General features: G+C 74.1%; 45 protein-coding genes and 2 pseudogenes. 33 read left to right on the top strand and 14 right to left on the bottom strand.

Translation table 11 applies throughout. The features are described 5' to 3' along the window. Positions 1 to 135: 135 nt before the first annotated feature. The 9 genes from ACZ6RC_RS22185 (at position 136) to ACZ6RC_RS22145 (ending at position 8,948) form a co-directional block, all read left to right on the top strand. A complete protein-coding gene (locus ACZ6RC_RS22185; RefSeq protein WP_469585894.1) occupies positions 136 to 1,218 on the top strand; it encodes a DUF1996 domain-containing protein in 1,083 nt (360 codons plus the stop codon). Between the two features lie 102 nt (positions 1,219 to 1,320). Continuing rightward, complete coding sequence (locus tag ACZ6RC_RS22180) at positions 1,321 to 2,742, top strand: GH1 family beta-glucosidase (RefSeq protein ID WP_469585891.1); 1,422 nt, start codon at positions 1,321 to 1,323, stop codon at positions 2,740 to 2,742. 79 nt (positions 2,743 to 2,821) lie between these two features. Then, the gene (locus ACZ6RC_RS22175) at positions 2,822 to 4,108 is read left to right on the top strand and encodes a phospholipase D-like domain-containing protein (RefSeq protein ID WP_469585888.1); all 1,287 of its coding nucleotides are present in this window, start codon (positions 2,822 to 2,824) and stop codon (positions 4,106 to 4,108) included. 187 nt (positions 4,109 to 4,295) lie between these two features. Then, entirely contained in the window at positions 4,296 to 5,174 is an 879-nt protein-coding gene (locus ACZ6RC_RS22170) for an SDR family oxidoreductase (protein ID WP_469585885.1), read from the top strand. Positions 5,175 to 5,296: 122 nt separating this feature from the next. Then, positions 5,297 to 5,758 (top strand): hypothetical protein, encoded by a 462-nt coding sequence (locus tag ACZ6RC_RS22165; RefSeq protein WP_391133014.1) that lies wholly within the window; start codon positions 5,297 to 5,299, stop codon positions 5,756 to 5,758. 55 nt (positions 5,759 to 5,813) lie between these two features. Continuing rightward, entirely contained in the window at positions 5,814 to 6,155 is a 342-nt protein-coding gene (locus ACZ6RC_RS22160) for a VOC family protein (RefSeq protein ID WP_391133012.1), read from the top strand. Positions 6,156 to 6,232: 77 nt separating this feature from the next. Further along, entirely contained in the window at positions 6,233 to 6,718 is a 486-nt protein-coding gene (locus tag ACZ6RC_RS22155; RefSeq protein WP_469585881.1) for an MSMEG_6728 family protein, read from the top strand. Between the two features lie 163 nt (positions 6,719 to 6,881). Beyond that, positions 6,882 to 8,012 (top strand): spore photoproduct lyase family protein, encoded by a 1,131-nt coding sequence (locus ACZ6RC_RS22150; RefSeq protein ID WP_391135828.1) that lies wholly within the window; start codon positions 6,882 to 6,884, stop codon positions 8,010 to 8,012. A gap of 105 nt (positions 8,013 to 8,117) precedes the next feature. Continuing rightward, positions 8,118 to 8,948 (top strand): DUF1206 domain-containing protein, encoded by an 831-nt coding sequence (locus ACZ6RC_RS22145; protein ID WP_469585878.1) that lies wholly within the window; start codon positions 8,118 to 8,120, stop codon positions 8,946 to 8,948. A gap of 74 nt (positions 8,949 to 9,022) precedes the next feature. Here the strand turns inward: ACZ6RC_RS22145 and ACZ6RC_RS22140 are convergent, their stop codons facing one another. Beyond that, positions 9,023 to 9,763, bottom strand: coding sequence for an SDR family oxidoreductase (locus ACZ6RC_RS22140; RefSeq protein WP_469585874.1), 741 nt, complete (start codon positions 9,761 to 9,763; stop codon positions 9,023 to 9,025). Between the two features lie 144 nt (positions 9,764 to 9,907). Here ACZ6RC_RS22140 and ACZ6RC_RS22135 point away from each other — a divergent pair, with 144 nt between their 5' ends. Next, a complete protein-coding gene (locus tag ACZ6RC_RS22135) occupies positions 9,908 to 10,384 on the top strand; it encodes an RrF2 family transcriptional regulator (RefSeq protein WP_469585871.1) in 477 nt (158 codons plus the stop codon). Positions 10,385 to 10,536: 152 nt separating this feature from the next. Here ACZ6RC_RS22135 and ACZ6RC_RS22130 read toward each other — a convergent pair whose 3' ends face one another. Both ACZ6RC_RS22130 and ACZ6RC_RS22125 read right to left on the bottom strand, forming a co-directional pair. Beyond that, positions 10,537 to 10,995: a hypothetical protein gene (locus ACZ6RC_RS22130; RefSeq protein ID WP_469585869.1), complete on the bottom strand. Its 459-nt coding sequence runs from the start codon at positions 10,993 to 10,995 to the stop codon at positions 10,537 to 10,539. 102 nt (positions 10,996 to 11,097) lie between these two features. Continuing rightward, on the bottom strand, positions 11,098 to 11,679 hold the full coding sequence (locus tag ACZ6RC_RS22125; protein ID WP_469585866.1) for an HPP family protein: 582 nt from the start codon (positions 11,677 to 11,679) through the stop codon (positions 11,098 to 11,100). 395 nt (positions 11,680 to 12,074) lie between these two features. Between ACZ6RC_RS22125 and ACZ6RC_RS22120 the strand changes: the two genes are divergently transcribed. The 3 genes from ACZ6RC_RS22120 (at position 12,075) to ACZ6RC_RS22110 (ending at position 15,597) form a co-directional block, all read left to right on the top strand. Beyond that, positions 12,075 to 13,889 carry a PP2C family protein-serine/threonine phosphatase gene (locus tag ACZ6RC_RS22120; RefSeq protein WP_469586730.1) on the top strand — a complete coding sequence of 605 codons (1,815 nt, stop codon included), beginning with the start codon at positions 12,075 to 12,077 and terminating at the stop codon, positions 13,887 to 13,889. A gap of 155 nt (positions 13,890 to 14,044) precedes the next feature. Beyond that, positions 14,045 to 15,235 carry a low temperature requirement protein A gene (locus tag ACZ6RC_RS22115; protein WP_469585863.1) on the top strand — a complete coding sequence of 397 codons (1,191 nt, stop codon included), beginning with the start codon at positions 14,045 to 14,047 and terminating at the stop codon, positions 15,233 to 15,235. 155 nt (positions 15,236 to 15,390) lie between these two features. Beyond that, entirely contained in the window at positions 15,391 to 15,597 is a 207-nt protein-coding gene (locus ACZ6RC_RS22110) for a hypothetical protein (RefSeq protein WP_469585860.1), read from the top strand. A 63-nt stretch (positions 15,598 to 15,660) separates the two neighbouring features. Here the strand turns inward: ACZ6RC_RS22110 and ACZ6RC_RS22105 are convergent, their stop codons facing one another. Further along, positions 15,661 to 15,924 carry a hypothetical protein gene (locus ACZ6RC_RS22105; protein WP_469585857.1) on the bottom strand — a complete coding sequence of 88 codons (264 nt, stop codon included), beginning with the start codon at positions 15,922 to 15,924 and terminating at the stop codon, positions 15,661 to 15,663. A gap of 129 nt (positions 15,925 to 16,053) precedes the next feature. Then, positions 16,054 to 17,280, bottom strand: coding sequence for a hypothetical protein (locus tag ACZ6RC_RS22100; RefSeq protein ID WP_469585854.1), 1,227 nt, complete (start codon positions 17,278 to 17,280; stop codon positions 16,054 to 16,056). A gap of 127 nt (positions 17,281 to 17,407) precedes the next feature. Between ACZ6RC_RS22100 and ACZ6RC_RS22095 the strand changes: the two genes are divergently transcribed. From ACZ6RC_RS22095 to ACZ6RC_RS22080, 4 genes are all read left to right on the top strand, one after another. Further along, entirely contained in the window at positions 17,408 to 17,821 is a 414-nt protein-coding gene (locus tag ACZ6RC_RS22095) for a hypothetical protein (RefSeq protein ID WP_469585851.1), read from the top strand. Positions 17,822 to 17,897: 76 nt separating this feature from the next. Beyond that, a complete protein-coding gene (locus tag ACZ6RC_RS22090) occupies positions 17,898 to 18,665 on the top strand; it encodes a (Fe-S)-binding protein (protein WP_391132977.1) in 768 nt (255 codons plus the stop codon). Next, a complete protein-coding gene (locus ACZ6RC_RS22085) occupies positions 18,662 to 20,311 on the top strand; it encodes a lactate utilization protein B (protein WP_469585848.1) in 1,650 nt (549 codons plus the stop codon). The genes ACZ6RC_RS22090 and ACZ6RC_RS22085 overlap by 4 nt, the downstream gene beginning before the upstream one ends. Further along, on the top strand, positions 20,308 to 20,940 hold the full coding sequence (locus ACZ6RC_RS22080) for a LutC/YkgG family protein (RefSeq protein ID WP_469585845.1): 633 nt from the start codon (positions 20,308 to 20,310) through the stop codon (positions 20,938 to 20,940). Before ACZ6RC_RS22085 ends, ACZ6RC_RS22080 begins: the two co-directional genes overlap by 4 nt. Before the next feature lie 91 nt (positions 20,941 to 21,031). Here the strand turns inward: ACZ6RC_RS22080 and ACZ6RC_RS22075 are convergent, their stop codons facing one another. Both ACZ6RC_RS22075 and ACZ6RC_RS22070 read right to left on the bottom strand, forming a co-directional pair. Further along, positions 21,032 to 21,547, bottom strand: a complete 516-nt coding sequence (locus ACZ6RC_RS22075) for an ATP-binding protein (RefSeq protein WP_469585841.1) — start codon at positions 21,545 to 21,547, stop codon at positions 21,032 to 21,034. Positions 21,548 to 21,770: 223 nt separating this feature from the next. Beyond that, complete coding sequence (locus ACZ6RC_RS22070; protein WP_391132966.1) at positions 21,771 to 22,193, bottom strand: acyl-CoA thioesterase; 423 nt, start codon at positions 22,191 to 22,193, stop codon at positions 21,771 to 21,773. 180 nt (positions 22,194 to 22,373) lie between these two features. Between ACZ6RC_RS22070 and ligA the strand changes: the two genes are divergently transcribed. After that, a complete protein-coding gene (gene ligA, locus ACZ6RC_RS22065; protein ID WP_469586727.1) occupies positions 22,374 to 24,452 on the top strand; it encodes an NAD-dependent DNA ligase LigA in 2,079 nt (692 codons plus the stop codon). Positions 24,453 to 24,615: 163 nt separating this feature from the next. Here ligA and ACZ6RC_RS22060 read toward each other — a convergent pair. Both ACZ6RC_RS22060 and ACZ6RC_RS22055 read right to left on the bottom strand, forming a co-directional pair. Then, positions 24,616 to 25,209, bottom strand: a pseudogene (locus ACZ6RC_RS22060) (TetR/AcrR family transcriptional regulator); the annotation flags it as partial. Between the two features lie 52 nt (positions 25,210 to 25,261). After that, positions 25,262 to 27,322: a galactose-binding domain-containing protein gene (locus ACZ6RC_RS22055; RefSeq protein ID WP_469586724.1), complete on the bottom strand. Its 2,061-nt coding sequence runs from the start codon at positions 27,320 to 27,322 to the stop codon at positions 25,262 to 25,264. 544 nt (positions 27,323 to 27,866) lie between these two features. Here ACZ6RC_RS22055 and ACZ6RC_RS22050 point away from each other — a divergent pair. From ACZ6RC_RS22050 to ACZ6RC_RS22030, 5 genes are all read left to right on the top strand, one after another. After that, positions 27,867 to 29,303, top strand: a complete 1,437-nt coding sequence (locus ACZ6RC_RS22050) for a carotenoid oxygenase family protein (RefSeq protein ID WP_469585838.1) — start codon at positions 27,867 to 27,869, stop codon at positions 29,301 to 29,303. Between the two features lie 136 nt (positions 29,304 to 29,439). Then, entirely contained in the window at positions 29,440 to 29,976 is a 537-nt protein-coding gene (locus ACZ6RC_RS22045; protein WP_469585836.1) for a hypothetical protein, read from the top strand. A gap of 103 nt (positions 29,977 to 30,079) precedes the next feature. Next, a complete protein-coding gene (locus ACZ6RC_RS22040; protein ID WP_469585832.1) occupies positions 30,080 to 30,868 on the top strand; it encodes a GNAT family N-acetyltransferase in 789 nt (262 codons plus the stop codon). A 161-nt stretch (positions 30,869 to 31,029) separates the two neighbouring features. After that, the gene (locus ACZ6RC_RS22035) at positions 31,030 to 31,977 is read left to right on the top strand and encodes an NmrA/HSCARG family protein (protein WP_469585829.1); all 948 of its coding nucleotides are present in this window, start codon (positions 31,030 to 31,032) and stop codon (positions 31,975 to 31,977) included. 155 nt (positions 31,978 to 32,132) lie between these two features. After that, positions 32,133 to 32,717 (top strand): hypothetical protein, encoded by a 585-nt coding sequence (locus ACZ6RC_RS22030; protein WP_469585826.1) that lies wholly within the window; start codon positions 32,133 to 32,135, stop codon positions 32,715 to 32,717. 152 nt (positions 32,718 to 32,869) lie between these two features. On the opposite strand, the gene ACZ6RC_RS22025 is transcribed toward ACZ6RC_RS22030, so the two are convergent. Both ACZ6RC_RS22025 and ACZ6RC_RS22020 read right to left on the bottom strand, forming a co-directional pair. Continuing rightward, the gene (locus tag ACZ6RC_RS22025; protein WP_391132945.1) at positions 32,870 to 33,301 is read right to left on the bottom strand and encodes a response regulator; all 432 of its coding nucleotides are present in this window, start codon (positions 33,299 to 33,301) and stop codon (positions 32,870 to 32,872) included. Further along, complete coding sequence (locus tag ACZ6RC_RS22020) at positions 33,298 to 33,666, bottom strand: hypothetical protein (protein ID WP_469585821.1); 369 nt, start codon at positions 33,664 to 33,666, stop codon at positions 33,298 to 33,300. Before ACZ6RC_RS22020 ends, ACZ6RC_RS22025 begins: the two co-directional genes overlap by 4 nt. A 196-nt stretch (positions 33,667 to 33,862) precedes the next feature. Between ACZ6RC_RS22020 and ACZ6RC_RS22015 the strand changes: the two genes are divergently transcribed. Next, positions 33,863 to 35,470: a sensor histidine kinase gene (locus ACZ6RC_RS22015; RefSeq protein WP_453617646.1), complete on the top strand. Its 1,608-nt coding sequence runs from the start codon at positions 33,863 to 33,865 to the stop codon at positions 35,468 to 35,470. Continuing rightward, positions 35,467 to 36,682, top strand: a pseudogene (locus ACZ6RC_RS22010) (PP2C family protein-serine/threonine phosphatase). The gene ACZ6RC_RS22015 and the pseudogene ACZ6RC_RS22010 overlap by 4 nt, the downstream one beginning before the upstream one ends. Before the next feature lie 118 nt (positions 36,683 to 36,800). On the opposite strand, the gene ACZ6RC_RS22005 reads toward ACZ6RC_RS22010, so the two are convergent. Continuing rightward, positions 36,801 to 37,775: a GNAT family N-acetyltransferase gene (locus tag ACZ6RC_RS22005; protein ID WP_469586721.1), complete on the bottom strand. Its 975-nt coding sequence runs from the start codon at positions 37,773 to 37,775 to the stop codon at positions 36,801 to 36,803. A 211-nt stretch (positions 37,776 to 37,986) separates the two neighbouring features. Between ACZ6RC_RS22005 and ACZ6RC_RS22000 the strand changes: the two genes are divergently transcribed. The 7 genes from ACZ6RC_RS22000 to ACZ6RC_RS21970 all read left to right on the top strand — a co-directional run bounded on the left by ACZ6RC_RS22000 (position 37,987) and on the right by ACZ6RC_RS21970 (position 53,419). After that, positions 37,987 to 39,123 (top strand): trypsin-like serine protease, encoded by a 1,137-nt coding sequence (locus ACZ6RC_RS22000; protein WP_469585816.1) that lies wholly within the window; start codon positions 37,987 to 37,989, stop codon positions 39,121 to 39,123. Positions 39,124 to 39,471: 348 nt separating this feature from the next. Next, a complete protein-coding gene (locus tag ACZ6RC_RS21995) occupies positions 39,472 to 40,329 on the top strand; it encodes a DUF4132 domain-containing protein (protein WP_469585813.1) in 858 nt (285 codons plus the stop codon). 116 nt (positions 40,330 to 40,445) lie between these two features. Next, positions 40,446 to 45,302, top strand: a complete 4,857-nt coding sequence (locus ACZ6RC_RS21990; protein WP_469586718.1) for a DNA-binding protein — start codon at positions 40,446 to 40,448, stop codon at positions 45,300 to 45,302. A 151-nt stretch (positions 45,303 to 45,453) separates the two neighbouring features. Then, a complete protein-coding gene (locus ACZ6RC_RS21985; RefSeq protein ID WP_469585810.1) occupies positions 45,454 to 46,611 on the top strand; it encodes an ATP-binding protein in 1,158 nt (385 codons plus the stop codon). Then, positions 46,608 to 50,405 carry a DUF5682 family protein gene (locus tag ACZ6RC_RS21980; RefSeq protein WP_469585807.1) on the top strand — a complete coding sequence of 1,266 codons (3,798 nt, stop codon included), beginning with the start codon at positions 46,608 to 46,610 and terminating at the stop codon, positions 50,403 to 50,405. The genes ACZ6RC_RS21985 and ACZ6RC_RS21980 overlap by 4 nt, the downstream gene beginning before the upstream one ends. Next, entirely contained in the window at positions 50,402 to 52,330 is a 1,929-nt protein-coding gene (locus tag ACZ6RC_RS21975) for a hypothetical protein (RefSeq protein ID WP_469585804.1), read from the top strand. The genes ACZ6RC_RS21980 and ACZ6RC_RS21975 overlap by 4 nt, the downstream gene beginning before the upstream one ends. Positions 52,331 to 52,522: 192 nt before the next feature. After that, positions 52,523 to 53,419, top strand: coding sequence for a DUF817 domain-containing protein (locus ACZ6RC_RS21970; protein WP_469585801.1), 897 nt, complete (start codon positions 52,523 to 52,525; stop codon positions 53,417 to 53,419). Positions 53,420 to 53,492: 73 nt separating this feature from the next. Here the strand turns inward: ACZ6RC_RS21970 and ACZ6RC_RS21965 are convergent, their stop codons facing one another. Further along, on the bottom strand, positions 53,493 to 54,011 hold the full coding sequence (locus tag ACZ6RC_RS21965) for a hypothetical protein (RefSeq protein WP_469585798.1): 519 nt from the start codon (positions 54,009 to 54,011) through the stop codon (positions 53,493 to 53,495). Continuing rightward, positions 54,011 to 54,256 carry a helix-turn-helix transcriptional regulator gene (locus ACZ6RC_RS21960; protein ID WP_055639523.1) on the bottom strand — a complete coding sequence of 82 codons (246 nt, stop codon included), beginning with the start codon at positions 54,254 to 54,256 and terminating at the stop codon, positions 54,011 to 54,013. Before ACZ6RC_RS21960 ends, ACZ6RC_RS21965 begins: the two co-directional genes overlap by 1 nt. Before the next feature lie 452 nt (positions 54,257 to 54,708). On the opposite strand from ACZ6RC_RS21960, the gene ACZ6RC_RS21955 reads away from it, so the two are divergent. Then, positions 54,709 to 55,179, top strand: a complete 471-nt coding sequence (locus ACZ6RC_RS21955; RefSeq protein WP_469585794.1) for a lamin tail domain-containing protein — start codon at positions 54,709 to 54,711, stop codon at positions 55,177 to 55,179. Positions 55,180 to 55,438: the final 259 nt, after the last annotated feature.

Raw genomic sequence — 55,438 nt, 5'->3', positions numbered from 1 at the left:
GGGGGTATCCCCCCGCCGGTGGTGGGCGTAACCGCGCGCCCGCCCCCCCCGGCCCCCCCCCCCCCCCCCCGGGGGGGGGGGGGGGGCCCCCCCCCCCCCCCCCCCGCCGCCCGTACCACCGACCGAGGAGATCTCATGAGAATCCGTGGCAGGACCCTGTCCGCGCTCCTTCTCGCCACCGCCCTGGGTGTCTCGGCGCTGTCCGCGAACGCGTTCACGGCCGCCTCCGCCTCCACCCACGACAGCACGCCGACCGTCTCCGCCCACGCCGGACACGTGAGCAGCGCGTCCGCCCTCGCCTCGGGCGACGACCCCGACGGCGACGGCTACATCCCCGCCAACCCGCAGGTCACCGGCGTCACTCCGTCGACGGCGGTCCCGCCGCCGGCCTACCACCACGAGTTCCAGGCCGGCTGCGCCGTCACCCACACCGCGGCGGACGACCCGATCCTCTACCCGGGGCAACCCGGCGCCTCCCACGACCACACCTTCATGGGCAACACCACCACCAACGCCCACTCCACCACCGCGTCGCTGACCCCGGGCCCCACCGCCTGCACCGCGCCCGCGGACGCGTCGGCGTACTGGATGCCCTCGCTGTACAAGGGGAACACCAAGATCCTCCCGGTGGGCCCCCAGGTCATCTACTACAAGGCCGGTGTCACGGACTACCGCAGCGTGCGGCCCTTCCCCAAGGGACTGCGGTTCATCGTCGGCAGCCCGACCCAGAGCGCCCAGGAGTTCCGCAACCACAAGGGCTTCGTCGAGGGCTGGGAATGCGGTGACAGCTTCTTCAACACCGACTTCCCCGCGAGCTGCCCGAGCCGGCCCGACGTGCAGCTCAACCTCCGCTTCCAGGCACCCAGTTGCTGGGACGGGAAGTACCTCGACACTCCCGACCACAAGAGCCACATGTCCTACACGGTCGTCAAGCCGGGCACCAACGACAACATGTGCCCGGCCTCCCACCCGGTCGCCCTGCCGATGATCGAGTTCAAGATGGCCTGGCCGGTCAACGGCGACATGTCCCAGGTCCGCCTCTCCAGCGGCAAGGGCTACTCCTTCCACTACGACTTCTTCAACGCGTGGGAGGAGCGCACCCTCAAGGCCCTCGTCGACCACTGCATCGTCGGCGGCCTGCAGTGCGACACCCGGGGCTTCGACCTCTACCGCCCCGAACGCGGTGCCGTGCTGAACGCCGACCACCGTCTGCCCTGACCCGCCACCCGTGCGGCCCGGACGTCCACGACGGCGTCCGGGCCGTCCGCGCGCCGCGCCCCCGCGCGTTCCGCTTCCCACCGAGCGAGGAGAGAGCCCCGCATGACCACCACCGCGCCGTCCGCCACCGCCGCCCATGACGCGCTGATCGACCGGCTGCCACCGGACTTCCGCTTCGGCGTCGCCACCTCCGCCTTCCAGATCGAGGGGGCGACCGCCGAGGACGGCCGGACCCCCTCCATCTGGGACACCTTCTGCCGAGTCCCGGGAGCCGTCGACAACGGCGACGACGGCGACATCGCCTGCGACCACTACCACCGCATGCCCGAGGACGTCGCCCTGCTCGCCGCCCTCGGCCTCGACACGTACCGCTTCTCCGTCTCCTGGTCCCGCGTCCAGCCGCACGGGCGCGGCCCCGTCAACCCGGCCGGCATCGGCTTCTACGACCGGCTGGTCGACGAACTCCTGGCGCGCGGGATCACCCCCTGGCCGACCCTCTACCACTGGGACCTGCCCCAGGAGCTCCAGGACGCCGGCGGCTGGCCGGCCCGCGACACGGCCTACCGCTTCGCCGACTACGCGGAGCTGGTCCACGACCGCCTCGGCGACCGCGTCGAGCACTGGACGACGCTCAACGAGCCGTTCTGCTCGGCCGTCCTGGGCCATGTCGAAGGCGTCCACGCGCCGGGCGGCCGCTCCCTCGCCGACGGGGTGCGCGCCGTGCACCACCTGCACCTGGGCCACGGCCTCGCGGTCCGGCGGCTGCGCTCGGCCGCGCGCCGCCCCCTCGACCTGGCCGTCACCCACCTCCTCGGCACCAGCGGCCCCGCGACCGGCTCCCCGGCCGACCGCGAGGCCGCCCGCCGGGCCGACGCCTTCGGCTTCCGCTTCTACCTCGACCCCATCCTGCGCGGCCGCTACCCCCAGGACCTGATCGACGACCTGGCCGTCCACGGGATCGAGATCCCGATCCAGGACGGCGACCTGGCGACCATCGCCGCGCCCATCGACACCCTGGGCGTCAACTACTACCGCTCGATGCGGAGTTCAGGCGTCGACGGCGGCGGGGCGACCCACGACGCGCACGGCGTCCCGATCACCCGCAACCTCCCGCACGGCGGCCTCCCGCTCACCGGTCTCGGCTGGGAGGTCATGCCGCACGACCTCACCGAGCTGCTGCTCCGCGTCTCCCGCGACTACCCCGGCACGCCGATGGTGATCACCGAGAACGGCGCCGCCTACGACGACCGCCCCGGCCCCGACGGCTTCGTCGACGACACCGCCCGCACGGCCTACCTCGCCGCCCACCTGGCCGCCGTCGCCGAGGCCCGTACCCGAGGAGCCGACGTCCGCGGCTACCTCGCCTGGTCCTTCCTGGACAACTTCGAATGGTCGTACGGCTACGCGCAGCGCTTCGGTCTCGTCCGCGTCGACTACCCCACCCAGACCCGCATCCCCAAGCGCAGCGCCCACTGGCTCCGCGACACCGCGCACCGCGTCCGCGGCGCGGCCCCCCGCACGTGAGGTGAACCCCGGGCCGGGTCCGCGGGCGGTCAGGCTAGGGTCATGATCACAACAACGGGAGACCGGAGAAGGAGAGTTCATGACGACCAGCCTCCGCAGACGCCTGGCGGCGACCGGCATCGCACTGGTACTGGCGGCCGGCGCCCTCGGTTCCGCGCAGAGCGCCACCGCGGGCGAGGCGACGCGGACCGGGAAGGCGGCGCCGGCAGGCGAGGCGGCGCCGGTTGAGGCGGCCGCGGTCCCCGCGCTCGGCCCGCTGTTCAACAACCCCACCTCCGGCGACCCCGCCGCGCAGAACGCGATCAAGAACCGCATACGTGAGCTGATCGCGGCCGCCGACCCCGGCTCGACGATCCGGATGGCGATGTACCACCTGTGGGACAACACCATCGCCCAGGACCTCTCGACCGCCCACACCACCCGCGACGTCGACGTCCAGGTGGTCCTGGACGAGACGACGGTCAGCGCCCCGGAGGGCAGCCGGACCTCGTACGACACGCTCAAGGCGGCGCTCGGCACGGACCTCGTGCAGGACTCGTACGTCACCCTGTGCGCCAAGGGCCGCTCGTGCCTCGGCGCGACCGCGAGCGGAATCAACCACAACAAGTTCCTGCTGTTCAGCAGCGTCGGCGGGGGAGGGGCGACGCAGGTGGTGCTGCAGACGAGCTCCAACCTCACCACCTCGAACTACTCCCGCTTCTGGAACAGCGCGGTCGCCTTCGCCGGCAATGCGACCCTGTACGCGGCGTACAGCTCCTACTTCGGCGAACTGGCCCGGCAGAACCGCTCCACCTGGACGTACACCACCGCCGGGTCGGGCGACCACAAGGTGTACTTCTTCCCCCGCGCCGGCACCACCGACGACACCGACACCGTCGTCAACACCCTCGACAACGTCGGCTGCACCTGGTCCGATGCGGCCGGCACCCACCGCACCGTGGTCCGCGTGGCCATGCTGAAGATCACCCGCCAGGCGGTCGCCGACAAACTGCGCGCCCTCGCGGCGGCCGGCTGCACGGTCGACGTCGTCTACAGCGAGACGGACACCGGCACCTGGAACGCCCTCCACGGCCAGACCCGCCTCACCCCCCGCTGCTACCAGCACGACCACGACACGGACCCGGGCACCCCGAACCGCATCGTGCACTCCAAGAACCTGCTGATCGACGGCGTGTACGCGGGCGCGCGCGAGAAGCTCGTCTTCACCGGAAGCCACAACTACAGCGGTCCGGCCCTGCGCGACAACGACGAGACGATGCTCCGGATCACCACCCCGGCGGTCCACGACGCCTTCGCGGCGAACTTCGCCCAGACGAAGGCCGCGGCCTTCCCGGGCACCGCGGACGCCACCGCCGTCTGCCGCTGACCGCCGAACACGATCGCACGGCCCGCCGCCCCCGTCCCACGAGCGCCGGGGAACCCTCGCCGCCGCCCGATGCGGCAATCGGCGCAGCCGGGACGGCGGGCCCGCGACGGGGGTGGTGCCATGGACGTGCCGTCCGGTCGGGGCGGTGTGGAGCCACGGGGCCACTCGGCGCGATCCTGGGAGAAGCATGTCGCACGGCAACCCCCTCGCGGGGCGGACGGCGGTCGTGACCGGAGCCGCGCGGGGGCTGGGGGCCGGGTTGGTGCGGGAGTTGGCCGGGCGGGGGATGCGGATCGCGCTGCTCGGGCGGGAGGCGGAGACGCTGGCGCGGGTCGCGCGGGAGCTGCCCGTCGAGAGCCGGTGCTACGAAGTGGACGTGACCGACGACGCCCTGATGGAGCGGACGGCCCGCCGGGTGACGCGCGACCTGGGGGAGCCGTCCGTGGTCATCGCCAACGCGGGCGTCGCCGAAGGAGGCCCGTTCGCGACCTCGGACCCGAGGACGTGGCGACGGGTGATCGAGGTCAACCTGGTCGGCAGCGCCGTCACCGCCCGGTCGTTCCTGCCCGGGCTGCTCACCACGCGGGGCTACTTCCTCCAGATCGCCTCGACCGCGGCCTTCGGCTCGGCCCCCATGATGAGCGCCTACTGCGCGTCCAAGGCGGGCGCCGAGTCCTTCGCCCAGTCCCTGCGCGCCGAATGCGCCTACCAGGGCGTCGGCGTCGGCATCGCCTACCTGCACTGGACGGACACCGACATGGTCCGGGACGTGGAGGCCCACGACGTCCTCCGCGAGCTGCGGGCCCACATGCCACGCCCCGCCCGCAAGGTGTACTCCGTCGAGAAGGTCGCCTCCTGGCTGGCCCGAGCGGTCCTCCACCGGTCCGCGACCGTCTACGCTCCCCCCTGGCTCCGCATCGCGCAGCCCGTCCGCCCCCTCCTGCCCCTGCTCGTCGCCCGGACCTCCGCCCGGATCCTGCCCCGCCTCGCGGAGAGCGGACCCCTTCCGGCGACCGGCCTCCTCGGGGCCGGCGGCCTCGCCGACGAAGAGGGCCGGGGCCGCTGACCCGGAGTGGTCCCCGCCGCCGGCCCGGCCCCGACGCTCGCCGGACCCGGCCGTTACCCCGGCCGGAGCACTGCCGCGCCGGACGGGTGTGCGGCCGCCCCGCCGAGGGGACACAGTCCGGCATGCGCACCGACGACCACCACCCCGACCGGACCGCCCCCGTCCGCCCCGTCCGCCCCGAAGGGGTCAGCGACCTGACCGTGGAAGCCCTCGGCTCCTTCTCCAAGGCCCTGGAGACGATCGAACGGGCCCGCGGCCATCTCTACTCCTTCCACCAGCTGACCGGCACCGCCGACCTGGAGCTGGACCGGGCCGTCGACCTGCTGAGGCGGGCGGGCCACCCGGAGTGGGCCGACCTCGTCGCCCGGGAGATCCTCGGCCGCAACGTCATCCCGGGGCACTGGACGTACCAGCTCGTCGAGTCGTACGACCGGACGTACTACGAGCCGTTCAAGGCGTACGAGCGTGATGCCGTCGCCGCCCTCGCCGAGGGCCGCGACCACCTCTTCGAAGCCGAGATGAAGGAGGAACGACGCACCCACGGCCACCGCGACCACACCGCCCAACCGGAGGAAGGCCGCTGACCGGAGCGGAGCGTCTCCCAGGCGGGACCCTCCGGACCCGGCTTAGCATGGCGCCATGGCGGTCGACCTTTTCGCAGGCATCCCGGTGGAGGACTACGCGACGGCGCTGGCCTGGTACGAGCGGCTGTTCGGCTCCCCACCGGCCTTCCTCCCGAACGACGTGGAAGCCGTGTGGAAGGTGGACGAGCACCGGTACGTCTACATCGAGCACCGCCCCGGCCGGTCCGGCCACGCCCTGCACACGCTCTTCGTCGACGACCTCGACGCCCGCGTCGCCGCGATCGCCGGCCGGGGACTGACCCCGACGGAGCGCGAGACCTACGCGAACGGCGTACGCAAGGTCACGTTCCACGACCCCGACGGCAACGAGATCGGCTTCGGCGGCGCCCCGCTCTGACCGCCCGCGCGCGCCGCGGCCCGCCCACGGGGCGCGAGCCCCCTCCCCACCCTCGGCCTCAGGGAGAGCCCCTCCCCATGCAGACCTTCCTCCCCTACCCGGGTTTCACCGAGTCGGCCGCCGTGCTCGACCCCCGGCGCCTCGGCAAACAGCGCGTCGAGGCCCTCCAGGTCTTCCGGGGCCTGACCGTGCCCGGCTACGGGTGGCGGCGGCATCCGGCGGTGCGGATGTGGGCCGGATACGAGGAAGCCCTGGTCCGCTACGGACTGGACGTCTGCGGCGTCTGGACCGCGGAGGAGCGCCCCGACACCTGCGCCGCCACGATGATGGCCGACTACCTCGCCTGGCGGCCGAGGGCCGTGGTGCGCGAACAGGGCGCCCTCGCGGCGGACGGCGAGCTGCCGCCCTGGCTCGGAGACCCCGCCTTCCACCGCAGCCACCAGTCCGCGCTGCTCCGCAAGGCCCCCGAGCTCTATCACGCCCACTTCCCCGGCGTCCCCGACGACCTCTCCTACGTCTGGCCGCCGTCCGACCGGGACGAGACCCTGCCCGCCCGTCCCTGACCGCCCGGGTCCCGCACAGCCGCGACCCGCCGGACCCGCCGCCCCCTCCGTACACTGGGACACCATGCGACATCGCTCCGGACAGCGGCCGGACCGGCCGGTGGACGAACCCGGCACCGGGCCCTCCGGCGAGGCCGACGGCCTGTTCACCGTGAGCGACCTCATGGCCGCGTCCGAGGCCGCCGCCGCACCGGCCGGCGAGGCGGCCGGCCGCACGTTCCGCGACGGTCCCGAGGCGCGCCGGCTGCTGCGCGTGGCGGAGATCCACGCCGAGCCCGCCGCCGCCGACTCCTGGCGCGGACGCCAGATCATCGCCCGCTTCCCCGACGCCCGAGTCGTGGAGACCGACTCCCACTGGCGCATCCCGCACCTCCACGGCAACGAGGGAAACGTGGAACGGTGGGTGAGGGTCAAGCGCGAGACGCTGGTCCTGGGCGAGCGCAAGTCCTTCGGCGTCCGCCCCAACGGCCGGTCCGCCGACTGGATCGCCCCCGGCCTCTCCAACGGCTGCGCGATGGCGTGCGCGTACTGCTACGTTCCGCGCCGCAAGGGCTTCGCCAACCCCATCACCGTCTTCACCAACGTCGACCGCGTCATCGGCGCCCTGGGCCGCCACATCGCCGCCACCGGCCCCAAGCCCGAGCCGAACCAGTGCGACCCGCACGCCTGGGTGTACGACATCGGCGAGAACGGCGACTGCTCGGTCGACGACCTCATCAGCGACAACACCGCCGACCTGATCCGCGCCTTCGGCCGTTGGCCCACCGCCAAGGCGTCCTTCGCCACCAAGTTCGTCAACCCGGACCTGCTCCGGCTCGACCCCCAGGGCCGCACCCGGATCCGGTTCTCCCTGATGCCGCCGGACGACTCCAAGCTCCTCGACATCCGGACCAGCCCCGTCCCGGACCGTCTCGCGGCGGCCGCCGACTTCCTGGACGCCGGCTACGAGGTGCAGTTCAACCTCTCGCCGGTGGTGATCCGGCCGGGCTGGGAAGAGGCCTGGGCGGACCTGCTCCGCGCGATGGACGACATCCTTCCGCGCCGCGTGAAGGACCAGGCGGCGGCGGAGATCATCATGCTCACCCACAACCAGGACCTGCACGAGGTCAACCTCGGCTGGCACCCCCGGGCCGAGGAGCTCCTGTGGCGCCAGGACCTCCAGCAGCCCAAGCGCTCCGAGAACGGCAGCTGGAACGTCCGCTACCGCAACGCCGTCAAGGCGTCCGCCGTCGACTCCCTGCGCCGGCTGATCGAAGCCCGCGCGCCCTGGCTGCGCGTGCGCTACGCCTTCTGACCTCCCCCGACCTCGTCCGTTCCCGGCCCCGCGCCGGCCCGGCGGAGGGTTGCGACCGGCGGGGCGGGGCACTCGGATGCTCCGGAACCAGGGGAGGGATCAGAGATGACCGGAGTGGGGTCGACGGCGGCGGTGGCGAGAAGAGCGGCCCGCGGTGACGCGGTGCGCGCGGGCGCCCGGGCGGGCCTGGCGGCCCGCGGCGTGCTCTATCTGCTGATAGGCGTGCTGGCGGTACGCATCGGCTGGACGGGTACGGGCGAACAGGCCGACCGGGGCGGAGCACTGGCCGAGGTCGCCGCCACCCCCCTCGGCGCCGTCCTGCTCTGGGCGCTGGGCGTGGGGCTCGCCGGGATGGCGCTGTGGCGCCTGTCGGAAGCCGTGTTCGGTGCCGCGGGACCGAAGGGGGACCGTGCCACCAAGCGCGCCATGTCCGGATGCCGCTTCGTCTTCTACGCCGTGGTGGCCTTCCTCGTGTTCTCCTTCGCCGCGGGCGCCAAGGGCAGTGGGGCGGGTGCGAGCGACCGGCAGAGCCAGGACATCACCGGCCGCGTCCTGGGGCTGCCGGGCGGTCAGTGGTGGGTCGGCGCGGTGGCGGCCGGCATCCTCGTCGCGGGCCTGTGCATCGCGGGAAGCGCCGTCCTGCGCAAGTACCGCAAGCATCTGCGGTGGTCGGGGCTGTCGACGAACCAGCGCCGCTTCATGAACGTCACCGGCGTCGCGGGCGGCGTCTCGCGCGGCCTGGTCTTCGCCGCGGTCGGCTTCTTCGCGCTCAAGGCCGCCGTCCAGTTCGATCCGCACCAGGCGAAGGGCGTGGACGACGCGATCCGTTCGTTCGCCTACACCCCGGCCGGCCGCTGGCTGCTGCTCGCCGTGGCGGTGGGCCTGGCGCTGTTCGGCGTGTTCTCCTTCGGCATGGCGAAGTGGCGGAAGGTCTGAGACGGCCCCACCCGCGCAAGTTCTGAGAGGGCCCCACCCGGAAGGCTCCCCGGCAGCGGGGAGCCTTCGTCACGTCAGTGGGCGGTCCGGATCCAGTCTTCGTAGCGGGTCGCCGCCAAGTGGGCCCCGGGTCCGGCGATCAGCACGTCCTCGGGGACGACCGCGAACATGCCGGCGGTGTCGTCGGAGACGACCGTACGGGCGTCGTTCCGGGCCGCGAGGGTGAGCTTGCCCAGCTCGTCGAGGCGGAAGACGTCCGGCCCCGCGATGTCGCGGATGCCGTCGAGCGGGCTCCCGGTGGCGACCTCGACGACCGCGTCGACGACGTCCGCCGCGGCGATCGGCTGGACACGGGTGGCCGGCAGGCGGACGGTGCTGTCGTCGGCGGTCCAGGACAGGACGGCGTCGACGAACTCGAAGAACTGGGTGGCCCGCACGACGGAGTACGGCGTGGGGCCCTGGCGGAGCAGCTCCTCCTGGAGGGTCTTGGCCCGGTAGTAGTCGAGCTGCGGGACCTGGTCGACGCCGACGATCGAGAGCACCACCTGGTGCCGCACGCCGGCCTTCTCCCCGGCGGCGAGCAGGTGGTCCATGGAGGTGCGGAAGAAGTCCATGGAGGCCTCGTCGAAGGTCGGCGAGTTGGCCACGTTGATCACGGTGTCGGCGCCCTCCAGCGCCGCGGCGAGCCCCTCGCCGGTGATCAGGTCCACGCCGGTGGACGGCGATGCCGCGACGGCCTCGTGTCCCGTCGCGGTGAGCCGGCGGACGACCTGGGAGCCGATCAGTCCGGTACCGCCGATGACCGTGAGCTTCATTGTCCTCACCTCTCGCAGGGCGTCGGGGACGGACAAGCCCTTGAGCCGGCCCACCGGGACGCGTCCCGTTAACTCGGATAATCGTTATCCGAGATAATAGTCGGATATCCTTTGTCCGAGTCAAGCGGAGCGGGAGGGTGCGGCATGAAACTGTCGGGCGGGGTGGAGTGGGCGCTGCACTGCTGTGTCGTGCTGACCACCGCGACGGAGCCGGTGCCCGCCGTACGGCTCGCCGAGCTCCACGACGTGTCGGGCAGCTATCTGGCCAAGCAGCTGCAGGCCCTCTCCCGGGCCGGCCTGGTCGGCTCCGTCCAGGGCAAGGCCGGCGGATACGTCCTCACCCGGGCCCCCGAGCTGATCACCCTCCTCGACGTCGTCCTCGCCGTGGACGGTGCCCAGCCGGCCTTCGTCTGCACCGAGATCCGGCGGCGCGGCCCGCTCGCCGCGTCGGAAGAGGACTGCGCGCGGCCCTGCGGGATCGCCCGCGCCATGGCCACCGCGGAGGCCGCCTGGCGGGCGGCCCTGACGGAGATATCCATCGCCGACCTCGCGAAGAGCGTCGACGAGGACTACGGCCCCACCGTGCTGGCCGGCGTCCGTAACTGGCTGACGGGCGGCTGACGGGCCCCGACGAGGAGCCCGGACAGGGCCACCCGCCCCGGAACGGCAGCGACCCGGGGCCCGCACCGGGTCCCGGGTCGTACCGTGCGGCCTTCCGGCCGCCTTATCGTCTCCCGGCCATACGGCCGGTTCTCACCTGACCGGCGTCACACCTACGCCGATCCCGCCGACAGGACCCGCAGGCGGGAACGGCTCCGCTCGTGGCCCTCCGTGCCCTCCCGGACGGCCTGCGACCGGTCCATCCCCGCCCAGCCCGCGCCCCGCTCGGCGTGCCTCACGTCGCGCACGCCCGGGATGCCGTAATGCGTGGTCAGACGCTCCTCCTCGGCCACCGAGAGGACCGCGCCCTGTCCCGGCTCCGCCTCCCCGCGCGGGGACCCTTCGATCAGTTCGAGGGGATACGGCACCACGAGATGCCCGTCCCTCAGCTCCGCGTGGCGCAGCGGGACGAACACCCCGCCCGGCCCCGCGCCCCGGTCGATGATCCGCGCCCACTCGGGCGTGCCGGTGGTGTCGTCCAGCAGGAAGTAGTCCACCTCGCCCACGCGCTGCCCCTGGTCGCCGTCGACAGTGCATCCGGGCATGGCCGCGAGCTGCCGTTCGGTGATCACTGGTGCTCCTCTCCCGCCCCGTCGCGCTCCCTGTCGCCCGTCGGGTACCCCCGCCGGCCGCCGTGACGCCTCCCGGCGGGCCCGTACGCGACCTCGGCCGGATCACCACCAGTAGGCGGGATACCTCGGCGCCCCGCGCCGGATCCGGGAGGCGGCGTACCCGGTCAGCACGAGCAGGACGGTGGAGCCGAACAGCAGGGGGACGAACCGGGCGGGCGCGGGCGTCTGCAGCACGATGACGACCGCGGAGGCGCAGGCGGGGGAGTGCGGGGTGCGGGCGACGGTGTTGAGCGCCAGCGTGACACCGGCCGCCACCGCCGCGGCCCAGGGGCTGCTCCCGGCCACCCCCAGGACGGCGAAGCCGGCGACGGCGCCGAAGAGGTGGCCGACCACCACGCTGCGCGGCTGCGCCAGGGGCAGGGCGGGCGCGCTGTGCACCAGGGCGGCGCTGGCGGCCAGGGGCGGTATCAGCACCGGTTCGTGGAGGGCGGCGCCGATCGCGACGAGCCCCAGCAGTACTGCCGTCGCGGCGCTGACGCTGTGGAAGGCGGCGGCCGGCGCGGGACGGGCGGGGGCGCGCCCCGACAGTCTCGGCCGCCGTGGCCGCGCGGCGGCGGACGGACCGGCGGACGGGCGCAGCTCGGACTCGGCGGAGTTGGGACGCGAGAGGGCGTCGATGCTCATGTGCGGTGTTTCCGGTAGGCGGCCGGCGGCCGGGCGGGGACGCGTGCGGTGACGTCGAGGTCGTACGGGTCTCTGTGATCGACAGCGGGCCCACCGTCGCGCCTCGCCCGATGCGGCGGCGCAACGCACACGACTCTAACCAGCGCCTTTGCGCTCCGACGACCCGGGGGGCGGCCCCGCGTCGCTCCTCCGGGAGAGGCGGGGCACGCCCTCGACACGCCCTCGGCAAGGCCGCGGGGCGGCCTGCACCGCGGTCGCCACCACGATCGGGTGCGTAAGGCGGTTTCGACGCGGTGTCGTGGGACAGTAGGCGTGTGCAGCCGGAGGTCGGGGTGGGTGGAGGCGCGGGCGTGGTGCGGGCGGCGGACGCTGAGGCGAACGCCGGCGGGGACGCGATGGCCGCCCCGGCCGGCGTCTTCGACGTGTTCGGCGGTCTGGAGGCCGCCGCCTACCTCGTGGACGACCAAGGGGTCATCGTCAGGGTGACCGCCCGGGCAGAGGCCCTCTTCGGGCGGCCCGCGGCCGGCCTCGTCGGCCAGGACGCCCACGCCCTGCTCCACCGGAACGACGACGGCCGCACGATGCCCCGCGCACAGTGCCCGATGATGCGCGCGTTCCTCGGGCGCGTCGTCGAACACGAGGAGCAGGGCTGGTTCGAACGGTCGGACGGCGAGCTGCTCCGCCTCTGGTGGCTGGTCGTCCCGTGCGTGCTCCCCGAGGGCGGGCGGGGCGCACTGATCGTCTTCGGCGAGTCGGCACCCGTCGACGCTCCCTGGGCGCCCGCGGGCGCTCCCACGGCCGGCGACCTCTCCGCCGCGGCCGACTCCTCCGCCCCCGCCGCTGCCGACTCCTCCGCTGCCCCGCCCGGCGTCTCCGCCGCCGCATCCGAGCCGTCCGGCGCCTCTCCCGCCGCCTCCTCCTCCGGGGCCCTGACGGAACTCGGCCGGCTCGCGCTGCTGGCCGAGACGACCACCCGTCTGACCTCCACGCTCGACATGGACGAGGCCCTGAAGCGGCTCGTCACCCTGCTCGTGCCCCGGCTGGCCGACTGGGTGGTCATCGACCTGCTGACCGAGGTCGGGGACGTACGCCGCACCTCCGTGGTCCACTACGAGGACGGCGGGCTGGTCCACCGGGAGGACCTGGAGCGCACGCTCCCGCCGGTGCCGCAGGAGTCGTCGATGCCGCTCTCCCGGGCTCTGCGCGGGGCCGCCTCGGCCCTGGCCGGGCCGGACACGTACAACGTGGCGGCCGACTCCGGTATCGCCGTCGAGCAGCAGCGCCTGTTCAAGGCCACCGGCATACACTCCGCGGCCATCGCGCCCGTCCGCACCCTGCGGGAGGTCCTCGGGGCCCTGACCCTCGGCCGCTCCGAGCGGACGGAGCCGTTCACCCCCGCGGACCTGTCCCTCCTGGAGGACATCACCCGCCGGGCCGGCCTCGCCCTGGACAACGCGCGTCTCTACCAGCGCCAGCGGCGGGTGGCCGAGACCATGCAGCGCCATCTGCTGCCGCACCTGCCCGCCGTGCCGGGCCTGCGGATGGCGGCCCGCTACCAGCCCGCGCCGCACGCCTCCCAGGTCGGCGGCGACTGGTACGACGCGTTCTCCCTGACCGACGGCGCGACGGCGCTGGTGATCGGCGATGTCGGCGGCCACGACCTGGACGCCGCCGCCGGCATGGCGCAACTGCGGAACATGCTCCGGGCGTTCACCTGGTCGCAGTCGGGCCCCCTGAGCCACGCGGTCCAGCGGCTCGACGAGGCGCTCGAACACATCGCGGAGGCCTCCACGGCCACTCTCGTCCTCGGCAGCGTCGAGCGCGACGAGGAGGGCGGCTGGCTGCTGCGGTGGACGAGCGCGGGTCACCCCCCGCCGCTCCTGGTGGCCCAGGACGGGAGCGCGCGCTTCCTCACCCCGGGCGGCGGCATCATGCTCGGCACCCGTACCCGCCTTCCCCGCGCCGACCATGTGGAGGTCCTGCCGCCCCGCTCGACGCTGCTGCTGTACACCGACGGCCTGATCGAGTCGCGCAGCCACACCCTCGACGACGGCCTGGACCGTCTCCGCCGCGAGGCGGCGGCCCTGGCCGGCCAGCCGCTGGACCCCTTCTGCGACACCCTCCTCGACCGCGTCAGACCCGCCGACAACGACGACGACGTGGCGATCCTGGCGCTCCGGATCCCCGAGGACGACCCCGGGCCGGCCTGACGGCCCCGGTCGCCCCACGGACGAGAGCCGCCCGGCACCGGACAGACTGGCACCGGACAGCACCTCTGACGGCACGCCTCTGACCCCCCGTCACGGATGCCGTGATGTGATGGCGAAATGTCCGCTCTTGCCCCTGATCCATGCAGGAGGGCCCGATGAGTGCCGCGGCGCCCCCCGCGCCCGCGCCTCAGGAACGGGCCCGCCATGCCGCATGGCTCGAGCTGTTCTTCGACCTCGTGTTCGTCGCGTTCGCCGCCCAGCTGTCGCACACCCTGCACGGAGACCCGGGCTGGCGGGACTTCGGGATCTTCCTGGCGCTGTACTTCCCGCCCTGGTGGATGTGGATCAACCTGACCGTCTCCGCCAACCTCTTCGAGACCGACAGCGCACGCCGTCGGTTGCTGATGCTCTTCGCGATGCTGTGCCTGGCCGTCATGGCCGCCGCCGTACCGAAGGCGGACGTCGACGGATCGCGGGCCGCCGCGTACGCGCTCGGCTACGCCGGAACCCGGCTCGTCCTGCTCGGCCTCTGGTGGCCCGCGACCCGCTACCCGGCGCCCCACCGCCTGCCGCGCTGGCGGCCGGTGACGTACTGCCTGGTGTCCGGTGTGCTGTGGGCCGCCTCGGTGGCCGTGCCCGGCGGGTGGCGGTACGTCCTGTGGGCGGTGCTGATCGTCGGCGAGCTGGGGCTGCTGCTGACCGCGCGCGGCAGGGTCATGCCGAGGCAGCTGCACACCGGTCATCTCATCGAGCGTGTCGGGCTGTTCGTCATCATCGTGCTGGGGGAGTCGGTGCTGGGTCTCGTCTCCTCCACCGACCACGTCTGGACGGCGTCGGCCGGAATCGTCGCCGTCCTCGGCTTCGTCCTGCTGGCGGCCCTGTGGTGGTCGTACTTCGACTTCGGGTCGGCCACGGCGGAACTGATGATCGGCTCGGCGGACCAGGCGCGCGCGTACGTCCTCATCCGCGATGTGGCGGCCTTCCTCCACTTCTTCGTGACCGCCGGGATCCTCTGCCTGGCGGCCGGCCTCGCCACCGCGGTCGAGGAGGCGGGCCACGCCCACCTGTCCACGGGCGCGGTGTGGGCCCTCGCCGGAGGTCTGGCCCTCTACCACGCGGCGCACGCCGTGATCGCCCTGCGCTTCGGCCGGCCCGTCCGCAGCGTCGCGGTATGGGCGACGCCCGGGATCGGCGTCCCGCTCCTCGTGGTGCTCCTCGCCGACCACCTGGCGCCGTGGCTCGCGGTGGCGGTGCTGACCGCGGAGGCGATCCTCCACCTGCTCTACGCGAGGAAACTCCTGCGCCGACGCCTCGCCCCCGGCTTCCTGACACCACGGGACCCTTGAGGGGCCGCACCGCCGGGCCGGGGGAAGCGTCGACACGGGCAGGGCCCGTCGGCCGCCGGTTCGGGAACACCAGGGTGATTCACCGCCGTACGGGCGGCGTGATGCGGGCAGATGTAAAGGAGCGGCCGATGGGCGGCCGGGCAGGAGGCGCAGCTATGGCACAGGCATCCGGACCCGTTTCGGCGGCGGACGCGGCCCGCTCGGCCCTGGAGGAGGTGTCCGACCCATCGGCGCGGGCGGTGGTGCTGGCGCTGCTGGCGGTCTGTGAGGAGCTGCGGGCGGTGTCCGAGCGGACGGGCAGCATGGACGCCCGCCTGGAGCAGGTGAACCAGTACCTCGGCGCCCTCGCCAACAAGCCCTGAGGAGCGCCGTGTCGGGGGCGGGCCGCTCGCCCGCTCCCGGTACGGCGTCGTGGGTTGTCGGTGTCACCGCTCCAGCAGGAGCGCCGCCACGACGACGCTCACCGAGGCCGCCGTGACCATGACGACCCGCAGGCCCGCCGCGGCGTCGCCGGTGAACAGCTCCGCCAGACGGAGCCGGGCCGCTCCCGGGCGGCCCGTGGCCGCGCCGCCGGCGGTGCCGTCCTCGGCCGGGGCGAGTGGCTCGGCGCAGTGGGCGCAGGGCGATCCGGCGCCCCTGAGCCAGTAGACACCGTCCATCACCGTGTGCTGAGTCGTACGAGTCCGCATGACCGGCCCAACTCCGCCGGGGCGGGCCGGGCAACGCGGGACGGTGTTCCGCCACCCAATCGCAACCTTCGCCCATACCCGCGGCATACCCCCTCCGCCGGGCGGCGGGCGGAGCGCGACCGGGGAGCCTCAGTCCTGCCAGTAGAACAGCAGGGTGGCGATGTCCAAGGGCTCGCGGTCGCCGAAGTAGTAGACGCCCAGGCCGGTTACGCGTACCGAGCCCGTGCCCTGGTCGATCCAGCGGAAGCCGGCTCCCTCCAGGGCCGCGCGGGCCCTCGGGGCGCCCTCGCCGGCACCGTCGTCGTGGCCGTCCCCGGTGGCGAAGCGGCCGAGCGTGCTGATGAGCACCCTGCCTTCGCCGCACTCGATCACGTGGTACGTCCCCTCGCCCTGCTGGTGGTGCTCCCCGGCGGAGACAGGGTGCCGCGGACTGAGGCCCGCCGCGGTCAGCGCGGTCCTGGCCCGGCGCAGCCGCTCCTCGCCGTCCTGTGGCAGCGGCGGGTCGGTGCAGAGCGCCTCGACGCGCCACCGGGGGTCGCTGTTGCGCTGGCAGCCCCCGGCGTAGGCGTGCACGATCGCGCGGCGCGGTTCCTCCTCCAGACCGGGCACGTCGACCCGGGGCCGCCCCAGCCCGTCGTACAGCGCCCGGGTCTCGGCCGCGTCCCCGGTCAGACGGTGCAGCGCGTACGCCGCCCAGAGCCGAGCCTCGGTCGTCGGCGCCCGGCCGGCGTAGTCGCGCAGCCGGTCCGCGTCCGACACCAGCGACTGCGCCAGCCAGGCGACACCGTGATCCGCGTCCGCCAGCGCGTCGGTCACGTCCTGCCCGGCGCGATGCCGCATGCGAAGCCGGAAGACGCGGTCCTCCGGCCGCTCGGCACCCACCCCGTCCAGGACCGCGTCGACGCCGTACCGCGCCACCAGCGCGTCGAGACCGGCCTCGCCGAGCGCCTGCATCCGAGGCCACGGCGAGGCCGCGAGCGCCGCCAACTCCGCCGTGGCCGTAGGGTCGCCGAGCAGACCGCGGGCCTTGAGGATCGCCTCGGGCATGCCGTACGACGACTCCCGCCGCCGGTCCTCGTGCACCAGCCACGGCAGGAGCTCCTCCCGGTCCGCCAGGAGGTCGAGCAGCGCGATGCGGACCTCCGCCACGTCCCCCGGGTCGCGGACGCGGCCGAGCAGACCGGCGACGGCCCGTTCCGGTACCCGCCCGGTGAGCGCGTGCACGCACGGCCTGCGCCGCCACCACGGGTGTGCCGGGTCGGCCACGTACCGCACCAGCTCGTCGGCGTCGTGCGCCCGCAGGGCGACGGCGTCCGCCCGGCCCGCCTCGGGCACCAGAGTCTCGATGGTCCGCATCCGGGGATGCTACCGGCGGTCCGGCGGCGGACAGGAGCGAGTTTTCCGGGACCGGCCGACGTACTCGGGTACGCGATGAGTATCCGCGCTCAGGACGGCGGCCGGGCGCCCCGGGCAGGGTGGAGCAATGAGACGACGACTGAACCTCGCTTCCGAGCCGGCGGCCGGCCTCCTGACGGCCGTGGTGGCGCTGGGGGCCTGGGCCGCCTGGCTGGGCTGGGACGGCCACCGTGACGTGCACCCGGACGGCTCGACGACCGGCCCGTACGAGGCGTGGCAGGTGGTCGGCCTGGTCCTGACCCTGCTGGTGCCGGTGTGCTGGGCGGCTTCCCGCCGGCACGTCGCCGCCGCCGTCCTCGGGACCACGGCCGGGCTGACCGTCGCCGCCTACGTCGACTGGTCGGACGACGCCAGCGGCCTCTTCGTCATCGGCGTGGGCATGGTCGCGGTGGGGAGCCTCGCGGTGACCGCGCTCGTCTCCACCGCGATCACCTCCCTCATGGGACGGAGGGAAAGCGCCGCGGGCCGGCGCGGCGCCTGACGCCCACCGCCCCGCGCCACGGCCCCCGCGGGCGACCCCAGTATGGTCGGACCACACTCCGCCCGAGGGGAACCGCATGCGCATCGGACTCTTCGCCACCTGCCTGGGAGACACCCTGTTCCCCGACGCGGTGCGGGCGACGGCCCTGCTCCTCAGCCGCCTCGGCCACGAACTCGTCTTCCCGCCCGATCAGACCTGCTGCGGCCAGATGCACCTCAACACCGGCTATCAGCGCGAACCGGTCCCGCTGATCAGGAACTACGCGGAACAGTTCGGCGACAGCGCCATCGACGCCGTCGTCATGCCCTCCGGCTCCTGCGCCGCCTGCGTCCGCCACCAGCACGCGCGCGTGGCGGAGCGTTACGGCGACGCGGCCCTGCGCGCCGGCGTCGCCGCGGTGCAGGACAAGACGTACGAACTGTCCGAGCTCCTGGTCGACGTGCTGGGCGTCGTCGACGTCGGCGCGTACTTCCCGCACCGCGTCACGTACCACCCCACCTGCCACTCGCTGCGGATGCTCCGCGTGGGCGAGAAACCCCTCCGCCTGCTGCGCGCCGTCGAGGGCATCGACCTCGTCGAACTCCCCGAGTCGGACGCCTGCTGCGGCTTCGGGGGCACCTTCGCCGTCAAGAACGCCGCCACCTCGTCCGCCATGCTCGCCGACAAACTCGCCCACCTGGCCTCCACCGGCGCGGCCGTGTGCACGGCGGGCGACTCCTCCTGCCTCCTGCACATCGGCGGCGGCCTCTCCAGGACCGGCTCCGCCACCCGCACCCTCCATCTCGCGCAGATCCTCGCCGCCACCCGCACCGCGCCGCACCCCCTGACGGAGGCCGCACGATGAGCAGCACGTTCCTCGGCATGCCGGCCGTGCCGCCCCGCTCCCCGTACGGCGAGGGCCACCTGCGCGGCGACCGGGCATTCCCCCGGGCCGCCGCCGACGGACTGGGCGACCGACAGTTGCGCGACAACCTCCACAAGGCGACACGGACGATCCGCGCCAAACGGCTCGCGGTCACCGCCGAACTGCCCGACTGGGAGGAGCTGCGCTCCGCGGGAGCGGCCCTCAAGGCCGAGGCCATGAGCCGACTGCCCGAACTCCTCGAACAGCTGGAGGCCACGGTCACCGCGGCCGGCGGCACCGTGCACTGGGCACGGGACGCCGCCGAGGCCAACGCCCTCGTCACCGAGCTGGTCACCGCCACCGGCAGCCGCGAGGTCATCAAGGTCAAGTCGATGGCCACCCAGGAGATCGGACTCAACGAGCACCTGGAGAGCCAGGGCATCACCGCCCACGAGACCGACCTCGCCGAACTGATCGTGCAGCTCGCCGACGACCGGCCCTCCCATATCCTCGTCCCCGCCATCCACCGCAACCGCGAGGAGATCCGCCGCATCTTCCTCGACCGGCTCCCCGGCGTGGACCCCGCCCTGACCTCCGTCCCCGCCGAACTGGCCGCCGCGGCCCGGGCGTACCTGCGCGAGAAGTTCATGACCGTGCCCGTCGCCGTCTCCGGCGCCAACTTCGGCGTCGCCGAGACCGGCACGCTGTCGGTGGTCGAGTCCGAGGGCAACGGCCGCATGTGCCTGACCCTCCCGAAGACGCTGATCACCGTCATGGGCATCGAGAAGGTGCTGCCCCGCTACGCCGACCTGGAGGTGTTCCTCCAACTGCTGCCCCGCTCCTCCACCGGCGAGCGGATGAACCCGTACACCACCTTGTGGACCGGGGTGACTCCCGGCGACGGACCGCAGGAGTTCCACCTCGTCCTCCTCGACAACGGACGCACCGCCGCGCTCGCCGACCCCCTCGGCCGCGAAGCCCTCCACTGCATCCGCTGCTCCGCCTGCCTCAACGTCTGCCCGGTCTACGAACGGGTCGGCGGACACGCGTACGGCTCCACCTACCCCGGCCCCATCGGCGCCGTCCTCACCCCGCAGCTCGCCGGCACCCATGCCGCGAAGAACGACCCCAACGCCTCCCTGCCGTACGCCTCCACGCTCTGCGGGGCCTGCTACGACGCCTGCCCCGTCAAGATCGACATCCCGTCGCTGCTGGTGGAACTCCGCCACCAGACCACCGAACGGACCGGCCGCGGCCCCGAACGGCTCGCCATGCGGGCGGCGGCCGCCGTCATGGGCCGCCCGAAGCTCTACACGGCCGCGCAGAAGGCCGCCGCGCTCGGGCGGCTCGCCGCCGGGCGGGACGGGACGATCTCCCGCCTCCCGCCCCCGCTGAACGGCTGGACCCGCAGCCGCGACGTCCCCGCCCCGCCCCGCCGGACCTTCCGCGACTGGTACGCCTCCGAGGAGGGCCGGCGCACCCTCGCGGAAGCCGCCGCCACCGCCGAACCCACGGGCCCCGTTGAGCCTCTGGGGCCCACGGAGCCCACAGGCCCCGCTGAACCCACGGGCCCCTCCGAACCCACTGAACCTACGGGCCCCGCCGAACCCACGGGCCCCGCCGGGACGCCCCGGGAGGAACGATGAACGCGCGCGAGACCGTGCTCGGCCGGGTCCGCGACGCCCTCCGCCTCGCGCCCCCTCACCCCGCGGTCGCCCCGCCGCGCGACTACCGCCGGGGCCGCACCCTGCCGGACGGCGAACGGTGCGAGCTCTTCGTCGACCGGCTCACCGACTACAAGGCACGGGTGCTTCTCGGCACCACCGACGAGACACCCACGATCCTCGCCGACGTCCTCACCCGCCTCGGTGCCCGGCGCGTCGGCGTCCCCGCCGGACTCGACCCCTCCTGGCTCGCGGAGTGGGAGGGCGAGGTCGTCACGGACAGCGCCGACGTGCCCGCCCCGCGGCTGGCGGACCTGGACGCGGTGGTGACGGCCTCGGCGGTGGGCTGCGCCGAGACGGGGACGATCTTCCTCGACGGTTCGGCCGACCAAGGCCGCCGCGCGCTGACCCTCGTCCCCGACGTGCACGTCTGCGTCGTGGACCTCTCGCGGATCGCCGTCGGCGTCCCGGAGGCTCTGGCCGGGCTCGTCCCCGAACGCCCGACGACGCTGGTCAGCGGACCGTCCGCCACCTCCGACATCGAGCTGGAACGCGTCGAAGGCGTCCACGGCCCGCGAACCCTGACCGTCCTCGTCCGCACGGACGCCTGAACAACGCGACCTGGCCCCGCCGGGGCCGGATGGGAACGACGGGGGCGGTGCCGGCGCCGTCTCTCGGGCGCGCCCCGACACGCCCCCCGCGTCACATGGTCGAGCCGCCGGGGCCGTCGTGGTGCCCGCCGATGCCTCCGGCTTCCTTCCCTTCATGCCGCGTCGCCCGGCCCTCGGGCGCGCCGTCTGCCCGGCGGTCCTCGGGCTCCGTCGAGGAGGACGGGCGGAAGCAGGCCGTCACCGTCTTGCCGTGCCGCTGGCACCGCATGACCCACTCGTCGGCGAGGGCCTGCACGATGCTCACGCCCCGGCCGGAGACCGCGCTGCTGTCGGGGTCGCGGGGCGGGGGGAGGGTCGGGTCCTCGTCGTGGACGCTGATGTGGAGGCAGTCGCCGTCCCAGGTCAGCACGAGCTGCGCGTCGCTGTGCGCGTGGATGTGGGCGTTGGTGAGCAGCTCCGAGACGGCCAGGACGACGGCGTCCACCGTCTCGGGCTCCTGGGCGGTCCAGGGCAGCGACGCCAGATGCCGCCGCGTCCACTGCCGGCCGGCCCGCACGCCCCCGGACACGGGGAACGAGTGCGCCCAACCCATCGCCTTGACTGTCACGTTCTTCACTCCCCATGAGCCCCCGGGGACGCCGGCCGCGTCCCCGTCGGTACGGAAGCCGGGTACCCGCCATTCGCGGCGGCAGGCGTCGTCCGCCGCCGCAGTCGCCCGCGACGTGCGGGTGGCGCCCCGGCCGCCTCCCGGTGACCGGTCCGTGGGCGGGTGACCGGTGGGGAGTCCACGGCCGGTCGCCCGCCCGTGGGGGAGTGCCGCGGGCCGGGTGTCAGAGGCCGAAGACCTCGGGGGAGTCGGCCAGCGTACGGAAGTGCGCGCGGGGATCCGTCACCAGCTTGCGCGCCTTCAGATCCAGCAGACCGCCGACACCCGTCACCTCGGCGGCCACGGTGCCGTCCGTCTTCCGGATCGTCTGCTCGATCCGGAAGGTTTTCCCCTCGCCCCAGAGGAACGCGCACGTCACGTCGACCTCGTCACCGGCCCGCAACTCCCGCTGATAGCGCACCGTCACTTCCAGGGCGACCGGCCCCACCCCCTGCTCCAGGAGATCCGCCTGCCGGATCCCGGCCTGCTGCAGGAGCGACCAGCGGGCGTGCTCGGCGTACTGCAGATAGACGGCCTGGTTCAGGTGGCCCTGGGTGTCGGTCTCGTATCCGCGTACGACGACGGGTACCGAGAATGGCTCTGCCACGGTCTTCCTCTCGACGACAGCACACAATGAGCGCTCGCTCGTCCAGGCAACCGCCTGGTGACACGCGGCATTCCACCACGCGCCGCGGCGCCGGGACCGCATCCGCACGCCCCTCCGCCCCACCCGGCCCTCCGGCGGACACGCATTGTCAGACCCCTGCGCAAAGATCGCCGTATGACGATGACCGCCGCACCCGCTGCCTCCCTCTCCGACCGCGCCGCCTACGACGAGGCCGTCGCGACGGCGCTCGCCGCGTCCCGTGCGTACTACGGCGACGGTGAGGCCGTCCTCGACGACGCCTCGTACGACGTGCTCGCGCGTCGGATCGCCGCGTACGAGAGCGAGAACCCCGGGCACCGGCGCCCGGACACGCCCACCGGCAAGGTCGGCGGCGGCGTCGCTCCGGCCGGCGACGTGGCCCACACGGTGCCCATGCTCTCCCTCGACAACGTCTTCGACGCCGAAGGGCTGGTGAAGTGGGGCGCCTCCCTGGCGCGGCGCATCGACGGCGCGGTTGAGGGCGGGTACGCGGTGGAGCCGAAGCTGGACGGCGCGGCGATCGCGGCGCGTTACCGCGAGGGGCGGCTGGTCCAGCTCGTCGGCCGCGGGGACGGCCGGCACGGGGAGGACCTCTCGCACGCCATCGGAGCCGTCGTCGGCCTGCCCGAGCGGCTGCCGACCGCCGCGACGGTGGAGATACGGGGCGAAGTGCTGCTGACCCGGGCGCAGTTCGAGCGGGCCAACGAGATCCGTACCGCGCACGGCGCGAAGGTCTTCTCCAACCCGCGCAACGGCACGGCCGGGACGCTGCGCGCCAAGGACCGTCCCTACGTCATCGAGACGACCTTCTTCGCCTACGGCGCGGTCGGCCTCGACGGCGTCGCCTTCGCGCGGGGCGAGACCCACGAGGACGTCATGGAGCGGGTCCGGCCCCTCGGCGTGCAGACGACCGCCGCGACCGAGGTCGGACTGCGGGTCTGCCGCACCCTCGACGAAGTCCAGGCCCGGGTCGAGGAGATCGGCCGGCTGCGCGCCGGACTGCCCTTCGGCATCGACGGCGTCGTGATCAAGGCCAACGCCCACGCCGAGCAGGAGGCGGCCGGTTTCGCCACCCGCCACCCGCACTGGGCGATCGCGTACAAGCTGCCCGCCGTCGAGGCGCAGACGAGGCTCCTGGCGGTCGAGTGGAACGTCGGCCGGACCGGCATCATCGCCCCGCGAGCCGTACTGGAGCCGGTGGAGGTCGACGGCAGCACCGTCCGGTACGCCACCCTGCACAACCCGGCGTTCATCCGCGACAGCGGCATGATGATCGGCGACACCGTCATGGTGTGGAAGGCCGGCGACATCATCCCCCGCATCGAGGCGCCGGTCGTGGCCCTCCGTACCGGCGAGGAGAGCGCGATCGTCTTCCCCGAGGCGTGCCCCACCTGCGGCGGCGAGATCGACACGTCCGGCGAGCGTTGGGAGTGCGCCGACGGCGCGGGCGGCGGCTGCGGCCTGGCGGCGGCCCTGCGGTACGCCGTCGGGCGCGACCAGCTCGACATCGACGGCCTCGGCGCCACCTTCATCGACGCGCTCGTCGAGTCCGGGGCGGTCGCCGACGTCGCCGACCTCTTCACGCTCACCCGGGAGCAGCTGGCCGAGGCGACCCGCAGCGAGAAGCGCGCGGACGCTCTCCTGGAGCACATCGCCCGGGCCGGAAAGAAGCCGCTGAACCGGGTGTTCTGCGCGCTCGGCATCGTGCGGACCGGCCGCACGCTCTCCCGTGAGATCGCCCGCCACTTCGTCACCATGGACGCGATACGCGCCGCCGACCCCGAGGCGCTCGCCCAGGTCAACAAGCTGCCCGGCGCCAACGCCCCGAAGATCGCCGCCCACATCGCCGCGATGGGGCCGGTGATCGACAAGCTCGTCGCCGCGGGGGTGAACATGACCGAACCCCTCGCCCCGGCCGGCGTCCCGGCAGCCGGCGGCGCGGAGGAGGGCGGTACGGAGGGCGGTGGCGCGCCGTTGCGGGGCGAGGTCGTGGTCGTCACCGGAGGCATGAACGGCCCGCTGGCCGGACGCAACCGCACCCAGATGAACGAGCTGATCGAGCGGGCCGGCGGCGCCTCGTCCGGCAGCGTGTCGAAGAAGACGACGATCCTCGTCGCGGGCGAGAGCGCCGGCTCAAAGCTCGCCAAGGCCGAGCAACTGGGCACGAGAATTCTGACGGAGCAGGAGTTCGCCGACCTCATAGCCGACCACCTGTCCTGACCCGCCGCCCGGGTGACCGGTCGGGCCCGGCCTACGCGTTCGTGCCCGCGCTCCCCCCGGAACCGGCGCCCCCGTCCGGACCGGCGCCTCCGTCCGCGCCCGCGTCGCCGTCGGGACCGCCGCCCCCGTCCGGGCCCGCGCCTCCGGCGGCCGACGGCGCCCCGTCGCGTACGAGCGCCGCGACCTGATCGGTGATCATGTCGAGGATCGTCTCCGACGCCTCCTCGTCCTGACCCAGGACGAGGAAGTTCAGCGTCAGACCGTCGGTCACGGAGGCCAGATAGCGGGCCAGCACGGGCACGGGCACGCGCGGTTCGAGCGACATGCTCGCGGTGAGCTCCTCGATCAGCCCGTGGTAGATCTCGGCGTACCGCTCGTGCTGGCGGCGGGCCAGCGGTTCGAACCCCGGCGTGCGCAGCGCGTACTGCGTGAGTTCGTACGTCAGCATGTGCTCACCCGGGTGGGCGCACACATGGTCCCAGTACGCCCCGAAACCCGCCCGGATCGTCTCGCGGAGCGTGGCACGCGGGCGCAGCGCCTCTTTCACGACGCCCACGTAGTGGTCGGTGATCGTCGTGATCACCGACTCCAGCAGCGCCTGCTTCGAGTCGAAGCAGTAGTGGAAGACGCTCAGCGAGACACCCGCCTCCGCGGCGATGGACCGGGTCGTCGTCCGGGGGACGCCGTCCCGGGTCATCGCGCGGATCGCCGCCTCCGTCAGCTGCCGGCGCCGGGTGGCCAGCGGCAGGCGGGTCATGGGGCCGTTCCCATCCGGTGGTTCCCTTTCCTCGCTCCGTCGCCCGGAGCCGTCAACTGCTGTAGACGCCGACCTCGTGCAGCGAGTAGCCCCAGCCCGTACCGCGCTGCACCCCCTGGATGCGTACATGACGGGCCGTGGTGCCGGGGAACTCGGCGATGTCGAGGCCCCCGTCGCCGGACGCGGTGGACCAGACGCTCCGCCAGGTCGCGCCGTCGTCGGAGACCTCGACGCGGTACGCCTTCCCGTACGCCTCCTCCCAGTCGAGCGTGACCCGCTTGACCAGCCGGGGAGCCCCCAGGTCGATCCGCAGCCACTGGGCGTCGTTCCACTCGCTCGCCCAGCGGGTGCCCCGGTCGCCGTCCACGGCCCGGCCGGGCACGTAGGAGACGAACGGGTTCCACCACTGGGTCGTCGACGCCGACGCCGGGGCGTGCGACGCCAGGTTCACGCCGGCGCGGTGCCGCTCGGACCCGCCCCAGGTGTCGAGGTAGGACTCGGCCCCGCGGAACAGGTCGTCCACGAGGCCCTGGCCGCCGACCAGCCGGACGTCCTCGATCCAGTCCGGGACCAGGCCGTAGTGCGAGGCCCCGTCGGCGTTGACGTCCCAGGTCCGCTGACCCGTGGTCTGCCGGTCGACGACCGAGCCTCCGTCGGTCGTGCGGAACGGGTACCGGACCGGGTTGGGCGTGTCCGTACCGCGCGGTCCCGGCCAGCCGCCGACCCCGTTCATGTCGGTGCCGTAGCCGTACCCCACGCCGTACTTCTCGCGCAGGGCGTCCGTACGCTTCGCCTCGGAGCTGAACCCCTCGGCGCCGTGCATGTACTGGGCGATGAACCCGCCCAGGCCGTAGACCCGCTCGGTCCAGTCGAGGTCCATCCAGCTGTGCGAGGAGATGACGCCCGGGTACTTCTCCGACTCCAAGACGTCCAGCGCCCGCCCCGCGGCCTTGACGCTCATGTGGTCGATCTCGAGCATCATCTTGCGTTGCATCATGCCCCGCACGGCGTACTCGCCCAGGTCGGTCAGGCCCCGGGTGTTGCACCGCGCGTCCGACGCGTAGGAGGGGAGCGTCACGCCCGCCGGCAGCTCCTTCTGCGCCGCGGGCGCCGCGGCGAGGCCGATCGGGTTGTCGTGCTGCGGGCCGGTGCACTTCTCGGTCTTCCAGAACGTGCCGGTCGACAGGAACTGCCCGACGTTGATCGCGGTGCCGAGCGCCCCCTCGTCGAAGCGGACCCCGCACAGCGCGTTGTCGAACTTGTGGCAGAGGAACATGCTGCGGACGCCGATCCGGTGCAGTTCGTCGAGCCCCCGGTCGATGTCGGCGCGGTCGCACTGCGCGATGTCCAGGATCTGCTTGCAGCCGAAGGGCTCGGACGTCTCCACGCCGAGGACGACCGCCAGCTTGCCCTGCTCGATCACCTGCCGGGCCTGGGCGCTGTCGGTGACGATCCGGAACCAGCCCTTGCCGGGACCGCCGAACATCCGGTCGACGTAGTCCTGCATCTCGTACGTCTTCCGCGCCTGCAGGCGGATGGAGGTCATCTCGTCGCAGCCGCGGTCCTTGAAGAAGTAGACCGAGCAGATGACGCCGTTGGTGACGAGGTCGTTGACGAGGACGCGCTGACCGCCGCGCCAGGCCCGCTCGATCCACGCGTAATAGTTCTGCTGGTGGGTCAGCGAGTCGTGCGCCGGCCAATCCTTGAACGTCGGCCAGCCGTCCGGGTCGTGCCGGCCGTCACCGCCCTTGGTGATGAAGTCGAAGACCGCGAGCGAACCGTCCGGGTAGTGCTCGGGGCAGTCCTTGAGCGCGTCGGTCACACCCAGTTCGGAGAAGGGCTTGCCGCAGATCAGGCGCCCGCCGAAGGCCTCGTTGGACATGATGTGGTTGTGCGCGTCGACGAACCCGCGCACCTCGCCGCGGGCGTCGGTGCCCTTGAAGGGCTCACCCGTCACATTGACCGCCGAGTCGGGTGTCGGCCGGGCGGTGGGGTTCCACCAGGACGTATCGGCCGCGGAACCGGGCGCGGGGCCGAGCAGCACGGCCACCGTCGCGAGGAGCAGGGACAGGACCGCCAGCAGATTGCGCCTGCTGTGCGTGGTTCGCGTCATGGACATTCACTCACGTCCTCGGTGGGGGAGCGGGACGGCACGGTGCGTACGGATTGTCATGCTCCGCGCGAAAAGGTGTGTCGAGAATCCCGACTGCCGCAACCCGAGTCAAGAGTCCGGGACGGATGACCTGATGACCGCCGCCCCCGGGCCGTGGCGGACCTGCTCGACGCCGCTCGCGGCCGTCAACTCATGGAGGTTCCCGGTAGGTTCGGGTGAGGACGTGGAGGCGTCCGAGGGCAGGGGAACGAGACCGGAGGCGGTCGAGCGGACGACGCACGAGCGATACCGCGATCCGCGCGCGGTCAGAGCCGTGCTGCGGCAAAGCGGGGGCGCCTGCGAGAGAGCCCCATCGTGCGGCGCTCGGCGAGTAGCCGCGGGCACCCCGGCTACCCGGCACCTGTCCCCCGGCACCCCCGACCCCCTGCGCCCCCGACACCTGGCACCCCCGCCCGGACCGCGTTTCACTGGAAGGTGCCGTATATGCGTGCCGCTGAGGACCGCCGCACCCGCGGGAGCCGTCGGGCGCACGCCGGGAGGTCTCGTGAACACGCAATCCCCACCCCGCTTCGATCCCACCCGCGTCCCTCACCTGCTGGGTTCGTTCGCACCGGTGACCGAGGAGGTCGATGTCGCCGACCTGGAAGTGACCGGCGAGATTCCGGCCGCCCTGGACGGGCTGTACCTCCGCAACGGCCCCAATCCCCGCTTCACGCCCATCGGCTCGTACCTTTATCCCATCGACGGCGACGGCATGCTGCACGGCGTCTGGCTCTCCGAGGGCCGCGCCCGTTACCGCAACCGCTTCGTACGGACCCCCGCGCTGGAGGCCGAGGAGCGGGCCGGGCGCGCCCTGTGGGGCGGCCTGGAGTCGATGATCACGCCGGACGCCGACGAGGTCGGACCGAAGCTCGCGGGCACCTTCCGCGACCTGCCCGACATCAACGTCGTACGCCACGGAGGCCGGATGCTGGCCCTCGCCGAGTCGGCCTGCCCCTTCCGCATCGACGGCACCCTGGCGACCCTCGGCCCCGACGACTTCGGCGGAGCCCTGCCGGCGGGCATCACCGCGCACCCCAAGATCGATCCCGCCACGGGGGAGATGGTCGTCTTCTGCTACGCCCTGGAGCCGCCCTACCTGACCTGGTCGGTCATCGCCCGTGACGGCACCGTCAGCCGCGGGCCCACGCCCGTCGACGGCGTGGACGAACCGATGATGATCCACGACATGGCGCTGACCGACCGCTACGCCGTCCTCGTCCTCGCCCCCGCCTTCTTCGACCTGGGCGCGGCCATGGCCGGCGGCTCGTTCCTCGCCTGGCGGCCCGAGCACGGCACCCGCGTGGCCCTGATCCCGCGCGACGGGAGCCCGCCGCGCTGGGCGAGCGACGACGCGTTCTGGCTCTGGCACACGGTGAACGCGTACGACGACGGCCCGGGCGAGGACGCCTCGGTCGTCCTTGACTACGTGCAGTGGTCCCGGCTGACCGTGGGCGGCAGCGCCGCAAGGGAGGAGGGACCGGCGAGCGGCGGCCTGGTACGGGCGCGCATCGACCCGGTGGCCGGCCGCATGGCCCGCACTCCGCTGGACGATGCCCGGGTCGAGTTCCCGAGGGTCGACGACCGGCTCATCGGCCGCCGCCACCGCCATGCCGCGCTGGCGACCGACACCGGCCAGGCGGACCTGCTGCCGGGGGAGTACGACGCGGTGCGCTGGTTCGACACCGAGACCGGAGCCACCCGCGTCTGGTCGGCCGGCACCCTCTCGGTCGGCGAACCGGTCTTCGCCCCGGAACCCGGCCGGGACTCCGAGGAGCACGGCTACTGGCTGACCTTCGCCACCGACCGCACCGACGGTTCCAGCTGGTTCCTGGTGATCCCCGCCGAGGACCCGGCCTCCGGCCCGGTCGCCCGCGCCCGCGTCCCCGTCCGGGTCCCCCTCGGGCTGCACGGCTGCTGGCTGCCGACGGACGGGGGGTGAGGGGCCCGCCGCATCCTCGCGCCACCAGCCTGCGGCGGCCGCCCGCGCACCCCGGCTGACCTGGGGCGTTCACTCGTCCCGGTGGACCTTCGCGCGCCACCGCCCGGCCCGGACCCCGGTCCGGCACGGTGACCCCATGCACTCCCGTCACCCCGCCGTCCCGCTGCTCCTCGCCGCGCTCCTGCTCTCCACCGGATGCGTCGCCGTCCCGCACCACCCGCCGCGGGCCGCCCCGCCGACCGGCCTGGCGCCCGCCGCCGTACGCCCACCGGTCCCGCTTCCCGAGCACCCCGCCCCCACCCCGCCGCCGCCCGTGGAGACCCTCGCGGCCACCGAACCCGACGACCACCGCGCCGAAGGGCGGACCACCAGGACCACCACGACCGCCCGGACCGCCGACGCCGAACGGAAGGAACGGCGGACCGGAGGCACGCACCAGAGCCGCCCGCGCCCATACGACGCCCAGGCCCCCTCCTCGTCCGGCATGCGCGCCGACCGCCCGCCCGCCGCCGCGCCGAAGAAGAAGCAGAAGCGGCGCCGCTCCGTCCAGCCCCCGAAGAGCACCCCCCGCCGCCCCGCCGCCGACCTCCGGTCGCTCTGCCGCCAGGCCGGACCCTCGGGGGCCGTACCGCCGAGCGTCGTCGGCCTCTGCCGCGACATGTACGGCTCCTGAGCCGGCGCCACGACTCGCGCCCGGGGGCCCCGGCACCGCGCCGGCCGCGCCCCGGAGCGGCCCCTCCCCGTGGCCGGTCCGGCCGCCCCCGTACGCTGGGCGGGTGACCCTGCGCGCTCTGCACGACCGATCCGCCCTGGCCGCCCGTTTCGGAGGCGACCCGGCGATGCACCTGATGGAACTGGGCGACCTCGACGACCTGTTGTGGCCGTACACCAGCTGGTACACGGTGTCGGAGAGCGGGCCGGTCGCGCTCCTGTACGCGGTCGGTGACATCCCGACGCTGATCGCCCTCTCCCGGCCCGGGCAGGCCGCGGAGCTGGAGGAGCTGATCGGCGCGCTGCTGCCGGTCCTTCCCCGGCGCTTCTTCGGGCATCTGACCGGGGAAGCCGCCAAGGTGCTGGAGTCCGCGTACGCGGCCGAGCGGAACGACGCCATGCTGCGCATGGCGCTCACCGACCCCGGCCGCGCCGCCGCGCACCCGGCCGGCCCGTGGCGCCCCGCCCCGCTGAGCCGGGCCGACCTCCCGGAGCTGCTGGCGCTGTTCGAGCGGGCGTATCCCGGGAACTGGTTCGACGCCCGGATGCTCGACACCGGCCAGTACGTCGGCGCCCGCCGGGACGGGCGGCTGCTCGCCGTCGCCGGGGTGCACGTCTACTCGCCCGCCTACGGCGTCGCCGCGCTCGGGAACGTCACCACCCACCCGGAGGTACGCGGGCAGGGAGCGGGCGGGGCCTGCGTGGCCGAGCTGTGCCGAGGGCTCGGCGAGTCCGTGGACCACATCGGGCTGAACGTCCGGGCGGACAACGCCACCGCCATCGGCCTCTACCGCAAGCTCGGCTTCACCGAGGTGTCGGAGTACACCGAAGGCACCTTCGCGGCCCTGTCGTAGCCCTGCCGTAGCCCTGTCTCAGCCCCGCGCCCGGAGCCCGGCGCCGTCACCCTCCTGCGGGGGCAGTAGGGGCAGCCCCGGCGTGTACAGCGGGGCGGAGGGCCCGTCAGCCGTAGGTTCGCCCCGACGGCAAGGCGGCTGGGCCAGGGAGTGTGCGTGCGATGGACGACCGGCGGATCATCACCGTGTTCGGCGCGACGGGGCAGCAGGGCGGTGGACTCTGCCGCGCGATCCTCGCGGACACGGACGGCGATTTCGCCGTCCGTGCGGTGACCCGGCGGCCCGAATCCGACGGGGCCAGGGAGCTGGAGCGGCTCGGCGCCGACGTCGTCCGCGCCGACATGGACGACGAGGCGACGCTCGGTCCCGCGCTGGAAGGGGCATACGGCGCATTCCTCGTGACGAACTTCTGGGAGGACATGTCCGCCGCCCACGAGAAGAAGCAGGCGGCGGCGCTGGCGCGGGCGGCCGGGCACGCGGGCGTGCAGCACGCGATCTGGTCCACGCTGGAGGACACGCGTGACTGCATCCCGCCGGACGACGACCGGATGCCCACCCTGCAGGGCGTCTACAAGGTGCCGCACTTCGACGGCAAGGCGGAGGCCGACCACTTCTTCAACGACGCCGGGGTGCCCACGACGTTCCTGCGGGCCACGTTCTACTGGGAGAACCTGCTGGAGATGTTCCCGCCCCGGCGCGGCGAGGACGGAACCCTCGAACTAGCCTTTCCCATGGGCGACAGCCGCCTCGCGGGCATCGCCGTCGAGGACATCGGCAAGACCGCCCTCGCCCTCTTCTCCCGGGGCACCGACTTCATCGCCGCGACCGTCAGCATCGCCGGCGAGCACCTGCCGGTCGCCGACATGGCGGCCGCGCTGAGCGACGCGCTGGGGGAGCCGGTGCGCTACCGCCCCGTCACACCGGACGCCTTCCGCGCCCAGGGATTCCCGGGCGCGGACGAGGCCGGCAACATGTTCCAGTTCTACGCCGACTGCGAGCAGACCTTCACCAGCGCCCGCGACCTCGACGCCGTCCGTGCCCTCAACCCCGATCTCCAGGACTTCCGCACCTGGCTGTCCACCCACCGCGACCGATTCCACCTCGCCTGAAGCACGGCCCGCTCGGGGCGGGCCCGTTCGCGGGCCCGTTCACCGGCCTGTGAGCTACGGAAAGAGCGATCGCGGTGTGTAGCGCCGCGTGCACGCCTAGCATCGGAAACCGTTCCTGACCCGCCCGGGGCAGTCCGTGGGAAAGCGAGTCGCCGATGCGTCACACCACCCTCCGCCGGTCCTTGATCGCCGCAGTGCTCCTCGCGGGGTCGGTGGCCTGCGCCGCCCCCGCGTCCGAGCCCGGTTCCGACGGCGAGGGAACGCCGGAGGCACAGTCCCCCACGAGCGTGGACAGTGCGACCGGATGCCCGGACGCGGCCCTGCTGGAGCCCGTCCTCGGGCGGCCGCCGTTCCATCTGGCGCGCCACGTCGCCTGGGGCGACGGCGGATGGCACTGCCGGTACGAGCCGGCGGGGCGCAACCCTCTCGGCTTCCGCCTCGACGTCTTCGCCCGCCCGAAGGACGCCAGCATGGGCAAGCCCGGCACGGCGTCCGGCTTCGGGGCGCTCCCCGCGTTCGGCCAGGAGGCGTCGTTCCGCACGAGCTGCCCCGACGACCCCGGCACCGGCCGTCTGAGCGCCCACTTCGCCCGCAAGGGGGGACAAGCGGCCAACACGCAGGAACTCGTCTTCGAGTCGGCCGGAGACGTGATCCACGACTGCGACCGCCAGCTCCCCCTGATGAAGGCCCTCGTCAAGGTGTTCTACGACCATCAGATCGACCCGCCGGCCCGGGGCTGAGGTCCCGGCGGGCCCGAGGCGCTCCCGCAGCCGGAGACGTGCCGGCAGCCCGGGACGAGCCTACGGCCGGAGACGCGCCGAGGCGGCAGCCTCCCCGGCTGCCGCCTCGCCTACGCGTGTCTCGAAAGTCCCGTCCGGCCGTGGGCCCAGGTTCAGGCGCGCGGCGCCCGGGTGGCCGTGTCGAGGTAGAACGCGTCGATGCTCTGGACCGCCTTCTCGAACTCGTCGAGGTTGACCGGCTTGGTCACATAGGCGTTGGCGTGGCTGTGGTACGCGCCGGCGATGTCCTCCGGGGCGGACGAGGTGGTGAGGACGACCACCGGGATCGACTGCAGGGCCTCGTCCGTCTTCAGGATCTGGAGCAGGTCCCGGCCGTTCATCCGCGGCATGTTGAGGTCGAGGACGATGAGGTCGGGCCGGACGGTCCCCGGGGCGCGCAGGTGCTCCAGCGCGGCGACCCCGTCGGTGACCTGGACCAGATTGCGGGCACCGCGCTCGGAGAGCGCTTCCTCGATGAGCATGGCGTCGGCCATGTCGTCCTCCACGAGCAGGACGTCGTAGGCGCGGGCGGGGGCGGTCATCATCGGTGCTCCGTGGGGTTGTCGCAGGAGTGGTTCAAGAGTCCGGGCCAGCGCCGTCGGGCGCCCTGCCGCGTGATGGCGCAGGCGTCGCCGAGCTCCGGATAACCGGCGCCCGCACGGGCCGCGTCCGCGGCCGCGTTCTGCTGGAGGCGCTCGGCCGCCTTCCGTACCTGGTCCAGTACGTGCAGCAGGGCCAGCGCCTGACGGGAGCTGTCCGCCTGCGGCTGCGGCTGCGGTGGGGTCGGGCCGCCCGGAAGCCGTCCGCCGGACAGCATCTGACGGGTGAGGCGCTGCGCCAGATCGGCCACCGCCGAGTCGGCGAGGGCGGCCGCCCGCTCCGGCGGCGGTGCGAAGTTCTTACCCGGCATGCCTGGCACTCTAGGCCCTCGGCAGGACCTCGACAACAATAGTTGTCCTCCGGCACTTATGGTGTGCAGGCCGCACATCGACGGGGCAGTGATCCCGGCGGCGGCCGGACAACGGTCCGCGCATGGCGCGGACGGCGTCCGGCCGTGGTGCGGACGGTGTTCACGAAGAGTCGAGACGACGGCGGAGGGTAAGGCGATGACCGGCGAAAAGGGGCTGCCGCGCCCGCGGGGTCTGTCCACATGGACGACCCGGCGGTGGCTTCGTGTGGGCGTGGCCTCGTCACTGGTGGTCCTGACCCTGCTCGGTCTGGTGGGCGCCTGGGTCCTGAGCCGGACGGCCTCGATCAGCCAGGAGCTGGTCGACGTGAAGTCCACGGCGCTGACCTCCGCGATCCGTCTCGAATCGGCCATGCTCAACCAGGAGACCGGAATCCGCGGTTACGGCCTCACCGGCAACGCGGACTTCCTCGTCCCGTACGACCGTGGGCTGAAGGACCAGCGGGAGTCCTCCGCCCGGCTCTCCGCACTGGTCGAGGACGACGCCTCCGCGGTGGCCCGCCTCGGCACCGTCGACCGGGCGGTCGAGAGGTGGCAGCGGATCGCCCGGCCCATCGCCGCCTCCCCGCCCGGCACGCCCGCCCCCGCGGGCACTGTGCGCGCCGCCGAGGGCAAGGCCGCCTTCGACACCCTGCGGACGGCGATGGCCGACCAGCAGCGGGAGCTCCAGGCCGACACCACGCGCGCGCGAAACGACCTGGTCTCCACCATGCGCCTGCGGAACTGGGTCTTCAGCGCGATCGTGGTGGTGATCGCCCTGCTCGCCGGACTGGTCTTCGAGGGGCTGCGCCGCGGCATCACCATGCCGCTGGAGAAGCTCGGCGCCGACGCCCGGGCCGTCGCCGCCGGTGACTTCGCCCACCCCATCACCCCCACCGGCCCCGCCGACCTGCGTCGGCTCAGCGCCGAGATCGACACCATGCGGCAACGGCTCGTACGGGAACTCGCCTTCACCGAGGAGGCGCGCCAGCGCCTCGACGCGCAGGCCGCCGATCTCAAGCGGTCCAACGACGAGCTGGAGCAGTTCGCCTACGTCGCCTCCCACGACCTCCAGGAGCCGCTGCGGAAGGTGTCCAGCTTCACCCAGCTCCTGCAGCGCCGTTACGGCGGACAGCTCGACGCCAAGGCGGATCAGTACATCGCCTACGCGGTCGACGGCGCGAACCGCATGCAGACCCTGATCAGCGACCTCCTCGACTTCTCCCGGGTCGGCCGGGTCCACCACACCCACCAGAGCATCGACCTCGACTCCGTGCTGAAGCAGACCCTGTCGTCCCTCAGCATCAGCATCGAGGAGACCGGCGCGGAGATCACCCACGACCCGCTGCCGAGCCTGCTCGCCGACCCCACGCAGATGGAGATGCTCTGGCAGAACCTCGTCGGCAACGCCGTGAAGTTCCGCCGCCCCGGGGAGGCCCCGCGGATCCACGTGTCGGCCGAGCGGGAAGGCGAGCTGTGGCGGTTCGCCGTCACCGACAACGGCATCGGCATCGCCCCCGAGTACGCCGAGAAGGTCTTCGTGATCTTCCAGCGGCTCCACACCAAGGACGTCTACAGCGGCAGCGGCATCGGCCTGGCCATGTGCAAGAAGATCGTCGAGTTCCACGGCGGCACCATCGCCGTCGACCCCGCGTACACCGAGGGCACCCGCATCACCTTCACCCTCGCCACCGCACCGCGCGAGAACACCGAGCAGGTGCAGGACGAGCCGGAAGCCGGTCACGAGCCCGCGGAGCGGGTGTCATGACCGAGAGCACACCCCAGCCGACCGAGCCGACGTACCGCATCCTGCTCGTCGAGGACGACGAGGCCGACGCCCTGCTGGTCGAGGAGTTGCTCCACGACACCGGACTGCGCTTCGAGCTGACCACCGCCGCCACCCTGGCCGCGGCCCGTGTCGAGCTCGCCGGCCGCCCGTTCGACTGCATCCTCCTCGATCTGCACCTGCCGGACCTCTCGGGCGCCGTCGGCGTCACCACCGTCCGTACGCTCGCCCCGCACACCGCCGTCGTGGTCCTGACCGGCCTCTCCGAGCGGCAGGCGGGCGCCGACGCCATGGCCGCCGGCGCGCAGGACTACCTCGTCAAGGGCAAGGTCGAGGCGGACCTGCTGCGCCGCACGGTCCGCTACGCCGTCTACCGCAGCAAGACCGAACGCGCGAGCGCCGAGGCGCAGGCCGTGCGCCTGCGGGCGGAGGAGAACGCCCGTCTGGAACGCGGACTGCTGCCGCAGCCGATCCTCGACACCAGCACCGTCACCGTCACCACCCGCTATCTCCCCGGCCGGGAGCAGGCCCTGCTCGGCGGCGACTTCCTCGACGTGGTCGAGGGCGACGACGGCGAGCTCCACGCGGTGGTCGGCGACGTCAGCGGGCACGGACCCGACGCCGCCGCCCTCGGCGTCTTCCTCCGCATCGCCTGGCGGTCCCTGATCCTCGGCGGCCACCGCGGCCCCGACCTGCTCCACCTGCTCGAACGCATCCTGATCGCCGAGCGCGGCGAGGAGTCCGATCGCCGAGCGCGGCGAGGAGTCCATGTTCGCCACGTGCAGCCTGCTCACCCTCGACCAGGAGGTGGGTACCGCCACCCTGCACCTGGCGGGCCACGACGCACCCCTGCTCACCACCGCGGAGGGCACCCGCGAGACCCCCTCCGCGCACGGTCTCGCCCTGGGCATAGCCCCGCACCTGCGGTGCTGGCCGGCCACCGTCATCCCCCTCCCCAGGACCGGCGCCCTGACCCTGTACACGGACGGGCTCACCGAAGGGCACAACGGCACGGCGGACGAACGCCTGGGGGTCGAGGGGCTGGTCGCCCTGATCGAGAAACTGCCCCCGTCGGACCCCGGCGCACACGTCGACCTCCTCATCAAGGAGACCCGCGCCCTGAACGCCGGGCGGCACACCGACGACCTCGCCGTCCTGCGTCTGGACTGGAGCAGACGGGAGCGGGAGGCCTGAGCGGCTGACCGCCGCCTTCGCGGGGCGCTCCCGTCCCGGCCATAGGCCCCGCCCGTCGCCGTCCTGCTCGGTCCCGGCCGGGGCGGGGTGGGGCCTGGGCCGGTGGTGGGGGCTGCGGTCAGGGAGCGGCGGGCGCGTCGTCCCAGGCCAGCGACGCCATACGCCATCCCGCGGGCGTCCGCAGGAACTGGGTGGTCTTGTGGCCGGAGCCCTCGAACCACTCGCCGTGGAGGAAGCCGGACTTGCGGTATTCGCTGAACCGGTGGGCGATCGACCCGAAGACCTCGGTCCGTTCGGAGACCTCCCACTCCGAGAACTCCGTCAGCGTCCCGTCGGTGAGCATCCTCCGCCGGGGCTCGATGAACGCGTCGAGGTCGTGGACGACGGGGTCGCCCCCGAGGTTCGCGATGATCCGCCCCTCCGGGATGAAGAGGTCGCGGATGACGTCGAGGTCCGGCCGGCGGCCCCCGGTGTTGGTGAAGGCCCCGACGAACGTGCCCATCAGCCGGTCGAGTTCGGCCACGACGCCGGACCTGGCGGCCGCCTCCGCGTCGGCGGGCCACTCGTCGGCCAGGATCGACCAGACCTCGCTGTCCTGCCGCTCGCCCCGGTAGGCGAAGTTCCGTCGCAGCACGCCGTCGCGGCTCATGCCCAGACGGCGGGCGACGGCGATGCTGCGCGTGTTGCCGGCGGCGACCCACCATTCGACGCGGCTCATACCGCGTTCCCGGAACGCCCAGTCGATCAGCACCCGGCAGGCCCGGGTCACCAGGCCCCGTCCCTCCCCGGCCCGCTCCGTCCAGCAGCCGATCTCGCTCACCCCGGCGGGGCTGTCGAAGCGGGTGAACATGACGCCGCCGACCAGCGTCCCTTCCCGCCAGATTCCGTAGATCCGTCCGCCGTCCTGCGCCTGGCGGTCGGCGTAGCGGCGGAGGGTGGCGGTGGCCGACTCCAGGTCGGTGCTGAGGGAGGCCCACGGGATCCACGGGTCCACGGAGGCGCGCGCACGGTCGATGTGCGCGAGGAACTCCGGCGCCTGCCAAGGCTCCAGCGGGCCGAGCCGGGCATCGTCGCCGAGCGGCAGGGTGAACATGGGCGCCTCGCTCTCCTGGGTACGTAACAAGCGTTCGGTACGTACGTTAGCAGCGGCCGGTTCCCGTACGGAGCCCACGGAGGTCGGTGGTCGTTCGATCCGGCCATGGCCGAGGCGCATGGTATGGACCTGACAAGTGCGACGGGCTAGCGTGACCGCCATCCGTCCTGAGAGCGCTCTCAGGATCCCCTTTCCACGCCCGGAGGTACTTGTGAGACGTACATCCGCCCTGTGCGCCGCCGCGGCCTTCATGCTCAGCCTCGGCCTCGGCGCCGCCTACACCGGCCCGGCGAGCGCCGCCCCCGTCGGCGAGGCCACGGTGTCCGAGGGCCTCCTCGACGCCATGAGCCAGGACCTCGGCCTGACAAAGAGCCAGGCCCGGGACCGCCTGGAGGCCGAACGGACGGCGGCGCGCGTGGAGCGCGACGCCCAGCGGACCGCCGGTCCCTCCTACGGCGGCGCGTGGTTCGACCCGACCGCGGGACGGCTTGTCGTCGCCCTCACCGATCGCGGGGAGGAGGCCGACGTCCGCGCTCTGGGCGCCGACACCCGGCTCGTCCGGCACAGCGCCGCCGCGCTCGACCGCACGAAGACCCGCCTCGACGCGCTATCCGCCCCCGACGGCGTCGCCGGCTGGCACGTCGACCCCCGCTCCAACAGCGTCGTCGTCACCGTCGTCCGCGCCGACCGGTCCCGAGCCGCCGTGCGCGCCTTCGTCGACCAGGCCCGTGCCACCGGCCCCGTCACCGTCGAGGAGACCGCGGCCGCGCCCCGTACGTACGCCGCCGGAACCGTCGGCGGCGACCCCTACTACACCGGCAACGTCCGCTGTTCCATCGGCTTCTCCGTCTACGGCGGCTTCGTCACCGCCGGACACTGCGGACGGGCCGGGGCCGCCGTGCGCGGCTGGGACGGCTCCGCGATGGGGACGTTCCAGGGCTCCTCGTTCCCCGGCGACGACTACGCGTACGTGAGCATCCACAGCGGCTGGTGGACCGTGCCCGTCGTCCTCGGCTGGGGGACCGTTCCGGACCGCCTCGTCCGCGGCTCGGCGGAAGCCCCCGTGGGCGCGTCGATCTGCCGCTCCGGCTCCACCACGCGCTGGCACTGCGGCACGGTCCTCGGCAAGAACCAGACCGTCAACTACAGCCAGGGCGCCGTGCACCAGATGACGAAGACCAGCGTGTGCGCGGAGGGCGGCGACTCGGGCGGCGCCTTCATCAGCGGCGACCAGGCCCAGGGAGTCACCTCCGGAGGCTGGGGCAACTGCTCCTCCGGCGGCGAGACCTGGTACCAGCCCGTCAACGAGATCCTCGGGCGCTACGGACTGACCCTGCACACCGCCTGACTTTCTCTCCCCCCCCCGCACCGGCCGTGCCGGCCCCTTCCACAGGCCGGCACGGCCGGTGCGTCCGCGTCGAGGCCGGCGCCCCCGGTGGGACGTGACCGACCGCCCTCCCCTTGCCGCCCCGGGCTCGCCCCCGTCGCCCTCCCGGCCGCGCTCGCCCTCGTCCGCAAGGCGCGCACCCGCGCAGCGGTGTGACGTTCCGTCCGCCGTCCCCGCGCCGCCTTTCCCCACCCGAGCGTGCGTTGTCAGTGGCCCTCGTTACTGTCCTCTCATACCGCGGTTCAGGGGCTTCGACCCCGTCGTTCGAGCTGCGCAGATTCTGACGGAACAGGCGGAGGGGCACGGCTGATGGCGTGGCTGGCAGCGGGTGAGGCGTACGAGATCACCCTCGAGGACGGGCGTGTGGTCGCACGACGCGCCGGGGGACGGCAGTTGAAGAGCCTGCCGAAGGCATTGCGGGACCATCCGGACGTCGATCGGCTCCGGCGCCTCGCCGAATGGCTGGACCGGCACGTCGCTTCCTGCGTCGCTCAGGTCGACACCTGGATGGTGTCCTCGCTCCCCGTGCCCACCGAGCTGATCGCCCGCGTGTGGCCCGACGAGGCGTGGCAGTCCGCCCTGCGCGACATGGCCGTGGTGGGCGACGACCCGGACGAGGTCGGCTTCCTGCGCGACGCCACCGCGGACGGCGAGCTGAAGGTCGTCGACCTCGACGGCGAGACGGTACGGCTCTCCCCGCGCACCGTGACCTTCCCGCACCCCGTCCTCCTGCCGGACCTCGACGACGTGCGGGACTTCGCCGCCGAACTGGGCATCACCCAGCGGGTGGAGCAGATCCACCGCGCCACATGGGCCAAGCCGGACGCCGCGCACCCCGCGACGGCGACGGAGTCACGGGAGTACGCGGGCGGGAAGTTCGCCTCCCGCTTCGGCCTCGCGGCCCGCGCCACGAGCCTCGGCTACCGCGTCTCCGGCGGCTACGCCACGGCCAAGGTCCGTGACGGCGGACGCGGCACGGAGGCGTCCGTCTGGATCGGCGAGCCGTACTGGGACGGGGAGTCGGAGACCGGCGCGCTCAGCTGGCACGACGAGGACGGCCGCGCGATACGGCTGAACGACGTCGGGCCCGTCGCCTGGTCCGAGGGGATGCGCATGGCCGCGGCGCTCTACGCCGGCCGCACGATCGAAGAGGGTGGGGACGCGTGACCAGCACGACCGCTTCCGGCGGCACGACGACCGCGGCCGGCACGCCGGCTTCCGGCGACGACACCGCGACGACCGGGACCGCCTCCGCCCACGCGGAGCTGCTCAAGGCCGGGGCCGTGCTCCCGGTCGGCACCGAGGACGCGGGCGCCTCGGCGGTCGCGCTGACCGCGCGGAGCTACGGCCATCCCGTGCTCGGCGAGGACCGGGTCGTCATCCGCCTCGCCGCCGCCGAACTCGGCCCCGCCGAGGACCTCGCCGCCGGCTTCCTCGGCCTCGAGCCGCAGGGAGAGCCGGTCGTGGTGGGCATCGGCCGGCGCCAGGAGCTGGGCTTCCCGGAATGGGTGCTGGTGCACCACCCGGAGGACGGGCACCACGCCCTGGCGGTCGTGCCCGAGCTGGACCGACTGGCCCGGCAGGCGAAGACCAAGCCCAAGGCCGCCCTGGACGCCTGCCAGGAACTGGCCGGGCGGCTCGCCTCCGCCGTCCCGCACTTCCTGCCCGTCTTCTACGAACAGACCGCGCGGATCTTCCTCGCCGTCGAGAACACCACCTACGCCGGCCAGCTGTTCGGCCGCGCCCGCACCAGCGAGGCCCAGCACGGGCTGGCCGTCGACGAGGACCGACTCGACGCCGTCTTCCTCGAGTTCGCCCTCGCCGGGGCGCTGCCGGTGAAGGTGCTGAGCGGCTACGGCAAGGAGCTCGCGGCCCGGCTCGACCCCGCCGAGGCATACGCCCGCTACCGCCGGCTCTGCGTACGCCGCACCGCGGGCGGACTCGCCCCTTCCGCCCAGGCCGCCGTGGAGCTGCGGCGCCTGGCCCGCGCCGCCGGCCTGTCCGGCGACGAGGCGGAACAGGAGTACCTCGCCGAGCTCCTGCCGCTGCCGGCCACGCTGCGGGCCGCCTCCGGCTGGTGGAAGTCGCACCGCGCGGCGCTCGTCGCCCTGGCCCGCCGTACCCCGGCCGTACGCGGCACGCTGCTGTCGATGACCCCGCCCGGGGACGACGGCGACCTGAGCGACCGCTGGCTGGGGATCCTCTCCGAATCGGGCGCCGACGCCGGTCTGACCGCGGACGTACCCCCGGAGGAGCGCTGCGCCGACGGCGCCGCGGGCTGGCTGGAGCGCTACCACGCGGCCAGGCACCGGGGTTGGGGCCCGCGCCCCACACCGCCCGCCCTTCTGGACCTCGTGCGACGCGCTGCCGGGCGGCTGCGCGCCGACCTGGCGGCCCGGCCCGCCGGTGAGGAGGTCCTGCGGATCGGCGTCGAGGACGTCGACCTCCTCGACCTGCTGCTCTCGCTGGGCATCCCGGTCGCCGACCCGACGGCCGACGCCCGCAACGGCCACCGCGATGTCCTCAACCTCACGGACTGGGCCGCCGGAGAGAGCCGCCGGGACCTCGTCGCGCTCGAAGCCGACCCCCGCTTCCGCCCCGCCTTCCGGCGCAGCGCGGACAACTGCACCGAAGGCCCCGCCGGGGTGACCGTGATGCGCCGCCTCGCCGAATCCGCCGGCGGCCGGCCGATGCTCACCGAGTGGATGCGCGAGGTGGCCGGCGCCTCGGTCGCGGCCGGACTGCCCGGTCTGCCGAAGGCGATCGCCCGGCTGTCGTGGCTGCCCGCCGAAGCCCTGGCGCTCGCGCCGCGGGAGGTCGCGGCCGCGGTCGGCGCCGACCTCGGAGCCGCCCTGGCACGCACCCTGCGCGGCGGCCTCTTCGAGGAACTGACCTGGCCGGCGTGGGAAGAGGCCCTGGCGGAACTGGCCCCGGGGCGCCACCACGTCGACGACCTGACCGTCGTCGAGGCCTGGCCGTACCTGATCGTGGCCAGCACCAGCCAGGTCCGCGTCATCGACGCCGACTCCACCGTGCTCACGCACGACCTGCGCGTACCCCAAGGCTCCCACCGCCGGTACGGCTTCCACTACGTGGACGGCGCGCTGCTCGTGTTCTGGAGCGGCTACGGCCACAGCGCAGGCACCCAGGCCTACTGGCACACCGCGCCCGACCACGTGTTCACCCTGGACGGGCCCGGCTATTGGTCCTTGCGCTCGGAGCACCTCAGCCTTCCGCTGCCCGGCGGCGGCCGCACCACCGGCGGCGGTGTCCTGCACCGCGGGGACACGAAACTCCCGGCCGAACGCCCGGTGCTGTCCGACGGCACCTCGTACTGGGTGTGGGAGCAGGGCGAGCGGCACGGCGACGGCGGCTGGGCCGAGTACGACCCCGCCCAGGGCGTCCACGGCCGGCGCTCGCAGCCCGGCTTCCTCGCCGACGCGCTGCGCCCCCACCCCGCCGGAGCCGAGCTCGCCGCGTACTCCTCGTGGGTACGGCCCGCGGTGACGGCGAACGGCCCCGTGCCGGGCACGTCCGCGGACGGCCTGCTGGGCTGGCGGGTCGTCCGGCTGCCCGGCGGCGGCTGGTACGCCGAGGACACCGCCGGGCGGGCCGTCACCGTGCCCCGGGGCTCCGTCCTGCCGATCGCCGCCCTCACCTTCCCCGGTGACGACCGGCCCCGCGCGCTGACCCACCAGTGGCGCGCCCTGTCCCTCCACGACCCGGACGGCGTGGTCACGACGACGAGCGCCGGCGACCGGAGCGAGCTGTACGGCACGGCCGCCGCGGCCCTCCCGCCGCTCGCCTTCCTGCACATGCTGCGGCCCCGTGACCCGCGCGGGTCGGCCGCCCTGCGCGCCGCCGGCGCGGAGAGCGCCGGCACCCTCCTGAAGGCGGCCGCCCTGGCCGACCGCGCGGCGGACCTTCCGGCGCTGGTGAGCACCGCGCTGCCCGCACTCACCGCCCCCGAGCTGATCGCCGGCGTGGCCAAGGCACTGGCCTTCGCCGTCCGGCAGCGCAAGGCCCTGGACGCCGTGGCCGCCCGGCTCGACCCGACGGCCGGACCCACGGCGCCCCGCGTCGAAGGCCCCGCGGACTCCCTGATCGCCCAGGCGTTGAACGGAGTCACGGCCTCCGGGTACTCCCGGTGGGGCGCCGACTCCGACGTGACCCACCGCTTCCTGAACGGGCTGGCGGCCGCCCGGGCCGACACCTCCGCCACGCCACCGCCCGGACGGGTCCACTTCGACCTGCCGACGCTGCCATACTCCGGCCTGCCCTTCACCCCCCTCCTGGACGACCCGGCCGCCCTCGCCTACCGCGCCGTCGCGCCCGGAAGCGATGCGGAGCACCGGGCCGCGCTGCTCGACGTGCTCGGCCTGGTCGACACCCTTGGACTGGCCTCGGCGGCGGGCTCGGCCGGCCACTGGCGCCGCGTCCTGGTCCACCTCGGCACGACGTATCTGCACACCCCCGACGGCCTGGAGCGCGGCCACGCCCACCGCAGCGTGCTCCCGCTCGGCGGCGGAGCGGCCCTCGGCATCACCGAGCACCACGCCGGCGTCGACGACGGGCGGGAGTTCGGGGCGCTGCTGTACGACCCGACCGGCCGTTTCGAGGTCCCCGCCCCCTACACCGTGCGCGACGTCACGGCCGTGGGGGACCGCACCCGCGGCCCCGGCTGGCTGACCGCCTTCCTCCGGGAGGCGCAGGCCCACGCCGAAGCCCCCTTCCTCCCGGAGGCGGCCGAGGAGTTCGGGCGTCTCACCGGCACGTCGAAGGCGCTGGCCCGGCTCGTCCTCGCGGGCATGCCGGGCGTGGACAGCTGGGAGAACAACTTCCTGCCGGCGGAGCTCCGCAAGACCCTCGGCCTGAAGGTGGCCGAGGCGCGGGAGGCCCGTGACCAGCTCCGCACGCTCACCGTCGAGGTGCGGCGGGCCGTGGTGGCGGCGCTCGTCCCCGAGGACCCGGCGCGGCTGTGGAGCGACGGTCCCGACGCGGCAGCGGCGGCGGCCGTGTGGAACGCCCGCGTGGGACGGCGGACGCCGGTGCCCGACTGGCTGGCCGCGGAGGCGGCGCGGGCCGCCCGCGGGGGCTGGCCCGTCCACCAGGCGCTCTCGGCCCTGCTCGACCCGGCGTCGTCCACGGAGCTCGGCGCCGACGTCCCCTGGCACATCGAGGGCGACAAGGCGGCGACCGTCGCCCCGGCCGAGGCTCCGTTCACCTCGACCGTGCTGACGGGCGCGATGGGCCTGACGGCCTGGCTGGCCCACCGGCTGCCCGCCGGCGATCCCGTCCGGGCGACGCTGCCCAGCGCGCTCAGCGCCGTACGGCAGCGCCTGGCCGCACCCGAACTGCTGCTCGCGGCCGGGCACTACACCAGCCTCGCGGACTTCCGGAAGGTCGCCGGAACCCCGACCGAGACGGCACCCGACCACGAGCGGTACGGCGCGGTGCTCATGGCCACGTACGACGGTCAGCCGCAGCCGGCCGTGCGCCCCGTGCTGCTGGACTCCACCGGATCCGACCCGTACCTGCCCGCCCTGCGCGGCCAGGACCAGCAGCCGACCGCGCTGGAAGCGGCGCTGCGGCGCGCACACGACCCGGCGTTCGCACGGCTCCTCGCCGACCCCGGCGCCCCCGCGGCCGGAGAGCGGGACGCGGAGGGCACGTGGTGGCCGCAGGACCCGTCGCGGTCGGTGCCCGCGCTGGTGGCGGAGGTCGCCCGGGCCCACGCTCTGGGGGCCGACGCGGCGACGCTGTACCTGACGCTGCTGGCCATGCCCGACCCCACCGACCGCAACACCGCGCGGTGGACCGGATGGAAGCCGGCCCGCCTCAAGGCGGCCCGAGCCGAACTGGCCGCCACGGACCTGGTGGTGTCGGCGGTACGGGCCCGCGCGGGACGCTCCCTGTTCCTGCCCGGCGGCTGGGCCGAGCAGACGTCACCCGGGCTCCCCGTCGAGCAGTGGAAGCTGCCGATGTACGGGCCCGTGGCGGGCGGCAGGCCGGTCCTGGGCGCCCTGGTGCCGACCGAACCGGCCACCGAGCTGTACGCCCGGGCGTGGCAGCGGATCCTCGACGGCGACGTCCCGCGCTTCGAGGAGCTGAAGGTCCGCCGCACCAGGCGCCGCCGCTGACCCCCGCCGCCGTCCAGAGCGGCGCGACCGCCACCGCCCTGGTACGGACGAGGACGGCACGGGCCGCGCCGTCCGCCCTCAGGCGCGGCGCACCCCCCCCGGGTGCGCCGCGCCGGCCACCCGTACCCGAACCACCCGGAGGAACACCCGCATGACCCTCACCGACCAGCCCGCCCCCGCCGCCCGGCAGATCCAGCCGGCCGAGGAGCGGTACGCGGCGGAACTCGCCTTCCTCGCCGCCCAGGACCCCGGCCCGCGCCCGCCCGGCTGGGCCCTCACCCCGCGCGCGGCCGTCACCTTCGTCTGCGGCAGCGACGGCAAGGAACTCGCCCTTCCCGGACGCCGCGCCGGGCTGCCGGCGAAGCAGGCGATCGCGCCGAAGTTCGTCGGCGAACGCGCCCTCGTGGAACGCTGCGTGGTCACCCTGGCCGGCGAGCGCGGACTTCTGCTCACCGGCGAGCCCGGCACCGCCAAGTCCATGCTGTCCGAGCTGCTCGCGGCCGCCGTCAGCGGCACCAGCGCCCTGACCGTGCAGGGCACCGCGGGCACCACCGAGGATGCCTTCCGCTACGGCTGGAACTACGCCCTGCTGCTCGCCCAGGGCCCCACCCGCCAGGCCCTCGTCGACTCTCCCGTGCTCGCCGCCATGCGCACCGGACGGGTGGTGCGGGTCGAGGAGATCACCCGCTGCCTGCCCGAGGTGCAGGACGCCCTGGTCTCGATCCTGTCCGACCGCCGCATCACCGTGCCCGAACTGACCGCCACCGAGGACGCGGTGGTCGCCGCGGTCCCCGGCTTCACCGTCATCGCCACCGCCAACCTGCGCGACCGGGGCGTCTCCGAGATGTCCGCGGCGCTGAAGCGACGGTTCAACTTCGAGACCGTGGACCCGATCGCCGACGCGGACGCCGAGGCCGTCCTCGTCCGCCGCCAGGCCGTCGCGGCGGTGCAGCGCGCGGGCGCGGCCTTCGGGGTCGACGACGCCGTCCTGGACGCCCTGGTCACCGTCTTCCGGGATCTGCGCTCCGGGCGCTCCACCGAGGGCTGGGACGTGGAGCGGCCCGGCACGGTCATGTCCACCGCCGAGGCGGTCCAGGTGGCGGCCTCCCTCGGCGTCGCGGCCGCCTACCTCCCTGGCGGGGACGCCCTGGACCTGCTGCCGGGACATCTCCTGGGCGTCGTCCGCAAGGACGACCCGGCCGACCACGCGCGGCTGCTCGGCTACTGGGACGGGCCCGTCCGCCGCCGCGCCGAGAGCGGCTCGGCGATGTGGCGCCGCCTCTGGGACCTGCGCGGGAGCCTGCGTTGACGACCGTCGATCCACGCACGGCCGTGGACGCGCTGGCCGCCTCGCGCGAGCCGTACCTCCTGGGGGTGCGCCACCACAGCCCGGCCCTCGCCGCCATCGTGCCCGCGCTCCTGGAGGAGGCGGACACCGAGGTGGTCTGCGTGGAGCTCCCGGCCGACTTCCAGCCCTGGCTGGAGCATCTGGCCGACCCGGAGACCGTCGCCCCGGTCGCCCTCGCCGGGACCGGCGCGGGCGGACGGCTGTCGTTCTACCCCTTCGCGGACTTCTCCCCGGAACTGGCCGCGGTGCGATGGGCCCGGGCCCGCGGGGTGGAGGTCGTCTGCTGCGACCTGCCACTGTCCGACCCCGGCTGGGTCGCCGACGCCACAACGGATACGGAGACGGGCGCGGCCACGGGTACGGATGCGGGACCCGCGGGGAGGAGCGAGACGCGGGAGGGGCGCCCTTCCTTCGCCGGGGCGCTCGCCGCCGCCGGAACCGGGCGGGACGGCGAGGACCTGTGGGACCGGGCCGTGGAGGTCCTGGCTCCCGGCTGCACCCCGGAAGCGGTACGCCGCGCGGCCCTGGGCGTCGGCTGGGCCCTGCGTTCCGACGCGCCCGTGCCCGCCACCGACCTCGCCCGCGAGGCCCGGATGCGACAGGTCGTCACCGAGGCATCGGCGGGCGGCCGTCGGGTCGCCGCCGTGATCGGCGCGTTCCACGCCCCCGCCCTGCTCGCCGCACCACGCGCCTCGGCCGACACGTGCCCCGGGGGCGGGGCGCCGCAGACCGGCTGGAGCGGCTCGGCGGCCACGACCGCGCAGGAGGCCGTCCACCCGGCCGTATCGGCGGACGGTCCCACCGAGACCCGGCCGCGGACCGCGCCCACCGCGTCGAAGAGTGGCGCGGCCACGAAGGGCTCCGTCACGACGAAGAACACCGCAGCCACGAATGGCTCCGCCACAGCGAAGAGCACCGCGCCCACGGGAAGTTCCGCCGTGGCCGGTGCGGTGACCTCCTTCGTGCCGTACTCCTTCGACCTGCTCGACTCCCGGTCCGGCTACCCCGCCGGAATCCGCGACCCGCTGTGGCAGCAGGCCGTCCTCGCCGCCGCCGGCGACCCGGACCGCGTCCGCGAGGCGGCCGGTACCGCGATCGTCGGTCTCTGCCGGGAAATGCGCCGCGCGGGCCACACCGCGGGCACCGGCGAAGCCGCTGAGACGCTGCGTCTCGCCTGCGACCTGGCCGCGCTCCGCGGACTGCCCGCGCCCGGGCGCGGGGAACTCCTGGAGGCCGTCACCACCGTCCTCGGACAGGGCGAACCCCTTGGCCGGGGCCGGGCGCTCGCCCGCGCGCTGGAGGCCGTGCTCATCGGCACCGCCCGAGGCCGGACCAGCCCGCACGCACCCCGCTCCGGTCTCGGCCCCTCGGTCGAGGACGAGCTCACCCGACTGCGGCTGCCCCGCCCGGACGAGCCCGAGCCCCGCGAGGTCCGCCTGGACCCGCTCCGTTCCCCCCTCGACGGCCGCCGCGAGGTGCTGCTCCAGCGGCTGCTGGTCATCGGCGCCTCCTACGGCGAACCCCTCGCCGTCGCGGCCACCGGGGACGGCACCGCGCTCGGCACCAAGTGGCGGCTGAACTGGACGCCGTCCGTCCCCGCGCGACTCGACCTCGCCGGAGTCCGCGGAGTCACCGCGGCCCAGGCCGCCGCCGGCACCCTGAGCGAGACGGCGCGCCGCGAGGCCGCCGAGGGCGGCCCCAGCCCGGACCAGATCCTCGCCGGCCTGACCGCCGCCGCACGCTGCGACCTGCCCGACCTGGTCGAAGCACGGCTGCGCGAGGCCTCCGCCGTCCTCCCCGACACCGCCGGCCTCCCCGAACTCCTCGCCGCACTCGACCTCTTGGAGGGCCTGCGCCGCGGCCACTACCCCGGCACCACGGCCGAGACGCACACCCTCGCCGGAGCGCTCTCCGGCGAGCTGCTGGAGGCCGCCGTACGGTCGCTGCCCGGGCTGGCGGGAAGCGACTCCGCCGCCGACGCCGGGGCGCTGGTGGCGCTGGCGGACCGGACGGCCGCCCGGCACCTCGGCATCCGGATGGACCAGGCCCTGGCCGAACTCGCCGACACGGCCGCGCCCTTGATGCAGGGCGCCGCCCGGGCCGTACGCGTGATGCTCGACCTGGACCCCGCCGCGGGCCTCGGCGAGCGGGTGGCCGGCTGGATCGACGGGGCGACCGCCCCCGACACGCGACGCGCGCTCACGAAACGCCTCGCGGGTCTCCTCACGGCCGCCGGACCGCTGCTCCAGGCGTCCCCGGAGGCGCTCACCCCGCTCCTCGACCGGGTCGACTCCCTGGCCGACCAGGACTTCCTCGACCGGCTGCCGGCCCTGCGGGGCGGCTTCGACGCCCTGTCGCCGGCCGCCCGCGACCGGATGCTGGCCACGGTGACCGAGCGCCTCGGCGACCGGCTCGACCTCTCCCTCGACGCCCCGCCCGGACTGCTCGCCCTCTGGGCGGCTGCCGACGCCGCAGGACTGGCCGCGCTCAAGGCCCTGCCCCTCCCCGGCCCCCAGGCGCACGGCCGGCCCCCGGCCGCCGCCGACACCCCGCCCCGCCCCGCCCCCGAAGGTGCGGACGACGCCGTACCGGCCGGCCACCCGACAGGCCCGGGCGCGGCAGGGACGTCCGACCGGAGACTCGGCCCCGCCGACCGGTGGCGGCTCCTCCTCGGCCGCCACGCGGACCGGCTCAGCGCCGACGCCCGCCGCTACGCCCGGGCCCTGGACGAGTTGTACGGCGGCGGACGCGGAGAGGGCGCCGACGACGTGGGCGGCGCATCCGGTCAGGGCGGCGGCCAAGAGGCCTCCTTCCCGTCCGCCCGCGAGTGGTCGCAGGAGCTGGAGGCCCTCTTCGGGGCCGACGTACGCGAAGAGGTCCTCGCCGACGCCGCGGACGCGGGCCGCTCCGACGTCCTCACCCAGCTCGACCCGGCGGCGGTACGCCCCTCGGTGGAGCTGCTGAGTTCGGTCCTGTCCCTGGCCGGCGGCATGCCCGAGTCCCGGCTCGCCCGGCTGCGACCGCTGGTCAAGCGGCTCGTCGACGAGCTGGCGCGGGAACTGGCCACCCGGCTGCGCCCGACGCTGGCCGGCCTGTCCACCCCGCGCCCCACCCGTCGGCCCGGTGGCCGGCTCGACCTCGCCCGCACCCTCCGCGCCAACCTCGCCCACACCCGGCGCACCGACGACGGCCGTGTCGTCGTCGTACCGGAACGGCCGGTGTTCAGCACGCGTGCGGGCAAGGAGTCGGACTGGCGCCTCGTCCTGGTCGTCGACGTCTCCGGCTCGATGGAGGCCTCGGTGATCTGGTCGGCCCTGACCGCCGCGGTGCTGGGCGGCGTTCCGACCCTGTCCACGCACTTCCTCGCCTTCTCCACCCAGGTGGTGGACCTGACCGACCGGGTCGAGGACCCCCTGTCGCTGCTGCTTGAGGTCCGGGTCGGCGGCGGTACGCACATCGCGGCCGGACTCGCACACGCCCGTTCGCTGATCACCGTGCCGAGCCGCACCCTTGTCGTCGTGGTCAGCGACTTCGAGGAAGGCGCACCGCTCGCCGGGCTGCTGGGGGAGGTGCGCGCGCTGGCCGCCTCCGGCGCACACCTGTTGGGCTGCGCGGCGCTCGACGACTCCGGGACGCCTCGGTACTCGGTGCCGGTGACCCGCCGACTCGCCGCCGCCGGCATGCCGGTGGCCGCCCTCAGCCCGCTCGCCCTCGCCCGCTGGGTGGGCGACCGCCTCCGTGGAGAACCCCGTTGAGCACCGAACTCCTGCCTCCCGTCGCCCCCGACGTCCTCGCCGAAGCCGTGGAACAGCTCAGCGCACGGCTCCGCAAGAAGCTCGACGCCGCGATCGCCGGCTGCGCCGCGAACGCCGCCGTGGCGGGTGACGGTGCCGTCGAGGTGCGCTTCGGCGAGGACGCGGTGGTCACCCTGCGCCCGGCCCCGTCGGGCGCGGTCACCGATGCCGGGCAGGCGGTCTGCACCTGCCTGCTTGCCCCGCGCTGTCTGCACCGGGCCGCGGCGCTGGGCGCCGCTCCCCTCGCGGACGCACCGACACGGCCGGAGGCACCGGAGGAGACGGCCTTCGCCCCCGAGCCGCCCGCCGGACCCGCCGACGAGCCGGCCGGATCCACCTCGGAGATCCCGCCCGGGACGAGCGAACCCGGGCTCTCCGCCGGGACCACCGTCGACCACCGGGCCGCGCCCGGCCCGGCTTCGACGGCCGGCCCGGCCCCCTCCGCCGATCCCGCCCCCGTCAGTGCCGCCGCCGCCGCGCAGGTCCGGGCGGCGACCGCGCTCTGGGAGGCGGCCGCCGAGGCGCTCTCGGCGGGTGTCTCGGCGGGCGGGGCGGTGGTCCAGGCCGAGCTGCTCCGCGCCGCCCACACCGCCCGGCTCGCCGGGCTGCCCCGCGCCGAGGCCGCCACGCTGCGCGTCGTCCGCGGACTGCGCGCGGCCCGCGACCGGAGCCAGGGGCAACGCATCGGCGACCTCGCGGCCGCCTTCCGGGAGCTGCTGGCCGGCGCCGCGCTGCTCGCCTCGGGATCCGCCGCCCCCGACGCGGCCGGCACGACCCGCCGCGCCTACGCACAGGGCGGCAGCCTCCGGGTGTACGGCCTGTGCCGGGAACCGGTGCTCTCCGCCACCGGGTACGGCGGCGTGGCCACCCACCTCACGGACCACGAGGGTGCCTGCTACACGGTGTCCGACGTACGCCCCGGGGGACTGGCCCGCGCCCGGGGGGCGGGGGCGGCGTCCGTGGCGCTCGGCGGTGCCGTCCTCGATCACGCCGGGCTGGCGCGCGGGGGCCTGCGGATCGTCGGCGCGACCGTCTCCCCGGACGGGCGGCTCGGGGCGGGCAAGGGCGTGAGCGCGACTCCGCTGCGCGGGGTGGACTGGACCGAGGAGCCCGCGGCCGCGCTCTTCGCCCGACCCGTGCACGAGGCGATGGCCGCCGCGCTCGCCGGCGGCCCGACCGAGAACGGTGAGACCGTGACGCCGCTGCTCGGCTGCGACGTGGAGGTGGTCGGCCCGGCGGGGGAGTACCTCGTGGTCCGGGTCGCCGGAGACGGCTCGTTGCTCCGGCTGCACCCGGCCCACCCCCATCCGGAGCTGCCGCACGCCGCCAACCTGCGCCGGCTCGCCCGGCACCCGGGACTCGCACTGCGGGTGCTGGGCCGCCCCGATCTGGACCGGGCGGCGACCCTCCGGCCCCTGGCGGTGGGCCCGGTCCCGGGAGCGTCGCACACGCTCCGCCTGCCGGAGGAGTGGCGGGGCCGCGCCGACCTGGGATACGACCGCCTCCAGGGCAGCCACTTCCCGCGCGGGACACCGGGCCCCGAGGCGTGCGCCCCGGCGGCGGAGGGGCCGGATCCGCTGGCGGACGCCCCGCTGTGGCGGGTGCGGCGGCTGCTGGAGACGGGCATCGCGGGCGGGCGACGGGCGGTCGCCGAGGCAGGCCGCGGCTCGGACACGGCGGCCCTCGTCGCGCCGCTGCGCAGGGCGGGTTTCGGCGGGGCGGCGGAACTGGCGGCTGCCCTGACGGCGGAGGCGGCCCACCGCCCCCGCGACGCCTTCGGCCGTCTCACCGACGCGTCGGCCGACGGCTACGCCCGCGCCTGGCTCGCGTCCGCCGTCCACCTTGCGGCGGCCGAACGGTCCCTGGTCGCGGCCTCCTGGTCGTGACCTCCGCGACCGGGCCCGCGGCGGCCATGCCCTCCGAACCTCCGCGACCGGGCCCGCGGCGGCCATGCGCTCCGAGGCCATGTCCTTCCGCGACGGTGATCAACCGGCCCGAAGGCCGCGGGGGCATGGCCGGGCGGGTGCGTTTGCGCTGGTCGGGAACCGAAGCAGGCCACGGGTACGTCATGCTCGGGCATGACGTACCAGCGGATCCTCCACGGCTGCGCGCAGTTCTGGCGTTTCGGGCTCGACCAGGTCCGGGCCGTCGCCTTCGCCGTCGTGCTCGTCGGCGGCATCGGGGCCTCCCGGCTGCTGCCCGCCGATCTGCCGGTCGCGCGCTACGACCTGCTGCTGCTCTTCGGAGTGGCGCTGACGGTTCTGGCCCGCAAGGTCGGCTGGGACGGGCCCCGGGACACCGCCGTGATCCTGGGCTGCCATCTCGTCGGGCTGCTCTTCGAGCTGGTCAAGGTACGGATGGGCTCGTGGAGCTATCCGGAGGACGCCGTGTCCAAGATCGCGGGTGTCCCGCTCTACGGCGGGTTCCTGTACAGCGCCGTCGGCAGTTACTGCTGCCGGGCCTGGAAGATCATGGACCTGTCGCTGTCCCGCTACCGGCCCCGCATGATGGCGGTGCTCGCGGCCGCCGTGTACCTCAACTTCTTCAGCCACCACTGGCTGCCGGACGTCCGCGTCCTGCTCGCCCTGCTGCTCGTGGCCGCCATGGCCGGGACCTGGGTGCACTTCACCGTGGGCGCCGCGCGCTACCGCCTGCCGCTGGCCCTGGCGTTCGCGCTGATCGGCTTCTTCCTCTGGGTCGCCGAGAACGCGGCGACCTTCGTCGGCGCCTGGAGCTACCCCCACCAACTCGACGGCTGGCAGCCGGTCCCCCTCGCCAAGTTCGGCGCCTGGGCCCTGCTGATCAGCGTCACCTTCGTCCTCGTCGCCCGCACCCGTACTACCCCGGACGCACCTTCCTCCGCGCCCCCGGCGCCCCCCGGCCCGGTCGTGGCGGTGCGGGTGGCTCCCGCCGGCCCGTGGCGGTCCCCGGCCCGCCTGTCCCGCGTGCTGCGGAGGAAGCGCCCGGTGGGGTGAACCCCGGCCACGGCCGTGCGTACCGCGGACCTCTCCCGGTCCCCGGTACGCACGGCGCGCGGTCCGACCGGCGCTACGCCTCGGCGTCGACGTCGTCGTCGCGCAGGTCGTCCTGGACGCGCAGCCCCGCCACCCACAGGGGCATGATCCAGTGCACGGCCAGCACCCCGAACAGGACCGGGGCGACCTCCGCCCGGAGAGGCTCGTCCGTCAGGGTGCCGTAGGCGACGGCTCCGATCGCCGCGGCGATGAGGAGCCACAGGGTGGCGCGGTGGGACAGGGCGCGCACCCGGTCGCGCTCGATGAGCTGGCGCTCGTCGAGCATCCGGCCGCGCAGTTCGAGCAGTCCGCGCGTGGAGCCGTTGAGGAGACCGGTGAGCAGGACCCAGGGGAGCAGGACCACGGCGATCACGGCGGCCGGCCAGAACCAGGGTCCGAAGACCGTGGCGATCCAGGCGCCCACCCCCACCGCAGTCAGGGCGACATGGGCTGCCACCACCGCCCGGCGGCGGCCCGCGGTGGCGTGGAACCTCGCTGCCCGCCGGTCGTTCATCACCTGGTACATGCGCCGGTCGTAGCGCGTCGTGGTCATCACTGCTTCCTCCCGTAAACCTCGTCGGTGAGCGGCTGGAACGGCTCCAGGGAGAACAGCGCCTCCACCGGCAGGCCGAAGAACCGGGCCACTTTCAGCGCCAGATCGAGGCTGGGGTTGTACTGGCCGCGCTCGATGTAGCCGATGGTCTGGTAGTGGACACCCACCGCCTCGGCCAACGCCTGACGAGACACCTTCCGCTCAGCCCTGACAACCGCCAGCCTGTTGTGCACCTGCTCGCTCATGTATAAGAAGTACTACATCTCGACGGGTACATGCAACAAGATCGCCGACCGTCACCTCGGTCCGCCGGGCTTGGTCGTGCATGCGTACGAGAAGGCTTCGCGTGAACGAAGAAACGTGCGGAACAGCCGTGACGTGGGCCCGTACCCCGGTCGGAGCAGTGCGCCGGGTGCCGTTGCGCGCGGATGCGCCGGCGTCCATGCGGGGTCGCCCTTGATCACCACGGGGTGGGTGTAGGGGTCAGCGAATGTCAGGATCACGACCGATACGGGTGTTTGACGTATACAAGCGACAGTTACGGAAATGTCCGCGTTCGGTAACGGCAAGCGGTCGGGCTGTCGGCGCGCTCCGAGGAGCCGCAAGGTAGGCGTCCTCGGCCCACACCGGACCGAGGCCGCACCCACATCCACCGGGAGCCTTCCGGTGGAGAAACGTTCTTGAGGGGACATCACCCATGTCTGCTTCTTCGACCGCCCGCCGCATCGCGGCGACCGTCCTGGCCGCCGGCGCGATCACCTCCGCCGCCGCCCTGCCGGCCGCCGCCCACGACGGCGACCGCCACCAGAAGCCGCGGGTCGAGATCAGCCGCGTCCAGGCCGACAGCCCCGGCCGCGACAACCGCTCCAACCGGTCGCTGAACGCCGAATGGATCGAGATCACGAACACCACCCGTCACTCGGTCAACCTCAAGGGGTGGACGCTCCGCGACGACGACGGAAACCGCTACACCTTCGACCGCGTCCGCCTCGCCGGCCGCGCCACCCTCCGCATCCACACCGGCGAGGGCCGCGACACCCGGACCGACCTCTTCCAGGACCGCCGTGACTACGTGTGGGACGACCGGCGCGACAAGGCCATCCTGCGCGACGACCACGGCCGCACCGTGGACACCCACTCCTGGGGTCACCACCACCACCGCCGCTGACCCCCGGCCTGTCCGGCCCCTCCCCCCGAGACCGTCGCGGCCGGAGGGGCCGGACAGGCTTCGCTGAACCCCGTACACCTGTGCGCCGGGCAGTCCGAACTGCCCGGCGCACCCGTGTGTCCACGCCCCGCCCGGCCGCTTGGCGGAAGGGCTGATCGTTTCTGCGGTGAGTGTGTCCCGAACGCGAGGAGGAGTTCGACGTAGGTAGAGCGCCCTCTTTGCGGTGCTGCGTGAATGATGAAGGTTTGGCCCTTCGGAG

This window comes from Streptomyces sp. NPDC048353 (genome assembly GCF_055587165.1).
The sequence above is the reverse complement of the archived record's forward strand: the minus strand, read 5'-3'. Positions and strand labels throughout refer to the sequence as shown.

What these genes read in the sequence shown, in the direction of transcription:
- ACZ6RC_RS22115 (WP_469585863.1), top strand. Translation starts at nt 14,045, where the DNA reads ATGAGTGCCGCGGCGCCCCCCGCGCCCGCGCCTCAGGAACGGGCCCGC.
- ACZ6RC_RS22150 (WP_391135828.1), top strand. Translation starts at nt 6,882, where the DNA reads ATGGCCGCGTCCGAGGCCGCCGCCGCACCGGCCGGCGAGGCGGCCGGC.
- ACZ6RC_RS22025 (WP_391132945.1), bottom strand. Translation starts at nt 33,301, where the DNA reads ATGATGACCGCCCCCGCCCGCGCCTACGACGTCCTGCTCGTGGAGGAC.
- ACZ6RC_RS21955 (WP_469585794.1), top strand. Translation starts at nt 54,709, where the DNA reads ATGTCTGCTTCTTCGACCGCCCGCCGCATCGCGGCGACCGTCCTGGCC.
- ACZ6RC_RS21985 (WP_469585810.1), top strand. Translation starts at nt 45,454, where the DNA reads ATGACCCTCACCGACCAGCCCGCCCCCGCCGCCCGGCAGATCCAGCCG.
- ACZ6RC_RS22105 (WP_469585857.1), bottom strand. Translation starts at nt 15,924, where the DNA reads ATGCGGACTCGTACGACTCAGCACACGGTGATGGACGGTGTCTACTGG.
- ACZ6RC_RS22080 (WP_469585845.1), top strand. Translation starts at nt 20,308, where the DNA reads ATGAACGCGCGCGAGACCGTGCTCGGCCGGGTCCGCGACGCCCTCCGC.
- ACZ6RC_RS22140 (WP_469585874.1), bottom strand. Translation starts at nt 9,763, where the DNA reads ATGAAGCTCACGGTCATCGGCGGTACCGGACTGATCGGCTCCCAGGTC.
- ACZ6RC_RS21970 (WP_469585801.1), top strand. Translation starts at nt 52,523, where the DNA reads ATGACGTACCAGCGGATCCTCCACGGCTGCGCGCAGTTCTGGCGTTTC.
- ACZ6RC_RS22045 (WP_469585836.1), top strand. Translation starts at nt 29,440, where the DNA reads ATGCACTCCCGTCACCCCGCCGTCCCGCTGCTCCTCGCCGCGCTCCTG.
- ACZ6RC_RS21965 (WP_469585798.1), bottom strand. Translation starts at nt 54,011, where the DNA reads ATGACCACGACGCGCTACGACCGGCGCATGTACCAGGTGATGAACGAC.
- ACZ6RC_RS22185 (WP_469585894.1), top strand. Translation starts at nt 136, where the DNA reads ATGAGAATCCGTGGCAGGACCCTGTCCGCGCTCCTTCTCGCCACCGCC.
- ACZ6RC_RS22055 (WP_469586724.1), bottom strand. Translation starts at nt 27,322, where the DNA reads ATGACGCGAACCACGCACAGCAGGCGCAATCTGCTGGCGGTCCTGTCC.
- ACZ6RC_RS22015 (WP_453617646.1), top strand. Translation starts at nt 33,863, where the DNA reads ATGACCGGCGAAAAGGGGCTGCCGCGCCCGCGGGGTCTGTCCACATGG.
- ACZ6RC_RS21995 (WP_469585813.1), top strand. Translation starts at nt 39,472, where the DNA reads ATGGCGTGGCTGGCAGCGGGTGAGGCGTACGAGATCACCCTCGAGGAC.
- ligA (WP_469586727.1), top strand. Translation starts at nt 22,374, where the DNA reads ATGACCGCCGCACCCGCTGCCTCCCTCTCCGACCGCGCCGCCTACGAC.
- ACZ6RC_RS22125 (WP_469585866.1), bottom strand. Translation starts at nt 11,679, where the DNA reads ATGAGCATCGACGCCCTCTCGCGTCCCAACTCCGCCGAGTCCGAGCTG.
- ACZ6RC_RS22100 (WP_469585854.1), bottom strand. Translation starts at nt 17,280, where the DNA reads ATGCGGACCATCGAGACTCTGGTGCCCGAGGCGGGCCGGGCGGACGCC.
- ACZ6RC_RS22170 (WP_469585885.1), top strand. Translation starts at nt 4,296, where the DNA reads ATGTCGCACGGCAACCCCCTCGCGGGGCGGACGGCGGTCGTGACCGGA.
- ACZ6RC_RS22120 (WP_469586730.1), top strand. Translation starts at nt 12,075, where the DNA reads ATGGCCGCCCCGGCCGGCGTCTTCGACGTGTTCGGCGGTCTGGAGGCC.
- ACZ6RC_RS22165 (WP_391133014.1), top strand. Translation starts at nt 5,297, where the DNA reads ATGCGCACCGACGACCACCACCCCGACCGGACCGCCCCCGTCCGCCCC.
- ACZ6RC_RS22135 (WP_469585871.1), top strand. Translation starts at nt 9,908, where the DNA reads ATGAAACTGTCGGGCGGGGTGGAGTGGGCGCTGCACTGCTGTGTCGTG.
- ACZ6RC_RS22175 (WP_469585888.1), top strand. Translation starts at nt 2,822, where the DNA reads ATGACGACCAGCCTCCGCAGACGCCTGGCGGCGACCGGCATCGCACTG.
- ACZ6RC_RS22030 (WP_469585826.1), top strand. Translation starts at nt 32,133, where the DNA reads ATGCGTCACACCACCCTCCGCCGGTCCTTGATCGCCGCAGTGCTCCTC.
- ACZ6RC_RS22095 (WP_469585851.1), top strand. Translation starts at nt 17,408, where the DNA reads ATGAGACGACGACTGAACCTCGCTTCCGAGCCGGCGGCCGGCCTCCTG.
- ACZ6RC_RS21960 (WP_055639523.1), bottom strand. Translation starts at nt 54,256, where the DNA reads ATGAGCGAGCAGGTGCACAACAGGCTGGCGGTTGTCAGGGCTGAGCGG.
- ACZ6RC_RS22180 (WP_469585891.1), top strand. Translation starts at nt 1,321, where the DNA reads ATGACCACCACCGCGCCGTCCGCCACCGCCGCCCATGACGCGCTGATC.
- ACZ6RC_RS22085 (WP_469585848.1), top strand. Translation starts at nt 18,662, where the DNA reads ATGAGCAGCACGTTCCTCGGCATGCCGGCCGTGCCGCCCCGCTCCCCG.
- ACZ6RC_RS22110 (WP_469585860.1), top strand. Translation starts at nt 15,391, where the DNA reads ATGGCACAGGCATCCGGACCCGTTTCGGCGGCGGACGCGGCCCGCTCG.
- ACZ6RC_RS22005 (WP_469586721.1), bottom strand. Translation starts at nt 37,775, where the DNA reads ATGTTCACCCTGCCGCTCGGCGACGATGCCCGGCTCGGCCCGCTGGAG.
- ACZ6RC_RS22020 (WP_469585821.1), bottom strand. Translation starts at nt 33,666, where the DNA reads ATGCCGGGTAAGAACTTCGCACCGCCGCCGGAGCGGGCGGCCGCCCTC.
- ACZ6RC_RS22035 (WP_469585829.1), top strand. Translation starts at nt 31,030, where the DNA reads ATGGACGACCGGCGGATCATCACCGTGTTCGGCGCGACGGGGCAGCAG.
- ACZ6RC_RS22155 (WP_469585881.1), top strand. Translation starts at nt 6,233, where the DNA reads ATGCAGACCTTCCTCCCCTACCCGGGTTTCACCGAGTCGGCCGCCGTG.
- ACZ6RC_RS22145 (WP_469585878.1), top strand. Translation starts at nt 8,118, where the DNA reads ATGACCGGAGTGGGGTCGACGGCGGCGGTGGCGAGAAGAGCGGCCCGC.
- ACZ6RC_RS22160 (WP_391133012.1), top strand. Translation starts at nt 5,814, where the DNA reads ATGGCGGTCGACCTTTTCGCAGGCATCCCGGTGGAGGACTACGCGACG.
- ACZ6RC_RS22090 (WP_391132977.1), top strand. Translation starts at nt 17,898, where the DNA reads ATGCGCATCGGACTCTTCGCCACCTGCCTGGGAGACACCCTGTTCCCC.